The organism is Kaistia sp. UC242_56, from assembly GCF_044452255.1.
GTDB classification, from domain to species: domain Bacteria; phylum Pseudomonadota; class Alphaproteobacteria; order Rhizobiales; family Kaistiaceae; genus Kaistia; species Kaistia defluvii_A.
Genome location: NZ_JBIOAN010000002.1, coordinates 1,320,689 through 1,377,619, shown reverse-complemented (window position 1 = coordinate 1,377,619; position 56,931 = coordinate 1,320,689). Strand labels below are relative to the sequence as shown.

Below are 56,931 nucleotides of genomic sequence, written 5' to 3'. Positions count from 1 at the left end.
TGACCTGGCTGGCCTTCGCGGCGGCGCTGATGGTCGGCGTCATCCTCGGCTTCGTGAACGGGCTGATCGTCACGCAGCTTGGCATCCCCTCCATGATCACCACGCTCGCCACGCTGTTCCTCTATGGCGGCCTCGTCGTGATCGTCTCCAACGGCCTGACCGTGGCCGTGCCGTCCGTGACCGACACCGCCATCCATTCGGTGTTCGCCGGCCGGATCGGCGTGCTGCCGGTGCAGGCGCTCTGGGCGCTCGCCGTCGCGGTGGCCCTCTGGTTCATCCTGAACCGCCACCGCTTCGGCGAGAACGTGCTGTTCATCGGCGACAATGCCCGCGTGGCGCATGTCGTCGGCATCCGGGTCGACCGCGAGAAGCTCAAGATCTTCACGCTGATGGGCCTGCTCTCCTCCTTTGCCGGCATCCTGCTGACGCTGGAAACCACCACCTACTTCTCCTCCCAGGGCATGGGCTACCTGCTGATCGTCGTGGCCAGCGTGTTCATCGGCGGCACGTCGATCTTCGGCGGCGCCGGCACCATTGTCGGCACCGTCGTCGGCGCGCTGATCGTCGCCATCATCGAGGCCGGACTGGTGGCCAGCGGCGTGCAGGGCTTCTGGACCCGCTTCCTGATCGGCGTCGTCTTCCTGGTTTCCGTTACGCTCAACATGGCGCTCGAAGATCCCGACCGTGTTCCGCTCTTCAAGAAGATCCGGATGCGGCTGCGACGTTGAGGCAAAAGACCTCGACGCGTTTCAATAAAGAAAACAAGCACCTGACAGACAAAGGGACCACAACATGATCACAAGGCGTTTCCTTCTCGGCGCGGCCTGCGCCCTCGGCATGACCGGCATGCTCTCCGGCACGGCGCTCGCCGCCGAGCCCGTGCTGACTGGCGAGGGCATGACCATCTATTTCCAGATGGGTGGCAATTCCGGCGACCCGACCACGCTGGCCCGCGAACTCGGCGCCAAGGCGGCAGCCGACATGCTCAAGGTCAAGCTGATCAACCAGTATGCCGGCTGGGACCAGCAGAAGATGCTGGAGCAGGCCAATCAGGCGCTGGCATCCCAGCCCGACGCCATCGTGGTCATGGGCCATTCCGGCACCGACTCGATGAAGCGTTTCCTGAACGATGCCAAGGAAGCAGGGATCGTGGTCGTTACCAACAACACCCGCCTGCCGGGCACCGACCTCAGCTATTTCGGCCTCGACAACTACGAGGCTGGCCGCGTGCTGGGCGAGAAGATGGTCGCCGCCGGCCTGAAGAAGGGCGACAAGGCGGTGATCTACGGCACGTTCGAGCAGACGGCGCATGCCGACATCTCGCGTGGCACGATCGAGGAATTCGACAAGGCCGGCGTGACCTATGACAAGCTGCAGTGGTCGAACGAGGCCGTGCAGGATCCCTCGCTCGCCGTGCCGGTGCTTGCCTCCTACCTCGAGAGCCATCCGGACGTGAAGGCGATCGCTGTCCCCGGCCATGGCGGCATCACCGCCATCCTCGCCAAGGTTCTGGACGCGGCCGGCAAGGCGCCGGGCTCCGTCATCACCGGCGGCTACGACATCTCGCCCGCTTCGATCGATGGCCTGAAGAAGGGCTATGTCACCGTCGTCGTCGACCAGCAACCCTACCTGCAGGGCTTCATGCCCGTGGTCGCCGCGGTGCTTCAGAAGCGCTATGGCCTCGCCGGCCTCATGCTCAACACCGGCGGTGGTGTCGTCACCAAGGACAATGTCGACGCCATCGCGCCGCTGGTCGAGGAAGGCGTTCGCTAAGTTTCAGAGAACCCCGCCCCTGTTGAGGAGATGACGAGCATGCAGGCCGAAAACGGCGCGACCGATCTGGTGCGGATGGTCAACATCCAGAAGCACTACGGCAAGGTTGAGAGTCTCAAGAACGTTAACCTGACGATCGGGCGCAACGAGATCGTCGGCCTGATCGGCGACAACGGCGCCGGCAAGTCGACGCTCATCAAGGTGATGACGGGCGTCGAGGCGCCGACCGCCGGCCAGCTCTTTATCAAGGGCAAGGAAGTCGAAGCGGGCGGCCATTCGGTCCGCAAGGCCCAGGACTTCCGGATCGAGACCGTCTACCAGGACAAGTCGCTCGGCGAGAAGCAGCCGCTCTGGCGCAACTTCTTCGTCGGGCGGCCGATCACCAACCGCTTCGGCTTCATCGACGTGAAGGCGGAAAAGCGGATCGCCGAGCAGATCATGAAGTCAACCATCGGCTTCCGTTCGCGCGGCATCAGCGTCGACTCGACCGTGGGCAAGCTGTCCGGCGGCGAGCGGCAGGGCGTCGCCATCGGCCGCGCCATGCATTTCGACAGCGACCTCATCATCCTCGACGAACCGACCGTCGCGCTTGCCATCAAGGAAGTGCGGCGGGTGCTCGACTTCATCCAGTCGATCAAGGCCGGCGGACGCTCCTGCATCTATATCGAGCACACGCTCGCCAATGTGCATGAAGTCGCCGACCGGCTGATCGTGCTCGACCGCGGCGAGATCGCGCTCGACACGCCCAAGAGCGCCTTGAGCCTCAGCGAACTGACGGAATTCCTGCTGTCGCTGCATCGCGTCCGCCATTGACGACGGGCGGCGGCTTCGGCCGCCGCTGACGCAAACCCGGCCAACGGACGACCGCCCTGTCCACCGGCAGGACGACGGGCCGTCCATGCCTGAAACGATCGAGGCCACGACCTCCAAAAGCAAGAAGCCAGAGAACTGGTCCCGATTGAACGCGACGTTCCAGAACTGCGATCAGAGGGAAAGGGAAGTTCCATGAAAATCTTGTCCGGTATCCGCAAGGGGATACTCGCCGGGGCCGCCGCCGCCCTGTTGGCATCGGTGCCGATGACCGCTTTCGCCGAGCAGATCACGCTGCGCGTGCCGAGCTGGTGGTTCGGAGAACCCGGCAACAAAGTCTGGATGGAGAAGGTCGTAAAGGCCTTCATGGATGAGAATCCGGACATCAAGGTGGAAGGCTACAACGTCGCCTATGGCGCCTATGCCGACCAGATGCTGCTGGAAATGGGCTCCGGTTCGCCGCCGGACGTCATCCACCTGCTGAACATGAACATCGGCGATTTCCTGCGCAACGACCTGCTGCTGCCGCTCGACGGCTATGTCGCCAAGAGCGACATCAGCAAGGAAACCTACAGCCCCGCGCAGTTTGAATCGCCGCTGATGGTGGATGGCCATACCTACGGCGTCATCCAGATGGTCGCGAACTACGTGCCCTTCTACAACGAGACGATCCTGAAGGCGGCCGGCTACGACAAGTTCCCGGACAATCCCAAGGATTTCCTCGAACTCGCCAAGAAGACGACCAAGGCGCCGAACCAGTTTGGATACGCCGCGATGGTCAAGCCTGGCAGCTACATCCAGACCTATATGGACGTGGCGCAGTGGGTGATCGCCAATGGCGGCCATTTCGCCATCGACGGCAAGCCGACGGTCAACGATCCCCGCAACATCGAAGCGATCTCCATGTTCAAGGAGCTCTTCGATGCCGGCGTGATGCCGCGCGATGTCGACAAGTCGACCTACCGGCAGATGTGGTGGCAGGGCAAGGTCGGCACGCTGTTCGACGGCTCCTGGATGATGGGCTTCGCCAAGGCCGGCAATCCCGAGATCGTCAAGGACCTGCGCACGGCGCCGATGCCGTGGCCTGGCCATCGCACGGCGGCGGCGTTCCAGCTCTGGGCGATCCCGAAGGATGCGCCGCATCCGGACGAAGCCTTCAAGCTGATCGAATTCATGCAGAGCGCCAAGTGGCAGAAGGAGATGGTCGCCATCACCAATGCCGTGTCGCCGCGCCTGAACAGCATCCCGGACGGCTATCTCGAGGCCAATCCGTGGTTCGCCACCTTCCAGGAAGCTTCCGACAAATATGCCGTCTCGATCATGCCGGCCGGCCTGGAGCTCTATGGCAACGAGGTCCTGAAGATCATCGCCGATAAGGTCGAGGAGATCCTCTACAAGAACCGCCCCGTCGCCGAGGCCATGGCCGAAGCGCAGGCGCAGGTCGTCGCCCTCGTCAAGAACTGACGCAGCGCCATCCGGGCGGCGGCGCGAAAGCCTCGTCGCCCGGTTCCTTCTCCTCTCCAGACGAGCGTGGTCCATGGCCCTCACCCAGACATCCGCCCGCGTCGCGGGCGTGAGGACCGTTCATTATGCCGACAGCCAGGATCGCTGGCTGCCTGCCGTGATGGTTCTTCCGTTTCTCCTCGCCATAACGGCGTTGGTGATCATTCCCCTGCTCTGGGGAATTCGCATCAGCTTCACCAATAGCCGCATCATCGGCCGAGCCTTCACAGAGGCCTTCACGCTCGCCAACTACCAATCGGTCCTGACCGATCCCGACACCTGGCACTCGCTCTATGTCACGGCGGTCTTCTCGCTCGGCACGGTGATCGGGAGCATCGCCCTCGGCCTCGTCACCGCGCTGGTGCTGACCCGCGCCTTTCCCGGCCGCGGCATCGTCCGCACGCTGATCATCCTGCCCTGGGCCGTGCCGCATGTCGTCGCCGCGCTGATCTGGCAGTGGATGTACAATCCGAATTACGGCGTCGTGAACTATGCCATCGGCTGGATCCCCTTCGTGACCAGCCAGCCGAACTGGCTGAGCGACCCGAACCTGGCGCTTCCGGCCATCATCATCCTGAACATCTGGAAGACCTATCCGTTCGCGACGCTCGTCCTGCTCGCGGGCCTGCAGTCGATCCCCGACGAACTCTACGAGGCGTCCGAGATCGACGGCGCCGGGCCGATGCGCCGCTTCCTCGACATCACGCTGCCCGGCCTCAAGCATGTGCTCGCCATCGTCGTGCTGCTGCTGACGATCTGGAGCTTCGGCAATTTCGTCTTCATCTTCCTGATGACCCAGGGCGGCCCCGCCGGCGCCACCAACACATTGGTCGTGAAGGTCTATTTCGAGGCGTTCCGCTTCTTCCGCGCCGGTCCCGCCTTCGCGATGGGATCGCTGCTGCTGCTCGTCGCGGTGCTGCTGACGCTGGCCTACGCCTTCATCGTGCGGAGAGGTAATGATGCGTAACGCCCCCAGCGCCCGCCATGGCGAAGCCTTCCTGCCGAACCTTTCTCGCATCGCTGGAAGGCTGGCCCTCGCCGCCCTCATCCTGATCCTCTGCGCGATCGCGGTCTTCCCGTTCTACTGGATGTTCGTGACCTCGATCCGGCCTTCCGGCCAGTTGTTCGCCTATCCGCCCGAGATCCTGCCGAGCGCCAATTCGGTGTTCTCGACCTATGTGACGATCTTCCAGGATACGGCGCTCGGAACCTGGCTCTGGAACAGCATCCGCGTGGCGCTCGGCACCGCGATCCTTGCCTCCTTCATTGGCGCCATGATGGCCTATTCCCTGTCGCGCTTCCGCTTCCAGGGGCGCGGCTTCACGGAATATCTGTTGCTCGCAACCCAGATGTTCCCGGGCATCCTGCTCGCCATGCCGATGTATGTGCTGTTCAGCAAGATCGGCCTGCTCAACAGCCTGCCCGGCCTGACGGTCGCTTACCTGGCCCTGCTCGTCCCCGTCGCGACCTCGCTGCTGAAGACCTTCTTCGACGGCATCCCGGTCGCGCTGGAAGAAGCCTCGTTGATCGACGGCGCGTCGCGGATCGGCACCTTCTTCCGCATCACGCTGCCCCTGTCGCTGCCCGGCCTCGCCTCGACCTTCCTGTTCTGCTTCATCATCGCCTGGGACGAATATCTCTTCGCCCAGATGTTCGTGCGCCAGCCGGGAAACTGGACGGTTTCCGTCGGCCTCGCCTCGTTCAGCGGCGAATACGTCACCCCCTGGGATCAGGTCATGACCGCGGCGACCATCGTCACGCTGCCGGCGGCCATCGTGTTCCTTTTCCTGCAGCGATACCTCGTCCACGGCCTCACGGCCGGCGGCGTAAAAGGTTGATCGGAGACCCTCATGAGCACCGCCCGCCTGGAACAACTCTCCAAGCAATATGACGGCCACCTCGCTGTCGACCGCATCAATCTCGACATCGCCGATGGCGAGTTCGTCGTCTTCGTCGGCCCGTCCGGCTGCGGCAAGTCGACGACGCTGCGCATGATCGCCGGGCTGGAACGCGCCACCGGCGGCGAGATCTGGATCGACGGCAAGCCCGCCAACCATGTTTCGCCGCGAGATCGCGACATCGCCATGGTGTTCCAGAACTACGCGCTCTATCCGCACATGACCGTGGCGCAAAACCTTTCCTACGCGCTGCGCCTGCGCAATTGGGCCCGCGCCGACATCGACCGCCGTGTCGGCGAGGTCGCGCAGTCGCTCGATCTCGCTCCCCTGCTCCACCGCAAGCCGTCGCAGCTTTCGGGCGGCCAGCGCCAGCGCGTCGCGCTGGGCCGCGCCATCATCCGCGAGCCAAAGCTGTTCCTGATGGACGAGCCGCTCTCCAATCTCGACGCCAAGCTGCGCGTGCAGACCCGCGCCGAGATCACGCGCCTGCAGCGCTCGCTTGGCATCACCACGATCTACGTCACGCACGACCAGACCGAAGCGATGACGATGGGCAACAAGATCGTTGTCATGAATGGCGGCCGCATCCAGCAGGCCGACACGCCGCAGCAGCTCTACCAGCACCCGGCCAATACCTTCGTCGCGCAGTTCATCGGCACGCCGCCGATGAACCTCCTGCGCTGCCGGCTCGAGCCGGAGGGTGGCGTGATCGTCGCCCGCGGCGCGGGCGTGAACATTCCGATCCGCCTGGAGAGCCTGACCGCGCTGCGCCCCAAGGTACGGGACGGCGAATTCCTGATCGGCTTCCGCCCCGAGGACATTGTCATGGACCCGGGCGCCGCGGGCAATGGCGTCACAGGCTCGGCCGACGTCATCGAGGGCCTCGGCCATGAATCGCTGGTGAGCGTGAAGGAATGCGAGAACGCCTTCATCGCCCGCATGTCGCCAGAGAACGCCGCGCCGATCCGGCTCGGCGACCGGCTCTCCTTCTCCGTCAATCCGGACCGGCTCCGATACTTCTCCGCCGAAAGCGGCGAGGCGATCCGCGTCCCGTAGTCCCTGCAGTTTGACCGCTCAAAGAGGAATGAGACCATGAAGACGTTGATCACGGGGGCCTCCGGACGGGTTGGCCGACAGATGGTAGCGAGCCGCCAGGCGCTGGGCGACAGCGTGCGCGCGCTGGTGCTGCCGGGCGATCCGGGCCTCGATGGCCTGAAGGATGCCGGCGTCGAGGTGATTGTCGGGTCGCTCACCGACAAGGAAGCCGTCGAGCAGGCAGTGGCCGGCGTCGACATCATCGTCCACCTCGCCGCCGCCATGCTGTGGGAACAGGGCGCCGACCGCGAATTGTTCCAGCAGAACATCGCGGGCACCTTCAACCTGTTCGACGCGGTCGTGTCGCAGAAGGTCAAGCTGCAGCGCTTCTTCATCGCGTCCAGCGACGAGGTCTACCCGTCGCTGAAGGCGCTCTATTCGCCGATCGACGAGCGTCATCCGCAGCAGCCCTACAGCTTCTATGGCCTGACCAAGGAGATCGACGAGCGACTGGCACTTTATTACCACCGCTCGCATGGCGTTCCCGTCACCATCGCCCGTTTCGCGCTGATCGCGCGCTCCGAGGAAATCCGTCGGCCGAGCGGCTGGTCGGGGCGCTTCCTGTTCGTCGAGCCGATGCGCAACCTGTTCACCGCGCTCGGACGGCCGGATGCGGTCGCAGCACTCGACGCGGCCAAGACCGGCCCGGAAGACACGCTGCTGCTGGCGCTCGACGAGGACGGCATCCCCTACGAGTTCCACTTCTGCGACGTGATCGACCTGGTTGGCGGCATCAATCTGATGCTGAGCGATGTCTCGGCGGTTGGCGAGATCTTCAATCTGAGCGGCCCCAGCCCCTTCTCCTACAAGGTCGCGGTCGAGGCGCTGCACAAGACCTTCGGCTTCCCCTATGTCGAAGTCCGCATTCCGGGTCCTGCCATCCGCGCCAGCCACGAGATCGCCAAGGCGAAATCGATCCTCGGCTACAAGCCGGTCTACGACATCCAGAAGATCATCGAGGAAGCCGCCAAGGCCTGATTCCTTGTCAAAAGCCGGTCGCCCTCGGGCGGCCGGCCCAGCCCATGATCCCATCGAGACGATGCCATGACAGACGACCACGCGCCCCGCCCTTCCGGCATCGCCACCTATCCGAGCCTGAAAGGCCGCGTCGCGCTGATCACGGGCGGCGGCAGCGGCATCGGTGCGACCATCGTCCGCCGCTTTGCCGAACAGGGCTGCCGCGTCGCCTTCCTCGACATCGCGGAGGAGACCTCGCAGGCGCTCGTCGCCGCGCTGGCAAAGGACGGCCTCACCGCGCATTTCGAGAAGGTCGACATCACCAAGGTTGACGAGATCCAGGCGGCGATCGCCCGGGTGCGCGCGGCGCTGGGACCGATCACCATCCTCGTCAACAACGCCGCCAATGATGACCGCCACAAGCTCGACGACGTGACCTCGGAATATTGGGACTGGGCCGTCAGCGTGAATTTGAAGCACCAGTTCTTCTGCGCGCAGGCGGTCCACAAGGACATGGCGGCAGCCGGCGGCGGCGCCATCATCAATATGAGCTCGATTTCCTACCTCATGGGCGCCACGGACAACGACGCCTATCTGAGCGCCAAATCCGCCGTGATCGGCCTGACGCGCGGGCTGGCTCGCGAGCTTGGTCCGGACAATATACGTGTCAATTCCGTGCTGCCCGGTTGGATCATCACCGAACGCCAGCGCCGGCTCTGGCTCAACGCCGATGGCGAGAAGCGCATCCTGGAGCGGCAGTGCCTGAAGCGGCAGCTCGACGCCGACGACATCGCGCGGCCCGTACTGTTCCTCGCCTCCGATGAGGCCGGCGCCTGCACCAACCAGAGTTTTATCGTCGATGGTGGCTGGGTCTGACGCGCACACGCCCTTCTCGAAACAAAAAAACGGACCCGATCGGGTCCGTTCTTCTTTTGAGTATCGCTTCGGAACGGAGGGATTCGAGCCGGCTCCGGCCTATGACAGCGCCGGGATGAGGCCTTCGGACTCGAGCGTGGTCCAGAGTTCCGCGGGAATGTCGCGCTCGAACCATTCGACATTGCCCTTCACCTGCGCCGCCGTCTTGGCGCCGATGGCGACGACCGTCGCGGCCGGATGGCGCAGCGGATACTGGATCGCGGCGGCGGGCAGCGGCACGTCGAAGCGGCCGCACACCGCCTCAAGCTTCTCCACCCTGGCCAGAACCTCGGCCGGGGCGTCGACATAGTTGAATTTCTTGCGACCCGAGGTCGATGCCAGGATGCCGGAGTTGAACACGCCGCCAATGACGAGATCGACCTCGTGCTTCAGCGCCAGCGGCAGGAAGGTCTCGGCCGCGTCGTCGTCGAGCAGCGTGTAGCGGCCGGCGAGCAGGCAGACGTCGAGATCGGCCTCCTGCATGGCATCGCGGATCACCTGCCATTCGTTGACGCCGAGGCCGAAGCCCGCGATCAGGCCGGCGGCCTTCAGCTCGGCCAGCGCCTTGAAGCCGCCGCCCTTGGTCAGCGCGCCCCAATGATGATCGTGCAACTCGCCATGCGTGACTCGGCCGATATCGTGCACGAACAGGATGTCGAGACGGCCAAGACCGGTGCGCTGACGGCTGTCGTCATAGGAGCGCAGGATGGCATCATAGGAATAATCGAACACTTCGCGGAACGGCAGGCCGTTGTTCCAGCCGGAATCGAACTCGTTCTTTGGCGGTTCGGGCGGCAGCACACGGCCAGGGCGGTCGAAGCTCATCAGCCGGCCGACCTTGGTGCTGACGCGGAACGACTCCGGATCCTGCTCGCGCAGGAAGTGGCCCGCCAGATGCTCGGCGCGGCCGAGCCCATACATGGGCGCGGTGTCGAAGTAGCGAAGGCCCGCGTCCCACGCCGCCTGCATCGCGCCTTCGGCATCGGCAAGCGGGACGGAGGCGTAGAGGCCGCCGAACGGCGCCGTGCCAAGTCCGAGCAGGGTCAGGTCGATATTGGAGCGCTTGAGGTGCTTCTTGTCGGAGGCTTTCATCGGTATCGTCCTAGGTCAGAGATGGGCACGAATGTTGGCGCAATTCGTGCCGCCGCTTCTTCGGCAGCCTCGGGTCCTCATGGATGTCTGGGAGAGCCCGGCGACCGTCCTGAAATCCGGCGCGTGCGAATCAGCAGGCTGGCGCAGCGTCACCCGTCATGGGACGCGAGAATGGACATGCCGACAAGAGCCACAAAGCCACCTCGCCTGATATTTTAGATATCTATCGATGAAAGCCCATGGAGATCTTCCCCGCCGCGACCAGCCCGGTCGCGGCGGGGAAGGAAGGTTGTCAGCGCGCCGCCCAGAGCAGGCCGCGACGCATGATCGTGTTCATTTCTGGCACGTCGAACTCGCTGGCGACATGGCCGAGCGAGGAATAGAACACCCGCCCCTTGCCGTGCTTGCGCTTCCAGACCACCGGCATGACGACGCCATCGATCCAATAGGCATGGTCGCCGGTGAAGGTCGTCGTCGCCAGAACCTCGTTCGAGGGGTCGACATGCATGTAGTAGTGCTCGGAGCGATAGGGGAAGCGGGTCGGAATGCCTTCCATGATCGGATCCTCGGGCTTGGTCACATCGACATGGTAGTCGATGATATTGCCCGGATGGGCGACCCACTGGCCGCCGACCATGAACTGGTATTCGACCGCCTCGCGGAACGCATCGCCCATGCCGCCATGATAGCCGGCAAGGCCGACGCCGCCCTCGACCGCCTTGGTCAGGTTGAGAAGCTCCTCCTTCTCGATCTTCGACATGGTGTAGATCGGCACGATCAGGCTCATGTCGGCGATGGCCGGATCGGCGAACGCCTCGGTCGAATTCTCGAGATAGACCTTGAAGCCTTCCTCCTCGAGCATCCCCGCGATGATGTTGGCGCCCTGCTCCGGCTCGTGGCCGCTCCAGCCGCCCCAGACAATCAATGCCTCGCGCATGGTCTCACTCCCTCTTGAATTGGTTTGGTTCAGCCGATCGCGCCGATGGCGACGCCCACCGGCAGCGCGGCCGGGCGTTCCGGGCGGCTCTCGATCGTGATGTGCTCGCCCGTGTCGGACGAGCGCTGGAATGCCTCCATCACCTCCAGCGCATGGAAGGCGAGATCGCCATTGGCGCGGTGCGGCCTGCCGGTGCGGATCGCCTCCGCCATGTCGGCGACGCCGATGACGCGGAAATTGCCGTCGGCATAGCCGTGCTGGGTCGGGACGGTCTGCCAGTCCTCCGAGGCCGTCGCGAGCTTGATGTCGCCGCCAAAATGGTTGGGATCCGGCACGAGGATGGAGCCTGCCGAGCCATAGAGCTCGATCGGGCTGTGCTGGTGGCGCGGCACGTCGAAGCTCATGGCGATGGTGACGACCGCGCCGGAGACGAACTGCATCGTGCCGGCGACATGAGTCGCGACCTCGACCGGGATCTTCGTGCCGTTCAGCGGCTCGCTGGTGACGAGGCGCTCGTCGCGCAGCTTGGTGGCGACGCCGGCCACGCGGGCGACGGGGCCGAGCAGGTTGACCAGGTCGGTGACGTAGTACGGCCCCATGTCGAGCATCGGTCCGCCGCCATCGAGATAATAGAAGCCGGGATTGGGATGCCAGCGCTCATGGCCGGGGCACATGAAGAAGGCGGTGCCGGCGATCGGCGTGCCGATGGCGCCCTCGTCGATCAGCTTGCGGCTGGTCTGGTGCGCGCCGCCAAAGAAGGTGTCCGGCGCGCTGCCGAGGCGAACGCCCTTTGCCTTGGCCGCCTCGACGAGCTTCCGCGCCTCGCCCGTGGAAATGCCGAGCGGCTTTTCCGAGTGCACATGCTTGCCCGCCGCCACGACCTGCAGGCCGACATCGACATGCGCCTTGGGAATCGTCAGGTTGACGATGATCTCGATCGCCGGATCGGCCAGCATGGCGTCGATCGACATGGCGGTGAGGCCGAATTCCGTCGCGCGCGCCTGCGCCGCGTCGGCATTCAGATCGGCGACGCCGCGAATGTCGAGGATCGGGAATCCCGCCGCCGCCTTCAGATAGGCCGCGCTGATATTGCCGCAGCCGATGAATCCAATTCCTACCCGTTCAGCCATCTCGCGCTCTCTCCCAGATGCGATTTTTGTGTCGGCGGTCGTCAGCGATGGACGACCGGTCCCGTGGTGTTCCAGGGCGCGCCATAGAGGTCGCGAAGCGTCATCGCGGCCGCGCCGCGCGCCCAGATGTCGTCCTGCCAGTGGTGGACGACGATGTCGGAAACATCGGCGAGGCTCGGCGGCAGCAGGTCCGCCACCGTGCGACGGATCGGCCCGACCAGGGCGTCGCCCGCCTCCAGCGCCGCCCCCGCCATGATGACCTTGGGCGGCGCGAACAGCGTGATCAGATTGGCGATGGCGAAGCCGAGCGCGCCGCCGGCCCGCTCCAGCAAGGCCAGGATTCGCGGCTCGCCCTTCTCCGCGAGTTCCAGGATCTTTTCGAGGCCGCGACCGAGCCGGAAGGCGTGCTCATGCTCTTCGCCGGCCAGGATCTCGCGCGCCTCGGCGACGATGCTCGCCTCGGAGGCGGCGCTGGCCAGCCGGGTCGAGCCATTGCCGGTCGGCGGACGCACCATCAGGTCGCCGAGGTCCGGGCTCAGGCCATTGGCGCCGCGAAACAGTTCGCCATTGTGCATGATGCCGAGACCGAGGCCGAGCTCGACGGAAATGACAAGAAAGTCATCGAGGCCACGCGCCTGGCCGAACCAGTGCTCGGCCAGCGTGACGAGATTGACGTCGCTGTCGATCGTCGCCACGACGCCGCCGAGCCGGTCGGTCATTTCCGCGGCAAACGGCACGTCGCGCTCGCCGAAGATAGGGCTGGCGCGGCACACGCCGGCGATCCGCTCGACGACGCCAGGCAGCCCGACGCAGACGCCGGAAATCTGCTCCATGGCAAGGCCGGCATCGGCGACGCAGCGGCGAATGCCATCCTCGACCAGATCGGCGATGACCGATACCGACTGACGCTGCAGGCGGATCGGCAGCACCAGGCTCGACAGTACGTCGGCGCGGAAATTGGTGGTCGCGACGGTGATCTGGTCGAGCGCCAGCTTGACGCCGACCACATGCGCGGCAGCCGGGTTCAATTCCAGCATGACGCGCGGCCGGCCCCGCGCCGCGTCGCGTATGCCGCCCAGTTGCTGTGTGATGATCAGGCCGTCATCGAGCAGCGCCGCGGTGATCGCCGAGACGGTCGTCGCCGACAATTGCGTGCGGTCGGAGATCTCGACTCGCGAGATCGGACCGAACCGCCGGATCGCGTCCATCACGTGGAAGCGATTGATGGCGCGCATCAATTCGGGATCAGCTGTCTTCATTTCCAGGGAGCCATTTATTCCGGGTCAGGCAGTTATTCACACTGCGGAGGGAGGCTGTCAACGCAAGATTCCGCGCTGCAGCGCAACAAATCAGAGCTTCTCTTGACAGGCGCCCCCGAACGAGAACAGATTTAATCCGCATTGTTTATTAAACGAGCGCCGGTGGGAGGAAACAGCCGGGGCCGTCTGGGAGGACAATCGATGAAGTTCAGAACGCTCTTCGGCGCGGCGATCGGCCTTGCGCTTTCCGCCAGCACCGCCATGGCCGACGTTACGGTCAAATGGCTGCATCTGGAAACAGATCCTGTCACGCTGACGGCCTGGGACGAGATCATCAAGCAGTATGAGGCGGCGCATCCGGGCGTGAAGGTGCAGACCCAGTTCCTCGAGAACGAGGCCTTCAAGGCCAAGCTGCCCACGCTGCTGCAGTCGAAGGACGCGCCGCACATCTTCTTCTCCTGGGCGGGCGGCGTGCTGAAGGCACAGGCCCAGACCGGTGCGATCAAGGACCTGACGGCCGAAATGCAGGCCGATGGCGGCAAGTGGAAAAGAGCTACAACCCGGCCTCGGTCGCCGGCCTGACCTTCGACGACAAGGTCTGGGCCGTTCCCTACAAGATGGGCACGGTGTCGTTCTTCTATAACAAGGAACTGTTCAAGAAGGCCGGCATCGACGCCGACAAGATCCAGACCTGGGACGATTTCCTGGCCGCGGTGAAGACGCTGAAGGACGCCGGCATCGTGCCGATCGCCGGCGGCGGCGGCGAGAAATGGCCGCTCCATTTCTACTGGAGCTATCTCGCCATGCGCAATGGCGGCAAGGAAGCCTTCGATACCGCCAAGGCCAATGGTGGCGACGGCTTCAAGGCCGAGCCGTTCATCAAGGCGGGCGAGCAGCTCAAGGCGCTGGGTGCGCTGGAGCCGTTCCAGCCCGGCTATCTCGGCACCAAATGGCCGCAGGCGCTCGGCGCCTTCGCCGACGGCAAGGCCGCGATGATCCTCGGCTTCGAGGCGACCGAAAAGAACCAGGCCAACCAGGCTGCCGACGGCAAGGGCCTTGCCAGCGACAATCTCGGCCGCTTCGCCTTCCCGATCGTGGCCGGCGGCGCCGGCAAGGTCACCGACACGCTGGGCGGCCTCAATGCCTGGGTCATCAGCAAGGACGCGCCGAAGGAGGCCGTCGAATTTGCCGCCTTTCTGACCAATGTCGAGAATGAGCGGCTGCAGGCCGAAAGAGGCATCATGATCCCGGTCACCATCGGTGCCGAGGATGGCGTGAAGGATCCGCTCGTGGCGGAATCCGCCAAGCAGCTGGCCGCCTCGACCTGGCACCAGAACTTCCTCGACCAGGATCTGGGCCCCGCCGTCGGTCGCGTCGTCAACGACGTTTCCGTCGAGATCGTCTCTGGCCAGATGTCGCCCGAGGACGCCGCCCAGCAGATCCAGGACGCCTGGGAACTCGAACAGTAGTTCCCAAGCCGTCCGTCGCCGCCGCGGGTCCCTCACCGCGGCGGCGGATCCTTTTCCCGCCGGAGAGTCCGGGCCGATGAGCCAAACGATGATCGCCGCGCCCGCACAAGGCCGCGCTGGCAGACCCAGGACCAAGGGCACCTTGCCCGTCCTGATCCTGTTCCTGCCGCCTGCCCTGCTGGTCTTCACCCTCTTCGTCATCCTGCCGATGGGAGAGGCAGCCTGGTACAGCCTCTATGACTGGAACGGCTATGGCCTGCCGGAGAAGTTCATCGGCCTGAAGAATTTCGAGCTGCTCTTTCGCAATGGCGCGTTCCGCCAGGCGCTGATGAACAACGGGCTGATCATGCTCGTTTCGATCGCGATCCAGATCCCGCTGGCGCTCTGGCTGGCGACGATGGTGTCGCACCGCATTCCGGGCGCCGTGTCGTTCCGCCTGATCTTCTTCATGCCCTATGTGCTGGCGGACGTGGCGGCCGGCCTGATCTGGCGCTTCGTCTATGACGGCGACTATGGCCTGTTCGCGGCCATCGCCTCGTTCTTCAACGTCGCCTCGCCCTATGTGCTGGCCGACAAGAACCTCGCCATCTATGCCGTGCTCGGCGTCATCGTCTGGAAGTATTTCGGCTTCCACATGATGCTGTTCATCGCCGGGCTGCAATCGATCGACAAGAGCTATTACGAAGCGGCCGAGATGGACGGCGCGACGCGCTGGCAGCGCTTCCGCAACATCACGCTGCCGCTGCTGGCGCCGACGATCCGGCTCTCCGTCTTCTTCTCGGTGATCGGCTCGCTGCAACTGTTCGACATGATCATGCCGCTGACCGGCGGCGGGCCGTCGAACAGCACCCAGACCATGGTTACCTTCCTCTACTCCTACGGCATCACCCGGATGAAGGTTGGCTTCGGCAGCGCCATCGGCGTCGTCTTGTTCGTCATCTGCATCACGCTGGCCTTCGGCTACAAACGGATCTTTATGCGCAATGACTGATCAGACATTCATCGCCGGAAAGCCCGTGGCCGCGAAGCCGGCCGTCGTCACGCGTCCGCGCCGGGACGGATTCTCGAAGCACCGGATGAGCTTCGTCACCTGGCTCTATCTCTATGCGAGCCTATTCATCGTGGCGGCGATCGTGCTGTTACCGTTGCTCACCACCGCGATCGGCGGGTTCAAGGCGCTGGGCGACCTGCGCGTCAACCCGTTCGGCCTGCCGTCGCAATGGATCTGGTCCAACTACCTCGATATCCTGGGCAGCGGCCGCTACTGGCAGATGCTGGGCAACTCCATGATCATCGCGGTGCTGACGGTGGTCCTGACCCTCGCTGTCGCCTCGATGGCCGCCTTCACCTTCGCGCATGTAACGTTCTTCGGCTCGGGCTTCCTGCTCAACTACTTCCTGATCGGGTTGATGTTTCCAGTCGCGACCGCCATCCTGCCGCTGTTCATCCGCATCCGCGACCTCGGCCTACTCGATACCTATTGGGGCGTCGTCCTGCCCCAGGTCGCCTTCGGCCTCGGCATGAGCATCATGTTGTTCCGCAAGTTCTTCCAGAATGTGCCGCATGAACTGTTCGACGCCGCGCAGGTCGATGGCTGCGGCTATATCGCCTATTTCTGGCACGTCACGCTGCCGCTCTCGCGGCCGATCCTGGCGACCGTCGGCATCGTCGCCTTCGTGAATTCCTGGAACAACTACATCATGCCGCTGATCCTGCTGAACACGGATGCCAAATATCCGTGGCCGCTCGGCATCATGGTCTATCAGGGCGAATATTCGACCGAATGGCAGCTGGTGCTCGCCTTCATCACGCTCACCATCCTGCCGACGATCATCGTCTTCTTCGCGGCCCAGAAGCATATCGTCGCCGGCCTCACGGCAGGCGCGGTCAAGGGATAAGCGTTGGTGCAGGGCGTCGGCATGGGACCGGCGCCCTCTCGGACAAACGGCTGCCGCTCATGGCGACGAGGGCGGCAGCACCTCCGGCACGTCGAGCCGCGCCACGCCGATCCGGTCGTCGGCCATGCCATAATAGACATCGAAACGATCGGGCTGGCCGATATCGTCGCGGCGGTCGATTCCGGTGGGGAACACGACGGCATCGACGGCCCCCTCCAGTTCCAGCGGACTGTCGGGGACCAGGATCGGCTCCGGCGAACGATACAGAATCCGGTTGGGATGCCCCTGCGAAAGGATCATCGCGCCCGCCGAATAGCGCATTTTCCGGCCGGAAGGGCTCGGATAGGCCATGTCGCCGACGCCGTGATAGATCATCAGCCAGCCATGCTGGCAAAGAATGGGCGGAGCGCCACCGCCAATCTTCAGGCGCTCCCAGATGGCCTCCGGGCACGTCAGCTTGTGATGCTCGACGAACTCGCCAAGCTGCGGCTTGTCGCCTCCATTGCCAAGCCGGCAATAGGAGATCCAGATGCACTCGCGATCGGTGTCCAACGGTTTTGATGCCGGCTGATGGATTGTCTCTTCCGGGCGGGTGCCGGGAAACAGCGGCCGGTGAATCAGGCCCAGCGTCGGCCGCCCCATCGGGTCCGGGACCAGCGCGCTGAAGAGGCTCGCATCCTTGTCGTCGATGCCCTCGAAATCGATGCCGTGATAGGGACGGAAGGTGGCGAGACCCAAGCGCTTCCAGTGAAACAGATCATCCGAAACGGCAATCGCGATGCGCGGACCGCGCGTCGACAGCGCGGTATAGGTCATCACATACTGATCCAGTGCCTCGACATAGCTGATGCGCGGATCCTCGCAGCCCCCGCCCCCATCGGCGCGAAGCTCGTAATCCGCCTTCGGCTCAAGCGCGACGCCCATGCGCTCGACATCCCGCGGGTCGCCCTGGGCATCGAACAGTACGCGGGCGATGCCGATGCGGGAATAATTGCCCTTCGCGACGAGGCGGGGAAACAGATAGAGCTCCCCGTCCTTGCCGCGGATGGCGGCGGGGTTGAGAACGCCCTCCGCCTCGTTGGCCTCCCCCTTCAGCGGCTGCATGATCATGCCGAGCCGCTTCATCTCGAATGGGATCACGACGGGCTCCCGCTCTCCATGCAGGCGAGGAAGGCTTCGATGACGCGCTTCGTCTCTTCGGGATCGCGGACGCGAATCGAGAAAACGCCGGCCTGCTTGGGCGGGTAATCATTGCCGCCCGGGAAGATCGCATCGCCGACAAAGACCATGTCCAGGATCGCGATGCGCAGGATTTCGCGCAGTTTGTGGATGCCATAGGCCTTGTCGATGCCCGGCATGGTCACGTCGATCGAAGTGGCGCCACCGAGATTGACCGAGAAGCGCGGGATCATCGGCTGCAGCACTTCCTTCAGCCGGTTGCGCTTGCTGAAATCGGGATCCCAGCTCTTCTTTTCTTCCAGAGGAGCCTGCTGGCCCAGCGCGGAAAGCGTGATCTGGCTGCCGCGATCCTCGATCAGATCGCCCCAATGCTTCGCCGGGCGCAGGCCCGTTTCATCCAGAGCGCGGTCGAGCGCCCCGATGATCTGCTGCTTGTCCGAGTCCGAGAAATCCTCGGCATAGAGCTTCGTCCAGCCGCCGTCATAACGATAGAACTGCGTTCCGCAGGTGGGCAGCAGGGAAAGGTCCCTGAGCCTGTCATCCTGGGGGAAATTGCGCAGGAACTGGCTTTCGAACTGCGGCCAGGCGCCGCCGGAAATCACCGCGACCTTGGCAACGGCCAGAAGGCGGACAAGCAACTCCGCCATTTCGGGATCGAGCGAGGATTTGCTTTCGGCGAGGGTGCCGTCGAGATCGAAGACTACGAGTTTTTTCATGGTGGTTCCGGATGGTCCTTTCGACACGCGCTGCCGCTCTGGACTACGCACGACAATGCCGGGCAGGAACCCTGCCCAGTCCGACATCAACGAGCCGGGGAAGGCGCCCGTTCCACGCCGGCGGAAATTCCGCCACCGACGTGCCTGCTATCCCTAAGGAAATTCAAGCCAACAGACCAGCGCCTCGGCGAACGTCGTAAAGGCTTGCGCATGACTTGATAGGATGGCCAGCCTACACTGCGGCGACGCCAGCTCTATGTCACCCGGTGTCGTCTCCCCCGGGCAGAGAGTCGACCAACCGGATCTTCCATAGATTTCTCCCTCCCTGCCAAAGCTTGCCCGCCAACATTCTCGCGAGGACCATTGAAATGCAGATTGGTGTGATCGGACTGGGCCGCATGGGCGGAAACATCGCGCGCCGCCTGATGCGGGCCGGACATCGTTGCGTCGTCTACGACCGCAATCCGACGGCCGGCGAAGCCCTGGCGATCGAGGGTGCGATCGTCGTCCGGTCGCTGGAGGAGATGGTGTCGTCGCTGACGGAGCGGCCGCGCGCCATCTGGCTGATGCTGCCCGCCGGCAAGATCACCGAGGATACGATCCAGGAACTGGAAGGTCTGGTACAGGCAGAGGATATCCTTATCGACGGCGGCAACGCTTTCTACAAGGACGATATCCGCCGCGCACGCCACCTCGCCGAAAAAGGCATCCGCTATGTCGATTGCGGCACCTCGGGCGGCGTGTGGGGGCTCGATCGCGGCTATTGCATGATGATCGGCGGCACCAAGGAAGCGGTCGAGCATCTCGACCCGATCTTTGCGACGCTCGCCCCGGGCCTTGGCGACATCCCCCGCACGCCGGGCCTCGGCGAAGCGGTCTCGCGCGCCGAGCGCGGCTACATCCACACCGGGCCCGCCGGCTCCGGCCATTTCGTCAAGATGGTGCATAACGGCATCGAATACGGCCTGATGCAGGCCTATGCCGAGGGCTTCGACATCCTGCGCAACAAGGATTCGACCGAGTTGCCGGAAGACGAGCGCTTCACGCTCAACATTGCCGAGATCGCCGAAGTCTGGCGGCGCGGCAGCGTCATCACCTCGTGGCTGCTTGATCTCGGCGCCGCCGCGCTGGCGCGCGATCCGCAATTGCAGGAATTTTCCGGCTTCGTGCAGGATTCCGGCGAAGGACGCTGGACCGTACAGGCGGCGATCGAGGAATCGGTTCCCGCGGACGTCCTGACCGCGTCGCTCTTTGCCCGATTCCGCACCCGCATGGAGCTGCATTTCGGCGACAAGATGCTCTCGGCGATGCGGTTCGGCTTTGGCGGACATCTGGAGGCCAAGCCGCCGATCGTTCCATTGGCGCCGACCCGCACGGTCACGTCCGACGCGGGGGAGTGATCCATGCCGGAAGTCGCGGGGATCACCACCCTCTTCCTCGACATTGGCGGCGTACTGCTGACCAATGGCTGGGACCATCTTTCACGCCATCGCGCCGCCGAAACCTTCGGGCTTGACTGGGACGCGATGGAGGCCCGGCATCAGGCGCATGTCGACGCCTATGAGAAGGGCCGCCTCAGCCTCGACGATTATCTCACCCAGGTGATCTTCAACGAGCCGCGCCCTTTCGGCCGGGAGGCGTTCTGGCAGTTCATGTGCGCGCAGTCGCAGCCCGATCCCGGCATGCTGGCGCTGTTTCCCGGGCTCAAGCAGCGCTATGGGCTGAAGCTGGTCGCGGTCAGCAATGAGGCGAAGGAACTCAACGCCTACAGAATCGAGACCTTCGGCCTCGATCGCCTGTTCGATATCTTCATCTCGTCGAGTTTCGTCCATGTCCGCAAGCCGGACACCGATATCTTCCAGATCGCGCTCGAGGTCTCGATGACCCGGCCGGAGCAGGTGTTCTACGTCGACAACACCGGCGAATATGTCGACCTCGCCGCCGGCCTCGGCATTCGTGGCCGGACGCATACGGACCTCGCTTCGACCGAGGAAGCCCTGGCCAAGGTCGGGCTCTTGGCGGGGTAACGGCAGGACAGCGTCAAGCCGGCGAACAAGCAAGTCCCTCACCCCACCTTCTCCCGCGAGCGGGCAAGGCCTGGGTGAGGGTCATCCCCCGACGGCAAACCCTTAGTGGAAGATGATGCCGCCGCAGACGTTCAGCGCCTGGCCGGTGATGAAGGACGCATCGTCCGAGGCGAAGAAGGCGACAGCGCCGACCACATCGTCGGGGTAGCCGAGCCGGCCCATGGCCGTCTTGTCCTTCACCGCCTGCAGCGCCGCGGCGTCGCGGTAATTGTTGCGGCCCATCTCGGTATCGATGATCCCCGGGCAGACGGCATTCACCGTGATGCCATCCTTGGCGACTTCTTGCGCGAGGATATGGGTGAAGCTGATGACGGCCGCCTTGGACGAGCAATAATGCGCCTGCAGCGGCGCGCCGCGCTTGCCGCCGATCGAGGCGATGTTGACGATGCGGCCCTTGCCCGCCTCGCGGAATTGCGCGAGCAGCGCCTTGCAGACCAGGAACGTACCCTTGGTGTTGACGTCATACATGCGGTCCCATTCGTCGGGCTCGATGTCGTCCACCAGCGCCAGCGACAGGACGCCGGCATTGTTGACGAGCACGTCGATATGGCCGGCGATCGCCTTCGCCTCGGCGACGAAGGTCTTGACCGATACCGGGTCGCTGACGTCGCCGAAGACGAGGTCGCAACGGCCGCCGGCGTCGCGGATCAGCGCCTGGGCTTCCTTCAGCTCGGCCTCCTGCCGGGGGATGTCCATCGCCACGACGTGGTAGCCCTCGGCCGCGAAGCGCAGCGCGATGGCGCGGCCGATGCCGCGCGACGAACCGGTGACGAGAACGGACTGGCCTTCGCCTCTCCTGGGGATCACGATCGTCTTCCTTCTTCAGCAAGGGGGGATATGGGGCGCCACCCCGATGGTGACGCCGGAACTTCGGGACAAGCCATCCCGCCCGGGCAGAAGAGCTGTCTGCCCGACATCGGCAGGGATGGAGACCGGCGCGGCCCGGATGGGCGCCAGTCGGGTTTTCCGGATCAGGCGCGACCGTGGCTGGCGCGCGAACGACGGGCGAGCGAGTCGACGATGACCGCGATGGCGAGCACGCCGCCGGTGATCATGTAGCGAAGCGACGACGACAGATCGAGCAAGGTCAGGCCGCTCGAGATCGACTGGATCACAATGATGCCGAGTAGCGCGGAATAGGCGCTGCCGCGGCCGCCGAACAGGCTGGTGCCGCCGATAACCGCCGCCGCGATCGCGTTCAGATTGACGTCGCCGGTGCCCGCTTGCTGGCTGGAGGATGCGAGCCTGGACGCCGCCATCACGCCGCCAAAAGCCGCCAGCGTCGAACAGAGAACGAAGGCGCTGGTGTAGATGGCGCGGACATTGATGCCGGCGCGCCGGGCCGCCTCGCGATTGCCGCCGACCGCGAACATCGACCGACCCCAGCGGGTACGAGTCAGCGCATATTGCATCGCCAACACGAGACCGACGAACAGGCCGAACATCCACGGCACGCCGCGGCCCTGGTTGAGATAGAGCACGACCAGTTCAGCCACGATCGTCACCGCGGCAGCGCGGGCGATGATCCCGCCCGACGATTGCGACGACAGGCCGGCGGCGCGGCGGCGGGCGGCCGTGCGATAGCCCGTATAGAGCATCACCGCGCCGGGAACGGCGGCCAGGATGACAGACACGATCGCCGGCATCACCATCAGCTGGCCGAACCGCACCAGCGGCGAGCCATAGGGCAGATTGATCGAGCCTGTCGTGCCGAGAAGGTAGAGTTGCAGGCCGAGGAAGGTGAGCAGGCCGGCCAGCGTCGCAACGAAACTCGGCATGCCGAAGCGGTTGAACAGCTGGGCATAGACATAGCCGATCGCCGCGCCCGAAAGCACCGCCGCCAGGATGGCAAGACCGGCCGGGACACCCTGGTTGACCCAGAGCACGCCGAGGATCGCCGAGGCGACGCCGCTGACCGATCCGACCGAAAGATCGATCTCGCCGACCATCAGCATGCAGACGATGCCGAGCGAGATGATGCCGACCGTCGAGGAATCGAACAGCAGATTGACCAGGTTGTTCGGGCTCAGGAACACCGGATTGAGGATGGAGAAGACCGTCCAGATGATGACCAGGCCGACAATGACCGGCAGCATGCCGAGATCGCCGGAACGGACCCGGTCGAGAAAGGCGCGGATGGTATCGCTGATGCCGGCGGCATGGGTGACGCGCTCGTCGCGACGGTCGAGCATCGGCGCGGCGCCGGTTTTGCTCTTGTCGGTCATAGGCCAGTCTCCGGGTGGGGGCTGGCAGCCTGCGCCTGCCGTCGGCCGGCGCGCCGGGACACCGAATTGTTGGAAGCGCCGGTGATGGCGCTCACCAGTTCCTCGTTCGAGGCGTCGGGGGTGAACTCGCCATTGTTGCGGCCGAGGCGCAGCACGACGACGCGATCCGCGACGGCCCGAACGTCCTCCATATTGTGGCTGATCATCACCACCGCGAGGCCGCGGTCGCGCACGCGCTCGATCAGGTCCAGCACTTCCGCCGTCTGCGCGACACCGAGCGCTGCCGTGGGCTCATCGAGCAGGATCAGCTTCGGGTTGAGCAACAGCGAGCGCGCGATCGCCACCGTCTGGCGCTGTCCGCCCGAGAGCGAGGCGACGGCGACACGGACGCTGGGAATTCGGGCCGAAAGCTCGTTCAGCAGGGTCCAGGAACGCGTCTCCATCGAGACCTCGTCCATCTGCAGGGGATTGAGCTCCTTGCCCAGGAAGATGTTGGCAACGACGTCGAGGTTTTCGCAGAGCGCGAGGTCCTGGAACACGGTCGCAATGCCCAGCGACAGCGCCGCGCTCGGGTCATCGAGCGTTACCGTCTCGCCCTGAAAGCGGATGGTGCCGGAGCTCGGCTGGTGCACGCCGGAAAGGATCTTCACCAGCGTCGACTTGCCGGCGCCATTGTCGCCGACCAGCGCCACGACTTCGCCGGCGCGGACGTCGAGGTCGATATCGGTCAGGGCCGAAACGGCGCCGAAATGCTTGGAAATGCCCCGGAGGCTGAGGACCGGATCCCCGGCCGGAGGAGCGCCTTGAAGCGGGGGAGCGCCTTGCTCTGTGTTGGTCATGCTTGGCAAGCCTCTGCAGGAATGTTCGCGGAACGGTGTCCGCCCGGCCCCGGATGAGGCCGGGCGGCGCCGCCTACTTGAGGATGCCCAGCGCCTTGCAACCCTCGACATAACGATCGACGCACAGCGTTTCGGCCGGCGTGATGTTCTTGTCGATGATCTCGGCCTTCAGGTTCTTGGCCGTGACGACAGCCGGGGTGAAAAGCTGCGACGGGGTGTTGTAGAGCTCCATCTCCGCCTTCGGCGTCTCGCCCTTCAGCAGTTGCATCACGACATTGGCCGCGGCCGCCGCCACGATCTCGCTCGGCTTGGAGATCGTGTTGAACTGGTCGCCCGCAATAATCAGCTGCAGGGCCGCGATTGTTGCGTCATTGCCCGTGACGGGCGGGACCGGATCGACGCCGGCTGCCTTGAGGGCCGCGATGGCGCCGCCGCCCGTGCCGTCATTGGCGGCGACGATGCCGACAATCTTGTTGCCGAAGCGCGTGACCTGGCCGCTCGCCCATTCCTGCGCCTTGGCCGGCGTCCAGTCCGGCGTGTCGTATTCGGCCAGGATCTTGTAGCCGCTATTATCGAGGCCGGCATGGATGCCCTTCTTGATCAGGCCGGCGGCCGCGTCGGTCGGCGAGCCGTTGATCTGCAGCACGCCGCCGGCATCCGGCGAAACGTTGCGGGCCTTGAGCTCCTCGACCAGCGAATCCGCGATCGCCTTGCCGATGCCCTCATTGTTGAAGGAGACGTAGAAGTCCGCCTTGGCGTCCGGGATCGGACGGTCATAGGCCACGACCTTGATATCCTGGCTCTGGGCGAGCTGGACCAGGGAGGCGGCGGCGGCGGAGTCGACGGGATCGAGCACGATCGCCTTGGCGCCCTGCGAAATGACCGAATTGAATTGCTGCTGCTGGCGCGTCGCATCGGCGCCGGCATTGAGATAGATCACCTTGCAGCCCGGGCAGAGCTTGGCCATCTCGGCCTTGAAGCCGGGATAGTCATGCTCTTCGTAACGGGTCGAGCCCTGGTCGGGCATCAGGAACGCCACGGTGGCGTCCGTGACTTCCGCGGCGTGCGCCGCTGCGGCGAGGCCGCCCAGCATCGATGTCGCGAGCGCCAGCGCGGCAACGCGCTTCCAAGCAAATTGGGTCATTCCGTCTTCTCCCTGTGACAATATTATGCTTATGAGAAGCTGTCGGCCCGACAGTCCACGGCAAGTCTCGGACATCCCGATATTTGCCAGTTCGGCTCGGATCCCTAGGGATCGTCGCGTCAAGACTGCCTTGCCCTGCCTTCTTCTTGGAATTTCGGAAAAGCATTCCCCTTGGCGAAACGGGCAAGCGCTTCACCTTGGGCTTCGACCGAGATCGACGTCCTCCTGCTCCTCCGCGGCTCTCAGGCGGCTTTGGCCACCCTTGAATTCTCCGCCAGTAACGTCCGGAACCGCGAGGGCGGCATGCCCTTCTGCGTCAGGAACTGGCGGTTGAAATTGGAAAGATTGTTGAAGCCGACCGCGTAGCAGATCTCGGTGATCGGCTGCGCGCTGTCGCTCATCAGCAGTTGGCAGGCCAGGTTGATGCGCAGGCGATTGACGAACTGCACGAGCGCCATGCCGGTATGGCGGCGAAAGCTGCGGGAAAACGCGCTGGCGCTCTGCCCGGCGATCTGGGCGAGATCGGTCTCGCTGAAGGGTTCGGTCAGATGCTCGCCGATATAGGCGAGCGCCTTGTTGATGCCGACCGACATGTAGCCGGACGGATCGGGCAGATAATGCGAGCTGGCCAGCGGACGCATGTCGCTGGACCGGCTCAGTATGCCCATCAGATTGATGAACAGCTCGATGCGGCGGATGCCCTGCGCCTCGATCATTTCCTTCATCAGCGGGGCCGCTTCGGCCGCCGTCGTCGGCTGGAACAGGGCGCCGCGCCGGCTCTGCTCCAGGACCCGGTCGAACGCTGCCAGTTCTGGCGCCACGCTCATCAGATTGCCGATGAACTCCTGCGAGAACAGCACCATGCGGCAGCGCAGCGGCACGGTCGCGCCTTCCGGCAGGTCGCTGATCCAGTTGTGCGGCAGGTTCGGCCCTGTCAGCACCAGATTGTCGGGCTCGAACTCGCCGATGAAGTCGCCGACGAAATAGCGCCCGCGCGTCGCGACGACATGATGCAGTTCGTATTCGGGATGAAAGTGCCAGCGCACCGTGCGGAACGGGTAGCCGTGCTCCCAAGCCTTGTAGGATTCACCGCGGCGAATATCCACGACTTCCAGATCTGGCGTCACGGCGGACCTCCCCACCCATTCGATGCCCTTCCAAGGCATCCAACTCCCGCAGGCCGACTTACGCGGTCTCTGCATAACGCGACCTTAGGAGGCCCCGCGGAGGGGCGCTACCAAACGCCCATCGTCGCGCTGATACTTTTTTGATGCAAGACTCGCGTCGTTGGCACGCCGCGCGGGACCTTCAGCCCGGAACCAGGCCGGGCTGAAAGCGGGCCCCCGGTCAAGGGTGCGCCGTGGCACCGGGGACGTTCTCGTGGCGCAGGGCCACGAACACCACCACCGTCAGGACCGCTATGAGGGTGGCCGTCACCATCAGCACGGAACCATGCGCGCTGGCGAAAGCCGTGCGGGCCGCCGCCGCGATCGCCTCTCCTTCCGTACCGCCGACCTGCCGGGCGATCACCATGGCCTCGCCGATCGAGCCGGACGCCGCTTCGCGATCCGGCCCGAGACCCGCCATGCTGCTGAAATGGCTGCGATAGATGGTGCTGAGCAGGACGCCGAAGAACGTAATGCCAAGGCCGGCGCCGAGTTCGTAGCCGGTCGCCTCCAGCGAACCGGCGGCGCCCGCCTTCTCGACCGGCGCCGCGCCCATGATGGCGGCGGACGAGGCCAACAGGCCGACACCGAGCGAGAAGCCCAGCACCGCCATCAGGCAACCGATGAGGATGCCGTCGCCGCCAATGTTCGACTGGCTGATGCCCAACAATGCCGTCGCCGCGGCGGCGAGACCGGCCGAGCCGAGCCAGCGCAGGCCGAAGCGGCCGGCGAGCTTGCCGGCGATCGGGCCGGCAATCGCCGAGGCGACGACGAGCGGCATCATGAACAGTCCGGCCTCAAGCGGCGTGCGGCCATAGACATATTGCAGTTCCTGCGCCAGCAGCAGTTCGAAGCCGGCGAGCGAACCGGACGCAACGAAGGCCATCAACATGCCGACCGAGATCGCCGGCTTGCGGAACAGCGACAGGTCAAGCAGCGGCTCGGAACCGACGATCTGCAACCGAGCGAACCAGGCCATCAGGGCGAGACCCATCACCAGGACGCCAAAGACCCAGACGGACGGCCCCGCCTTGAAGCCGGTCTTCACCGCATAGACGGTGGAGATCAGGCCGGCGATCAGCAGCAGGGCATGCCCGATCTTCCAGCTGCCCTGGGCCGCAAGCGGCCGGTTGGGAATGAACAGATACACCACCGGCAGCACGACCAGCATGATCGGCACGTTGATGAGGAAGACCGATCCCCACCAGAAATGCTCCAGCAGGAAGCCACCGGCGAGCGGGCCGATCGCTGCGCCGGCCGAGGCGACCGTGCTCCAGACGCCAAGCGCCAGCGCCCTCTCCTTCGGATCCTCGAAGGTCTGGCGGATGATGGCCAGCACGCTCGGGATGATCATTGAGGAGCCAATGGCCAGCAGGACACGCGCCAGGATCAGCATCAACGCCGTCTGCGAGAACGCGGCGCAGACGGACGCCAGCGTGAAGATCGTCAGGCCGGTTAGCATCAACCGGCGATGACCGACACGGTCGCCCAGCGTGCCCATCGGCACGAGAAGCCCCGCCATGATCAGCGGATAGATGTCGATGATCCAGAGGATTTCCGTGCCCGAAGCGCGGAGGGCCACGGTCAGCGATGGGACAGCGATATGCAGGATCGTCATGTCGACGACCACGGGCAGGAACGCCAGGATCACGGCGGTGAGCACCAGCCAGCGATTGCGCGGCGCGACAGTCATTCTCTTCTCCATTCCCGCGCAACAGGGATTGCCGGCGTCGGGGAGCGGACATATATATCCGTCCAGACGGTATTAAAAGAGAAAAGACATGGGCAGACGGCCGACGATCGATCGCGAAGGTTTGCTGGACGCGGCCGATCGCGTGATCGCGAAGGGTGGCGTCACCAGCCTGACGATCGACGCCGTCGCGCGCGCGGCCGGCGTCAGCAAGGGCGGCGTGCTTTATTCCTTCGGCACCAAGGATGCGCTGATCGAAGCCATGCTCGAGCGTGCCGGAAAGTCCTATGAACGCCTGGTCGGCGACTATCTGGCCGCGCATGGGGACGAACCCCACTCCACGGCAGCGGCGCATGTCGACGCCAGCCATCGCGAAGACGAGCTCTCTGCCATTCGCGCCAGCGCCCTGCTCGCGAGCTTGGTGCAGACGCCCGACTACCGGAGCGAGATCCAGGGCTATTACCGGGAACTGCTGGACAAGCTCGACACGAAGTCGCCGGGCGGACGGCGTGCCTTGACGGCCGTGCTGGCCGCCGAGGGGGCGTTCCTGCTGCGCGGCCTCGGCCTCGCGCAGTTCGATGACGAGGCCTGGGAATCCATCTTCGCCGACATCCGGGCGCTGGTGCCGGACGGCCGCGCCACAGATACGAAAAAGGGGCCGGAACAGGCCGGCCCCAATTCGGAAGACGGATGATCTGCCGATGCGCGCGGCTCAGGCGGCCGCACCAAGCCTCGGCCGCAGGTTCCAGAGCCTGGCGGTCTCGACTGCTGCCGGATCGACATGAAGCTCAATCACGCTGATCGGCTGGTCGCTGTCGATGCGCTTGGTGGCGCATTGCAGGCCGTCATCGGCATAGATCTCGATCAGGCCGACATCGACGAAAATGCGGACGGTCTTGAGCGTGGTGGTCGGCGTCAGGTAGCGCGGCACGACGCGGTTGCCCGGCGGATCGAACACCAGTTCCAGCGCTGCGCCGTCATAGACCAGCGCGATGCCATGATCGGGATGGGCGAAGTCGAGCCGGAACGGCGTGCCCGGTGTCGCAAGCTCGATCTCGATCTCCCCAAGGCCGCCCGCGAGCGGCACCGAGCCGGCGCCGGCGAGAGCCTCGGTGGCAACGCCGGTCCGCAATGCCTTGACGCCCTCGACCGGCGGCATGCGCAGCTGGCCGTCCTGCCAGATGAAGCGGCGCGGGAAGGTCATGGCGGAAGGAAAGTCGCGATCCTTGAAGACATCGGTCCAGTTCGCGGCCCAGGCGATGCCGACCGGGCCATCCGCATGCTGGAATGCCTGGATCGCATAGCAGTCGGTGCCGAAATCGACCTCGCGGCGCGCGATCGGCTCGAAGGTGCGACCGTCGAAGCGGCCGACAATGGCGTAGCTCAGATTGCGGCGGCGGGTCGCCTCGTCGCGATAGCCGATGATGCCGAAGATTAGGGCGTAGAGCCCCTCGCCCTCGCCATCGAGCGCCACGAGGCCCGGACACTCGGCCGGGATACTGCGCGACAGCGGCTCGCGATGCAGGATGCCGACAAAGGTCCAGCCGTCGGCCGCCTCGGGATCCCGCGTTTCATAGAGCAAGACCAGGCCGCCGCGATCATCAGCGCCGGCCACGACCATCTTCCAGAGCCCATCGGGTCCCTTGAAGACATAGGGATCGCGAATGTCCTTGCCGAAATTCGGGATGGACGGCCGGTCGGTGATGATGGGCGTCGAAGGTCCGACCGACAGCATGTCCTGCGACACGGTCGTGATCTGCCATTCCTGGCTCGGCTCGCGGTCGTCCTCGCGGTCCGTATAGAACACGCGGACGCCGCCCTCGGCATGCGGAATGGCCGAGCCGGAGAAGGCGCCGCCCGTCAGCCCGTTATCGGCCAGAAGCTCGGCGCGGGGCTCGAGGAAGATCGGCTGGTCGATCCAGTCGACAAGATTCTCAGAGACCGCATGGCCCCAGTGCATCGTGTTCCAGCGCAGGCTGTGCGGATAATGCTGGTAGAAGAGGTGGCTGGCGCCATCGATCTGGCAGAGGCCGTTCGGATCGTTCATCCAGCCCCAGGGCGACTGGAAATGCAGCTTGTAGCGAGCCTCGCTCGCGCGGTTTTTCGCGGTGGTGTGGAGCAGGCGCACGCCTTCGTCGGCCACGCGCGACGGCGCAAAGCTATACGCCAGCGACACGGCCGTTCCCGGCTCCTGCCAGCCGAAACGGTAGGTTCCCGCCACGGGCGCCTCGAAGACCGAACGCGTGAAATCGTCGGAATGCGCACCCGCCCGGCGCACCGGCTGGCTGCCGCCCCCGGTGACGACGACTTCGGAAAGCGCCGTCCGCGACGGCGCCTTCTGCCAGAGATGGACGATATCGCCCGCGTCCAGGTCGGCTTCGAACTCGGTCATTGCAAGATCTTCCATTGTCTCAAGAATATCCATGGTGGTGTCAGCCCTTGACGGCCGAGCTGATGAAGGAACTGACGAACCATTTCTGGAAGGCGAGATAGAAGATCAGCACCGGCACCATCATCATCACCGACGCGGCCATGGCGCTGTTCCAGTAGACGCTGTCATGGCCGAAGAAGCTGGCGATGCCGACCGAGATCGGGCGAGCATAATCGGTCTGGGTGACCATCAGCGGCCAGAGATACTGGTTCCAGGTCTCGATGCCGAGCAGGATGGCGACGGTGGCCAGGACCGGCAGGCTCAAGGGCAGGAACACCGACCAGTAGATGCGGAACGGCGAGGCGCCGTCGACCGTGGCGGCGTCATAGATGTCACGCGGCACCTGGATGAAGAACTGGTAGATCAGGAAGATATAGAGCGGGCTCGCCATCCAGGGCAGGATCTGCGCCGCGAAGCTGTCGCCGAGGCCGACCTTGTTGACCAGGCTGAGCAGCGGCAGGACGATCGATTCCTGCGGCACGATGTAGAGCCCGATCAGCGCGGTAAGCACCACGGCCCGACCCGGCAGCCGGCCCCAGGCCAGCACGAAGGCGGCCATCGAGTTCAGGAACACGCCGCCCAGCACCGTGCAGAACAGGATGATCAGCGAGTTGACCAGATAGCGGCCGAAGGGCAGCGCACCGGAGAAGGTCGCGATATCGGTGAAATTCTGCAGCGACGGTTCGGACACCCAGAAGGCGCGGAAGCTGCCCATATCGGCGAGGATCTGGAAGCGGTCCGGCTTCAGGCTGGCGACGAACAGCAGGAACAGGGGCGAGATCACCACCAGCGCGATGATCAGCACGGCGACGAACTTGACGATCGCGCCGATATCCGGCCGGGCCGAGACCTTGGCGACCGGCGACGGGGTGGAAGCGGAAACCACGGTGCTCATCGACGATCCCTCACGACGAAGCGCTGAACGAGCGAGACGACCAGCACGATCAGGAACAGGAGAATGGCGACGGCCGAGGCGAGGCCCAGCCGCTGGTCGACGAAGCCGGCCGTGAACATGTAGTGGACCAGCGTGTCGGTGGTGCCGCGCGGACCGCCCTGGGTCAGGATGTTCACCTGGGTGAATAGCTTGAACGCCTGGATGGTGGTGATGATCAGCACGAAGATATGCGTCTGGCGCAGGCTCGGCATGGTGACGTTCCAGAAGCGCTGCCATGCGTTGGCGCCGTCGAGTTCGGCCGCCTCATAGAGCGTCTCAGGAATGTTCTGCAGGCCGGCCAGATAGACGATCATCTGGAAGCCATAGGCCTGCCAGGCCGAGAGCAGCACGATCGACGGCATCGCCCATGTCGGATCGCCGAGCCAGTCGATCGGGCTCACCAGCCCGAAGGAGAGGAAGCCGACGATCTGGTTGAACGGGCCGGTCGGGTACTGGAAAAGCGTCGACCAGATCACGCAGACCACCACCATCGAGGTGATCGCCGGCAGGAAGAACAGGCCGCGGAAGAAATTGCGGAAGGGCAGCTTCTGGTTCAGCAGCAGCGCGATCGCCAGCGCGAAGCCGCACTGGATCGGCAGCACCATCACCGTGAAGCGCGTGACGTTCCACAGCGCCGTCCAGAAGGCGGAATCCGTCAGGATCTGCTGGAAATTGCCGAGCCCGACGAAGCGCACCGGCACCGGGCGCGGGATCAGGCGCTGATTGGTCAGCGCGATCTCGAAGGACGAGAGGAACGGCAGAAGCAGGAAAAGTGCAATCAGGATGCAGGCGGGCAGCAGCATGCCCAGTTCCTGCAGACGGCCGCCCCAGATCGGCGGCTTGCGACGCGGCATGGCGGCGCGGATGGGCCCCTGCGATGCCGAACCCGGCATGGGGGACGCTTGGCTCGACATAATGATGCCTCCCGGAACTTGTTTCCCGGCCGCGCGTCGGGGCGCGACCGGGTCTTTCTTGAAGGAGATCCCTGGCCGCGTATCAGGGCGCGGCCGGGCCCTGTGTGACTACTCGGCCTTGCCGAACGGCTGGTAGCCGTCATTGTCCAGGATATCGTCGTCGATCTTCTTGGCGGCCTTGCTGAGCTCGGCCTGCGGATCGGCGCCGTCGAAGATGTTGGTCATCGCGTTCTGGAAGGCGAGCGTGATGGTCGGGTAAGCCGGATGCGGCGGACGCGCGACGGCGGTCTTGCCGGCCTGCTCGAAGGCAACGGCCATCGCGCCCTTGTCGGCATAGAGCGGCGAGGCGGCGGCGAAGGACTTCAGGCCGGGGAAGCCGGCATGCGCCTTGTAGGCCTCGCGATAGGCCGGATCCTGAAGCATGAAGCTCAGGAACTTGCCGGCGGCGGCCGGATCGGACGCGGTCTTGGCGACCGACCAGATCCAGGTGCCGTTCGGGCTGACGCCCTTCTCGCCGAACTTCGGCAGCGGCATGACGACGACGTCGTCGCCCATCTTGGCGTTGGCCTCGGCGTAGAACCAGTGACCGCCCCAGGCGAGCGCCGCCGGACGACCTTCGGCGTAGAACTGGTTCTGTCCTGCCGATTGCGGCACGACCCAGCCCTGCTTGACCCAATTCTGCATCTCGGTCGCGGCGTCGACGCAGGCCTTGCCGTCGAGCGTGCGGGTTGCCTTCCAGCTGGTACGGTCGATCACGTCGCAGCCCATCGAGACCAGGATCGGCTCATAGGCATAGGTGATCCACTCGGTCTTGCTGCCATAGGATCGGAACAGGTCGAGCGGCCACTTGACGCCCGGCGCGGTCGACAGCGTCTTCAGCGCCGCCTCGAACTCGTCGCGGGTCCAGGCATCCTCGACCGAGGTCGGGATGCGGATCTTCAGTTCCTCGAGCTGCTTGCGGCTGCCATAGAGCGCGACCGTGCTGTCGGTCAGGCCGATGGCATAGAGCGCCTTGTCGATCGGATAGGTGCCCTGGGCGACGTTCGACGCCGTCATGTCGTCGACCAGCGCCTTGTCGAGCAGGTTGCCGACCGGCTGCAGGAAGCCGGACCAGACGTAATTGGCCAGGAAGGGCGCATCGAGCTGAAGGATGTCGGGAAGCGAACCGGCCGAGACAGCCGCGCCAATCTTCTCGTTATAGGCGTCGTGCGGCGTGTTGATCAGCTGCACCGTGGTGCCGGGATTGGCCGCCTCGAAGCGCTTGGCGACATCGGTGATGATGGTGACTTCATAGGGGTCACCCTGGAACATCACCTTGAGCTCGGCCGCCTGGGCGCCCGAAAGCCCCGCACCGACCACGATGCTCAGCGCCGACGCGGCGCCGAGGCTCTTCAGTAAACGATTACCCAAAGTAGCAGACATTGCAAACTCCTCCCAATCTAGCTGTTTTGCTCAATTCAACCGTTTCGTCACCTCAGACCGAGGCACGCTCCACGAGGCGAAACGGAATTTCGTCGACCTTCTGCAACGGCTTTCTGTGGCCGGACAGGATTTCGCCCGCGCGGCGACCGATGGCGCGGTGCGGCAGTTCCATGGTCGTCAGCGGCGGGTCGAGCCTTGCCGCGATCTCGACCTGGTTGTCGAAGCTGGCGATCGACACGTCCTCGGGAATATCGAGGCCCTGCCGCCGCAGCGCGCCATAGACTTCCATGGCGACACGGTCATTGCCGCAGAGGATCGCATCCGGCCGTGCAGGCCCGGAAAACAGCGCCGCGACGTGCTCGCGCACCAGGCTGCGGGCGCGATCGGCATAGAGCGGACCGCGCGTCGCCGGCAGTATCCACGCTTCCTGGACCTCGATGCCGCGCGCCGCATGGGCGGCGCGGAAGCCGTCCTCGCGCATCCGGGCGGCGATCAGGCCCGGCAGGTTCAGGAAGGCGATCTTCCGCCGATCATGCGCGAAAAGATGCTCGACGATCGTCTCGGCCGCATCCTGCTCGGCCGGCACCAGCGACGGGATGAGACCCGCCTCGTCGCGGCAGTTGATCATCAGCGAGATCACGCCCCGCAGTGAGTCCGGGATGCTGACGACCTGATGATACATGCTCGCATAGGCGATGGTGCGCGGCATCAGTCGCTGCAGTTCCGCGACGCTCGCCTCGACCGTGCGGCCGCCGATATTGGTGACCACGACCGAGAGCCCATCGGCCCGCGCGGCATTATCGAAGGAGCGCATGATCTCGGTGGCGAAGGGCTGGGTGATCAGGCCATCAGCGACGATGCCGAGGATCGGCAGGAAGCCCTGGCGCATACCGCGCGCCACCAGGTTGGGGACATAGCCCAGTTCATCCGCCAGCGCCTTGATCTTCTGGCGCGTCTCGTCCGACATGCGGATGGAGCCACCATGCAGCGCGCCCGAAACGGTTTTCACCGAGACGCCCAGCCGGCCGGCAATATCCTGCATTGAGACTTTGGCGTCGGCCATTGGCGTTTGGCTCTGAGTTATCGTTTACCCAAATTGCATGGAGGTACTGTTGCTGTCAATCGGCCCCGTCGCCGGCCCTACGTTCGCCACATCACCTGCCTCGGCTCACGCACTGCGGCTGGCTGCGTCTCCCCTGCTTCCCGGCCAGCCCACCCGTCACGAAACCGCAACAAAGCAGGCTTAGGTGCAGCCCATCGGGCGCGACAAGCAGCCCCCTCACCTGTCATGCCTCCCGGATCGCCATGCACACCGTCCTGAACAATTTCCAGATCGTCCTCCCGAACGAGGTCGTACAGGGCAGCGTCACCATCGAGGATGGCCAGATCCAGGCGATCGACTCCGATCCCGGCACCCTCGCGGGCGCGATTGACGGGGACGGCGATTTCCTGCTGCCCGGGCTGATCGACGTCCACACCGACAATCTGGAGCGCCACTTCGCGCCGCGTCCGGCCGTCGCCTGGCCCTCGGCCATCGGCGCGGTGCTGGCGCATGACCGCGACATGTTCGGCGCCGGCATCACCACAGTCTACGACGCCATTTCGCTGGGCGATTACGACACCGGCGGCGAGCGTCGCGCCATGATCAGCAAGAGCATCGAGAACCTCGATGCGGCGCGGGCGCATGGCCTGCTCAAGGCCGACCATTTCCTGCATTTCCGCTGCGAGATTTCCGACGCCGGCGCGCTCGATATCTTCGGCCGCTATGCCGACCATCCGCGCCTCGGCCTGATCAGCCTGATGGATCACACGCCCGGCCAAGGCCAGTGGAGCGACCTCGCCATCTATCGCGCCTTCCGCCGCAAGAAGAGTGGCCGGGTCTGGACCGATGCGGAGTTCGACGCCTATATCGCGCAGCGGCGCGCCGACCGCGAAACCTATTCGGCGCCGCAGCGCGCCGAGATCCGCCGACAGGCGGCGGCGCGCGGCATTCCCCTTGCCAGCCATGACGACACCACGTCGGACGAGGTCGATCGCGCCCGGCAGGAGGGCGTCGCGATCTCCGAATTCCCAACGACGCTAGAGGCGGCCGAGCAGGCGCGCGCACGCGGCATGAAGATCGTCATGGGCGGGCCGAATGTCGTGCTCGGGCGCTCGCATTCCGGCAATGTCAGTGCCGCCGAACTGGCCGCCAACGGCCTGCTCGACGCCCTCTCCTCCGACTATGTGCCGACCAGCCTGCTTGAGGCCGCCTTCGTGCTGGCGGCCAACGGCATGTCCCTGCCCCAGGCCGTCGCGACGGTCAGCGCAACGCCGGCCGACATGGTCAGGCTGTCAGATCGCGGCCGGATTGAGCCGGGGCGGCGGGCCGACCTACTGCGCGTCCGGCTGGTCGAAGGCCACCCCGTCATCCGCTCGATCTGGCGCGCCGACGAGGCCCGGTCGTGACGGTTGCGGTGGATGCGGCGAGCCCTGAAGTCGGCAACGTCCTCGGCGTCGACACCCATATCCACCCGACCGCCGTGGTGACCCGTTCGAAGCTTGGCAGCTATGTCGACATTGGCGAGCGCGTGCTGCTCGACGAGGTCGAGATGGGCGATTTCAGCTATTTCGACCGCGACGCGATGGTCAATTACGCGACGATCGGCAAGTTCTGCTCGATCGCGGCATCGACGCGGATCAATCCCGGCAACCATCCCATGTGGCGGGCGACGCAGCATCATTTCACCTATCGCGCCCGCCGCTATGGCATGGCCAAGGATGACGACAGCGCATTCTTCCAGTGGCGCCGCGATCATCACGTCACCATCGGGCATGACGTCTGGATCGGCCACGGCGCAGTCGTGCTCGCCGGCGTCAGCGTCGGCACCGGCGCCATTATCGCGGCCGGCGCCGTGGTGTCGAAGCCGGTCGAGCCCTACACGATCGTCGCCGGCGTGCCCGCCAACCCGATCAAGCGGCGCTTCCCCGAAGCGATCGCGGACAGGCTGATGGCGCTCGCCTGGTGGGACTGGCCGCATGCCCGGCTGCGCGAGGCGCTGCTCGATTTCAGAAGCCTCGACATCGAGGCCTTCCTCGACAAGCACGAGCCTACCGCCTGACGGACAAGAAAAAAACCGGCCCGTCGCGAGACAGGCCGGGCTTCGGTTTCATGGCGATGGCCGGACCAGGCCGGCCCAACGCCTACCAGCGATGGTGGACGTGCGGCTTGACCAGCCGGTCGTAGATTTCGACGATCCGGGCGCGGCTTTCCGGCGAGATGCCGGGCGCGTCGCTGGCCGCGGCATTGGACCGGGCCTGCGCTTCGTTGCGGGCGCCCGGAATCACCACCGACACGGCCTGCTGCAGCAGGATCCAACGCAGCGCAAAGGTCGACATCGCGACATCGGCCGGCAGCAGCGGACGCAATTCCTCGACAGCCTGGAGCGCGACCTCAAACGGCACGCCGGCAAAGGTCTCGCCCACGTCGAACGCCTCGCCATTCCGGTTGAAGTTGCGGTGGTCGTCCGCCCGGAAGGCGGTGTCGCGGGTGATCTTGCCCGAGAGCAGCCCGGATGCCAGCGGAACCCGGACGATGACGCCGATATTCTTCTCGCTCGCTTCCGCGAAGAAGAGATCCTGCGGGCGCTGGCGGAAGATGTTGTAGATGATCTGGACGGTGGCGACGTTGGGATACTCGATCGCCTTCAGCGCTTCCTCGACCCGCTCGACCGAAACGCCGTAATTGCGGATCTTGCCCTTGGTCACGAGGCCGTCGAGTTCGCCGAAAAAGTCGGGGCGATAATAAACGTCGGTCGGCGGGCAATGGAGCTGCACGAGATCCAGCGTCTCGACCTGCAAATTCTTGAGGCTGCGATCGATGAACGCCTCGATATTGGCGCCGGTATAGCCCTCGGCGACATGCGGGTTGAGGCGGCGGCCCGCCTTGGTGGCGACGAAGGGACGGTCGCCGCCGCGCGCCTTCAGCACTTCGGCGATGATCTTCTCGGAGCGGCCGTCGCCATAGACGTCGGCGGTGTCGATGAAGGTGACGCCGGCGTCGAGAGCCGCATTCAGCGCCTTCTTGCCGTCTTCCTCGCTGACGTCGCCCCAGGATCCGCCGATCTGCCAGGCGCCGAAGCCGATTTCCGAGATCTGAGCGCCCGTGCGCCCAAGCTGCCGCTTCTTCATGTCATGTTCTTTCGTTTCCACCGGCCGGAGGGCCGTGTCGCGCTTGATGCGCGTGCTCCCAATTGGTTCGTCAGGGACCCGGCCGAGGATCGTCCGCGGTTCCCGACAACGCGGGTCGCTCGGACTGCGGCGCGACGGCGGGTCGACGCACCCTACCCTTGCGCGACTTGGCGCGGGAAGCAAATGCAATGCGGACTATCCCAACGAAAACAGGCCGGCGTGAGCCGGCCTGTCAGGGAGTCGATCAGAACCTCGCCGATCACGGGACCGGCGAGGAAGGGATTACTTGTCGACCGGGAAGAACCAGAGATTGCGGTCGGTGTAGCCGAATTCCTTGATGATGGCGGACATGGTGCCATCGGCGCGGATTTCGGCCAGAGCGCGCGAGATGGCGCTGTTCAGGTCGACGTCCTCCTTGCGCAGCGCGTAGCGGGCATAGCCATATTCCTCGGGAAGCGGCTTGTAGTCGGAAACCAGCTCCATGGCGGCGTCCGGGTGCTTCTTCAGGAACTGGCCGACCTTGATGTCGTCTTCCATGCCGACGTCGAGACGGCCGGCGATGATGTCGGAGAACTCGGCCTCGTTGCTCGTATAGAGCTTGAGTTCCTTCAGGTCGGTGCGCTTCTCGAGCAGGCCGTGATTGACCGAGCCGCGCAGCGTTCCCACCGTCTTGCCGGCGAAGTCGTCCCAGCTATGGATGTTGAGCGGGTTTCCCTTGGCGACCGTGACGCCCGAGCCATACCAGTAGGACGGGCCGGTGAAGGCCAGCACCTTCAGGCGCTTCTCGTTCTCATGCAGATTGTCGACGATCACGTCGCCACGCTTGGAAAGCAGCGTCGGCACCATCGCGTCGAAGGGGATGAGTTGCCAGGTCACCTTCTCGATGCCGAGGCGCTTGGTGATCTCGCGGAAGATGCGGACGTCGGTGCCGTCATATTCCTTGGTCTTCTCGTCCTGGAAGGTATTCGGCGGATCCGCGGCGATCAGCAGCGTGATGCCTTCGTCGCGGGCGCGCTTGTAGGAGCCGTCACCGCCATCATAGGTGGCGTTGCCGACGCCGATGTCGCCGGCCCATGCGACCGACGCCGACATGACGCCGGCCACGACCGAAGCAAGAACAAAACTGGTCAGTTTCACTGGATAGTCCCCTCGTTGTTATTGTTGAAGGCTAACGCTCTATCGACTGGCCGCGGCGCCCATTTCCCGGTTGCGCTCGAGGACAGATCGCAGAAAGTCCCGCGTCCGCTCCTGCTGCGGCGCGGAGAAAAGCTCGTGCGGCTTGCCGCTCTCGACGATCTTGCCGTCGGCCATGAACACGACGCGGTCGGACACGTCGCGGGCAAAGCCCATCTCATGCGTGACGACGACCATCGTCATGCCCTCGTCGGCGAGCGCCCGCATGACGCGCAGCACTTCGCCGACCAGTTCGGGATCCAACGCCGAGGTAACCTCGTCGAACAGGATCGCCTTCGGCCGCATGGCCAAGGCGCGAGCAATCGCCACGCGCTGCTGTTGGCCGCCGGAAAGCTCGTGCGGATAGGCCTGCGCCTTCATGACGAGGCCGACCTTTTCCAGGAGGCCGAGCGCAATATCCGTCGCCTCGCCGCGCGACCGTCCCAGCACATGGATCGGCGCGACGGTGATGTTCTCCGTCACGGTCAGATGCGGAAACAGGTTGAAGGACTGGAACACCATGCCGACCTTGGCGCGGATCGCCTCGACCTGCTTCTCGCTGTCGATGACGAGCTTGCCGTCCTTCTCGTAGCGATAGACGGGCTGGCCATCGATGGTGATCGTGCCGCTGCCGATCTCTTCCATGTTGTTGATGCAGCGAAGCATCGTCGACTTGCCCGAGCCGGACGGGCCGATGACGCAGACGACTTCCGCCTTGTCGACGGTCAGCGAGACGTCCTTCAGCACGTGATGGGCGCCGAAATGCTTGTTGATGCGATCGAGGCGGATCATGACTTGGTGGTCCCTTCGACAGCGTCGACGGCAATCGGGGCGACGTCGGTCGGCACCACGACCGGGCGGCGTGCGCCGATCGCCATGCGCTTTTCCAGGTAGCGGACGAACAGCGCCGCCGGATAGGAGAAGAACAGGTAGATGGCGCCGATGATCGTGAAGACGGTGAAGTACTGAAAATTCGTCGACGAGATGATCTGGCCGGTGAAGATCAGTTCCCGCACCGTTACGATGGAGACCAGCGACGTATCCTTGAACAGCGAGATGCAATAGTTGCCGAGCGGCGGAACGACGACGCGGATCGCCTGCGGCAGGATGATCAGGCGCAGCATCTTGCGGCGCGACATGCCGAGCGCCTTGGCGGCCTCGACCTGGCCATGCGGGATGGCGACGATGCCGGCGCGATACACCTCGGCGAGATAGGCCGAGTAGTTGATCGACAGGCCGATGACACCGGCCATGAAGGGATCAAAGCGGATGCCGAAGGCCGGCAGCACGAAGTAGATATAGAAGAGTTGCAGCAGGCAGGGCGTGCCGCGCACGACCTCGATGTAGAACGAAGCCATGATGCGTAGAATTCGCGAGCGCCCGATCTTCGCCAGCGCCAGCAACAGCCCCAAAGGCAGGGCGATAAGCATGACGCAGAAGGTAAGCTGCAGGCTGATGGCGGCGCCGCGTATCAGATCCGGGAAATAGTCCCCGATCCCTTCGAAATTGAACAGGTTGATGAATGTCGTCAGCACAGGACGCCTTCCGTATCAGTCATAGATGCACGGTCGTTTTTCAGGCGAACCAGCTTCGATGAGGCCCCCCCGGGAACCTGTGTCGAGCTTATCCGTTTTGTTCGGTTATGCAGAACAGCGTTCTGTAATTAGATGCTATGTTTGCTCAAGCCGAATGTCAACGCACGTTTTCCCGCACGGAAGGCCTGCGAACATTAGTTTTCGGGTCGATCTATTCTGGCGCGGCGTGACCGAAAACTAGTCAACCCGCTTTGAAATGAAGCATTCGCGCGGGATTGGCCGCGGGAATTGCCGCTCTGGATCAGGACAGCGCGAAGGGCGTCAGCGTGATCGACGAGATCAGCGCCGCGCCGGGCGGCAGTACCGTGATTCCCGTGTCGTTTCGCTCCGCGACGAGGTTGAAGGCATCGGTGCAGTGGCTGACCGGCTCGGCGCAGAAATGGCCGGCGCCGGGCGGGGTGTAGACCACGAGATGGCGCAGCGGCGCGCTGGCCACCATGCTCAATCCCGCGCCATGTTCGGGCCAGCGGATCGTCGCTTCGCCGTCCCAGCCGGCAAAGGCGGTGTCGAGCGCCGTTCTCGCGACCGCCAGCCGCGGCTCGCTCCCCCAGAGTTCGACGGCCGGGCCGAGACGGGTCGGCATCACCTCGTCGTCGACGTGCCAGACCGATTCGACCCGCGCCTCGAGCGTCGTCCCGGGCGTCGCCGGGAAGAAGGGATGCAGGCCAAAGCCATAGGGCATCGGCTCCTCGCCGCGATTGAGCGCGGCAAGCTCAATGCGCAACTGGTCCGGCAGAAGTTCGATGGTCTGCGTCACGCCATAGGGAAACGGCCATTCGTCGCCGGCGTGCTCATAGGCCAACACGATGCGACCCGGCCCGCGCGCGGCGATGGTCCAGGGCCGCTGCCAGCCATGGCCATGCTCGACATGCGGGCCCGGCGTGTTGCGCGGCATGGCAATCTCGCGACCGCCAAAGGTGAAGCGCCCATAGCGCAGGCGATTGGAAAAGGGCGTGAGCGGAAAGCAGCCGGCTTCCTCGTCGCCATCGTAGGGAAGCGACATCGGCCGGATCAGGTCGAGCCAGCGACCGTCCGGGTGGCACCACTGGCAGGCGGCGATGCGCCCGCCCAGTTCCGGCAACAACGAAAGACGAAACCGTTCCGTCTCCAGCCCGACGGGCGCCGTCACAGCCGCGCATCCGTCATCGGCCGCAATGCCCAGGCTTCCTGCGCCGAGGGACCGCCCAGCGCGCGCGAGATGAGGTCGGCATGCCGGACCAGCGGATCGGCGATCGAGGCGACCGATTCCAGCGGCAGCAACTGCTTCAACGTCGTCACGCTGATGGCGCCGAGCGTCTGACCGCCGCGGCCGAACACCGCCGCCGCGACGCAGATGATGCCCTCATGGTCTTCCTCGTCGTCGATCGCATAGTGGCGGCCGGCGATCCGGTCGAGATCGTCGCTGAGCGCCGCGATCGAGGTGAGCGACTTCGGTGTCCGCGCCGGATAGCCGACCCGCTCCAGGAGTTGCAGCGCATTGGAGCGCGGCATGGCGGCGAGCAGCACCTTGCCGACGCCGGAGCAATGCGGCTGCTCGCGCCGGCCCAGCGCCGCGTCGAAGCGGATCGCGCCGGGCGCATCAACGCGGCCGATCACCACCGCGAAGCCGTCATCCATCATGGCGACACGCGAGGTCATGCCGATTTCGTGGGTCAGATCGCGAAGCACCGGCAGCGCGATGTCGGCGAGGCCGGTATTGGCGACGGCGAGATCGCCCAGGCGCAGCAGCGACAGGCCGAGCCGGTAGCGCCGCGTCATGCCCTCGCCGATATCCGTGACGACGCCGCGCGCCCGCAGCGTCGCGAGGATGGCGTAGGCCGCCGGTTTCGACAGGCCGATGTCACGGGCCAGGTCCGTCAGCCGCGCGCCCGCCTGCCCGCTATCGGCAATTCGCTCCAGCAGGTCGAGGGCGCGCCCGAGGCTCTGCACCCTATATCGCTCGTCGGTCATGGTCGGCTCGCCCTTGGTTGGATCGACGCGCAGCTAAGCAGCAACGCCGGCGACAATCGAGTCGCAATAGGAAACATTCTTCTTCAATACAAAACTTTGTGTCGTGACAAAAACCGTCTCGGCTTTCCCAGTCGCAACCCGGCAAACCCGCAGGCCGCCAAGATTTCGCGTTTCAGGCCCCTGCCCGTCGACCGGCAGGCGCGCGATTTGTCGCTTGATTTCGCCCCCAGGGAGTCGCGCCATCCTTGTTGACTCGGATCAGGAAAGGAATAGCATCCTGTAATACAAAATAGTGTTCTTCAATAAAAAACAATTCCCGAGGCACTCATGGCCGATGAGCCGCGCAAATATCGCTCCACCTCCTGGTTCGGCGGAGCGGGCAAAAACGCCTTCATGCATCGCAGTTGGATGAAAAATGAGGGGCATCCGCCGGATGTGTTCGACGGCCGGCCCGTGATCGGCATCTGCAACACCTGGTCGGAACTGACTCCCTGCAACGCCCACCTGCGGACGATCGCCGAGCACGTGAAGCGCGGCGTCTACGAGGCCGGCGGCTTCCCGCTCGAATTTCCGGTCATGTCGCTGGGCGAGAGCAACATGCGCCCGACGGCCATGCTGTTCCGCAACCTGGCCTCCATGGATGTCGAGGAATCGATCCGCTCTAATCCGATCGACGGCGTGATCCTGCTGGTCGGTTGCGACAAGACCACGCCGGCGCTGCTCATGGGCGCGGCCAGCTGCGACCTGCCGACCATCGCCGTCTCCGGCGGCCCGATGCTGAACGGCAATTTCCGCGGCAAGGCGATCGGTTCCGGCACGCATGTCTGGAAGTTCTATGAGGACGTGAAGGCCGGCCGCATGTCGGTCGACGACTTCCTCGCCGCCGAACAGGGCCAGAGCCGTTCGGCCGGCAGCTGCATGACCATGGGCACGGCCTCGACGATGGCCTCGATGGTCGAGGCGCTCGGCATCGGCATGCCCGACAACGCGGCGATCCCCGCCGTCGATTCCCGTCGTGCCATCCTGGCGCAGGAATCGGGCCGCCGCATCGTGCAACTCGTGCGCGACGACGTGAAGATGTCGAAGATCCTCGTGCGCGAGGCGTTCGAGAACGCCATCCGCGTCAATGGCGCCATCGGCGGCTCGACCAACGCGGTCATCCACCTGATTGCGGTCGCGCGCCGCCTCGGCATCGACCTGTCGCTCGACGACTGGGACAAGTTCGGCCGCGACGTGCCGACCATCGTCGACCTGATGCCGTCCGGCCGCTACCTGATGGAAGACTTCTACTATGCCGGCGGCCTGCGCGCCGTGATGCGCGTGCTCGACGAGCACGGCCTGCTGCATGGCAACGCGCCGAGCGTCGCCGGCCCGACCATCGGCGAGATCGTCGCCGATGCGCCCAACTATAATGGCGAGGTCATCCGCTCCTTCGAGGAGCCGCTGACGCCGCAGGGCGGAATCGCCGTTCTGCGCGGCAATCTTGCCCCCGGCGGCGCGGTCATCAAGCCGTCGGCGGCGACCGAGGCGCTGATGCAGCATCGCGGCCGGGCCGTCGTGTTCGAGACCATCGAGCACTACTACAAGCGCATCGACGATCCCGATCTCGACATCGACGCCAGCTGCATCATGGTGCTGAAGAACTGCGGCCCCAAGGGCTATCCCGGCATGGCCGAGGTCGGCAACATGCCGCTTCCCGCCAAGCTGCTGCAGCAGGGCGTCACCGACATGGTGCGCATCTCCGACGCGCGCATGAGCGGCACCGCCTATGGCACCGTCGTGCTGCACACAGCCCCGGAAGCCGCCGCCGGCGGTCCGCTGGCGCTGGTTCGCGATGGCGACATGATCGAACTGGATGTTGCCGGCCGGCGCCTGCATCTCGACGTCTCGGACGCCGAGCTGGAAGCGCGCCGCGCCGAGTGGGTGCCGCCGACGCATGACGGCATCAACGGCTACCAGAAGCTCTTCGTCGATCATGTGCTGCAGGCCGACGAGGGCTGCGATTTCGACTTCCTGCTTGGCAAACGCGAAGCGGGCATCCCCCGCCATTCTCACTGAGGCGCTGATGGAACACGATTTTCCCTTCGCGGTATATCCGAGCCTGGACGGCCGCGTCGTCTTCATTACGGGCGGCGGCAGCGGCATCGGCGAAAGCCTGGTCCGGCATTTCTGCGCGCAGGGCGCGAACGTCACCTTCGTCGATCTGGCGGAGGAGCCTTCGCGCGCCCTGGTCGAGAGCATCAAGGCCGACGGCCACCGCGCGCCAGACTTCATCCCCTGCGACCTGCGCGAGATCGACAAGCTGCAGGCCGCGATCCGGGCCACGCAGGCGAAGCATGGCGCCATCCGCGTCCTGCTCAACAATGCCGGCAACGATGATCGCCACCGCACCGAGGATGTCACGGTCGCCTATTGGGACGACCGCATGGCAGTCAACCAGCGCCACCAGTTCTTCGCAGCGCAGGCCGTGCGGCCGATGATGCGGGACGCCGGCGGCGGCTCGATCATCAATTTCGGCTCGATCACCTGGATGGTCGGCGATGGCGACTGCCCGGCCTATGTCACGGCCAAGGCCGCCATCACCGGCCTGACCCGCGCGCTGGCGCGCGAGTTCGGCCCCGAGCGTATCCGCGTCAACTGCATGATCCCGGGCTGGGTCATGACGGAACGCCAGATGCGCCTCTGGCTCACGCCCGAGGGCGAGCGCCAGATCGCAGACCGCCAATGCCTGCAGGACCGGGTCCAGCCGTCCGACATCGCACGCATGGCGCTATTTCTCGCTGCCGACGACAGCCGCATGTGCACGTCGCAGAATTTCATCGTGGACGGGGGTTGGGTTTGATGCACGGCGTAGAGACAGGCCGCACGCGGCTGGTTCAGTTCAAGACCGAGGCGGGCGAGCGCAAGGTCGCTGTCGTCGGCGCCGATGGCGAGACGCTGCTGCCGATCCAGGGCTTTTCGACCGTGCACGAGCTGGCCCTGCGCAGCATGGAGACCGGCACCGCGCTCGAAGCGCTGGTGGCCAGCCTGCCGCGCGAGGCGGCGATCGACTATGACACAGTGCTGATCGCCGGCCGCGTGCTGCCTCCGCTCGACCACCCCGAGCCGGCCCGCTTCCTGATCACAGGCACCGGCCTGACCCATACCGGCAGCGCCACCGCGCGCAACCGCATGCATATGGACACGCATGGCCCGGACGCGATCGAGTCCGACTCGATGAAGATCTACCGGATGGGCCTCGACGGCGGCAAGCCGGGCGAAGGCGCCATCGGCATCCAGCCGGAATGGTTTTTCAAGGGCGTCGGCACCTGCGTCGTGCCGACCGGCGCGCCGCTCGACCTTCCGGGCTTCGCACTTGCCGGCGCCGAGGAAGCCGAGATCGTCGGCCTCTACATCGTCGACGAGGCGGGACAGCCCCGCCGCATCGGCTTCACCCTCGGCAACGACTTCTCCGACCACATCACCGAGGGCAAGAACTACCTCTATCTCGCCCATTCGAAGCTGCGCGAATGCTCGCTCGGCCCGGAACTGCTGCTCGGCGAACTGCCGCAGGAAGTCTCCGGCAACGTCCGCATCATCCGCGACGGCGAAGTGGTGTGGGACGAGCCGTTCCTGTCCGGCGAAAGCCACATGTCGCATTCGATCGGCAATCTCGAGCACTACCACTTCCGCTATCCGATGTTCCGCCGACCGGGCGACCTGCACGCCTACTTCTTCGGCGCGGATGCGATGAGCTACGCCTCGAACGTCAAGACCGAGGTGAATGACGAGTTCGAAATCGTGTCGCCGACCTTCGGCAAGCCGCTACGCAACCGCATGGTGGCCGGACCCGAGGAGAAGCTGTTCACCGTCACCCCGCTCTGAGCGGAACGGACCTGGAAACAACAAAGCCTGAGAGAGCGCCAGCCGAGCCACGGTGAAGGCGCTCCTCCAACACCACCAGAACACTCATCCAGAGGAGAAGTGTCATGAAGAGTTTGAAAGCTGTGCTGGGAGCCGCCGCGCTTGCGGCCGGCCTTTGGGTTTCCGCCGCCTCGGCCGAGACGTTGCGCGTCCTCGCCTGGGAAGGCTATGCCGACCCGGACTGGGTCAAGGACTTCACCAAGGAAACCGGCATCGACGTCGACGTCGTGTTCGTCGGCAGCGATGACGAGATCTGGGCCAAGATCAAGGGCAGCGAAGGCAAGGACTTCGACGTCATGGCCGTCAACACGGCCCAGCTGCAGCGCTATATCGACGCCGACCTGGTCAAGCCCTGGGACCTTTCCAAGATCCCAAACCAGAAGCAGGTGCTGCCACGCTTCCAGGATCTCTCCAAGATCAGCGGCGTGACGCGCGACGGCAAAGCCTATGGCATCCCGTTCTGCTTCGATTCGATCGGCCTGATCTACGACACCGACAAGGTGAAGCCGGCGCCGACCTCGATGTCGGTGCTGTGGGATCCGCAATACGCCGGCAAGGTGCTGGCCTATGACAATGGCGAGCACAATTTCTCGTTCACCGCGTTGACGCTCGGCATCGCCAATCCCTTCCAGCTGTCGGCGGACCAGTTTGCGACGGTCAAGGCCAAGCTGCTCGAACTGAAGCCGAACGTATTGAGCTTCTATACGACGGCCGACGAAGCGCTGCAGATCTACCAGAACAACGACGTCGCGCTGATCTGGGCCAATTACGGCCAGCAGCAGCTGAAGGCGATGCAGAAGGCCGGCGCCCATGTCGCCTATATCGCGCCGACCGAGGGCTCGCTGTCCTGGCTCGACAACTGGGCGCTCACCAGTGGCGCCAAGGATCCCGACGCTGCCGCGAAGTGGGTGAACTTCCTGCTCGACAAGAAGATCGGCGCCCAGCTTTCCGAGCGCACCGGCTTCGGCAACACCGCCGCCGCCAGCTCGAACGCCAATGACAACGACAAGCTCGTCTGGCTCGAAAGCGTCGAAGACCCGCTGAAGCGTTCGGATCTCTGGAACGAGATCAAGGCTTCGCAGTAAGCGGCGCCACGGGAGCAAGATCTACAACGGTGGAACCTTGCTCCTCACCTCTCCCTGAGGGAGAGGTGAGGAGCGCCCCAGTCCCTCGAAAGCTGGATGGAGCCACGGCTCCATCCCCTCTCCTGTCTCATCCCCTCCGACTTGCGGACGGGACCCTTTGTCGATGGTTCGGGGTAGCAATGGCCGAAGCCGGTATCCTCTTGAAACTGCGGTCGGTTTCGAAAAGCTATGGCGCGACCGCCATCCTGCACTCGATCGACCTCGATGTGCGTGACGGCGAGTTCATCACCATCCTGGGGCCGTCCGGCTCCGGCAAGACAACGATCCTGCGCCTGATCGGCGGCTTCACGCAGCCCTCTGGCGGCCAGATCCTGCTCGACGGCAGCGACATCGCCGCGATGCCGATCAACCGCCGCCCGTTCAACACCGTGTTCCAGGACTACGCACTGTTCCCGCACCTGACGGTGGAGGCGAATGTCGGCTATGGCCTGGCCGTGCGCGGCACGCCGCGCGCCGAGATAACCAAGCGCGTCGCCGACGCGCTCGAACTGGTACAGCTCGGTCCCCTCGGCAAGCGCTTCCCGGCCCAGCTCTCCGGCGGCCAGCGCCAGCGCGTGGCGCTCGCCCGCGCCATCATCTGCCGGCCGCGCCTGATCCTGCTCGACGAACCGCTCGCCGCGCTCGACGTCGAGTTGCGCCGTCACATGCAGACCTTCCTGAAATCGATCCAGACCGAGATCCGCACCACCTTCCTGTTCGTCACCCATGACCAGGAAGAGGCGATCGCCATGGCCGACCGGATCTGCGTGATGAGCGCCGGCCGCATCGAGCAGATCGGCTCGCCCCACGAAGTCTATTACCGGCCGGGCACGGAATTCGTCGCCAAGTTCTTCGGCGAGAACAATCTGGTCCCCGGCACGCTCGGCCCGGTCGAAGGAACGACGCGCTCGATCGACACGGCCGTCGGCCGGCTGGTCTGTTCGATCGATGGTCAGCCGAAAATCGCGGCCCTGCCGGCCGGGAGTCCCGCTTTGGCCGTGTTCCGGCCCGAGGCGGTCGGCATCGGGGACGCGGCGGAGGGCGAAAACCGGATAGCTGCCCGCATTGATCAGGTCGCCTTTGGTGGCGCCTCGACCATGGTCAACACGGCTGCCGTCTATCAGCCGCAGCAGATCCTGAAGGCCCGACTGCAAAGCCGCCCGGACGGCACGCCCTTGTCGGCAGGCGAGACTATACCGCTGGTGGTTCCGAGCAGCGCCTGCCGGCTGGTGGCGGCATGAGCGAGCGCGCCGCCCCCGCCGGACCGGGCGCGCTGGCGCCTTGGCTGGCGACGATCGCCGCCTATGTCGTGCCGCTCGGCTTCGTGCTGGCGCCGATGGCGCTTTTCCTCGTCTACTCCTTCTTCAGCGTCGACCATGGCAGCATCGTCTTCTCGCCGACGATCTCCAACTATGTCCGCTTCTTCACCGATCCGGTGTTCCTGCCGATCTTCTGGCGCACCTGCCTGCTCTGCTTCACCGTCGCGCTGCTTTGCGTGCTGTTCGCCTTCCCGGTCGCCTATTTTCTGACGACCCTGCGCGGGCGCAGCCGCTACATGCTGCTGGTGCTGCTGCTCGTGCCGCTCTTGATGAGCTACGTCATCAAGATCTACGCCGTCCGCAGCATCCTGGGCGGCAATGGCATGCTGAACCGCGCATTGCTGGCAACCGGCCTGATCGACAAGCCCTCCATGCTGTTCGTGTTCAATTTGAACGCCGTGCTGCTGACCTTGACCGTGCTGCTGATCCCCTTCGCCGTGCTGCCCATCTTCCTGTCGCTGGAGCGCATCCCCAAGGCGCTGCGCCATGCCTCGGCCGATCTCGGCGCCACCAACGCCCAGACCTTCTGGCGCGTGACCGTGCCGTTGAGCCTGCCAGGCACCCTCTCGGCGATGAGCTTCGTCTTCGTGCTGGCGATCGGCGATTTTCTCACGCCGCAAATGGTCGGCGGCCAGTCGGGCTTCACCTTTGGCCGCATCATATACAGCCAGTTCGGCACCGCCTTTAACTGGCCCTTCGGCGCGGCGCTGTCCGTCATCCTCGCGGCGGTCGTGATCCTCGCGATCCGCCTCGGCGGCCGGCTCGAAAGCAAACATGGAGGGGCCAAGTGATGCGGTTCGCCGACAGGGCAGCCCCGGCGCTGCTGATCACCCTCTTCGTCTTCGTGCTGCTCTACGGCCCGCTGATGGTGCCGATCGTCTCATCCTTCTTCACCGTCAGCCACGGCACGGTCGACTGGTCGCAGCCGACCACCTCCGCCTATGTGACGCTAACCCAGAACGAGAGCGTGCTGTCGGCGCTCTGGACGACGCTGATCGTCGGCGCCGGCGCAGTCGTGCTGTCGGTGGCGCTCGGCACGGGGTTGGCGCTCTACTACGCCTCGCCCAGTGCCAAGGGCCGCAACTTCCTGCAGTTCATCATCTTCCTGCCTTTCCTGATGCCGCCGATCATCACCGGCCTGGCGCTGTTGATTTTCTTTCGGCAGGTCGAGTTCGAGCGCTCGCTGCTGACCATCATCATCGGTCACACGGTCTTCGTGCTGGCCCTTGTCTACCGCACCATCCTGACCCGGCTGCAATCGCTGAGCGGCAGCCTCGTCGAGGCGTCCTACGACCTCGGCGCCAGCAGCTGGCAGACGTTCCGGCTGGTGCTTCTGCCCAATCTCTCCAGCGCCATGGTCGGCGCGGCGATCCTCGCCTTCGCGCTCTCCTTCGACGAGACCATGATCACGCTGCTGGTGACCGGCACGCAGAGCACCCTGCCCGTCCGGCTCTGGGCCATGATGCGGCTCGGCTTCACGCCCGACATCAACGCGCTCGTCGCGCTGGTGCTGCTGTTCACGACCGTGCTCTGCCTCGTCGCGGTCCGCTACCTGATGCCGGCGTCTGCCGTCGCCGGCTCGGACGACAACTAGAGTTGCATCCGCATCGAGGCGGGAGTCATTCTCCCGTCTCGCCGCCGCTCCCTCTGCGAAGAGTCGCCCTGGCCAGGCCGGAATCCAGATTCGCCGCCAAGTGGGATAGGCTTGGGCACGACTTCCTGAGCCGGCGCTCGCGCCCCCAGCCTCTCCCCCCGCATCGACCGGGCCTTCCACGCCGTTGCCACACCCCGGCGACGACGCGCGCAGCCCTGCCGCTCCAAAAACCCATCATTGAAAGCGACCCGCTTCGCTGTCCTGCGGGCCCTTTCGGGCTGTCTGCGGCACGACAGGCGCGTGCCGACCCTTCGACGCCATGCCGTCATCCTACATCGTAGAATAGCCACATGCCGGAATCAGGGAAAAACTGGACGTGCTCCAGGCTGCAACCGCAAGCCACTTGCATTGCCGCCGCATCCTCGACAAACTGAGGACAACAGAGGCAAATACTTATTCCACATAATGGAACAAACTCTTTGAGCCGCACGTCAAGTCTGAACGATCGAGGACTTCACCTTGCGCCAGCCCGTCGCGTCCGGCCTGCTTTCGGCCTGTCCGGGCCCATCGCCGCGACGGCGCTCTCGAGCCATTGGCGCAAGGAGACCGCGATGCGACACGATACGCGCCTGTCCTCCAGACAATTGACCAAGAGCCTGGCCACGCGCGCAACCGTGCAGCGTGCCGGGCCCGGCTGACCATTCCGGCGCCGCGCTCGCACCGCGGCGGCCAAGACCAACGTGGCAAGTGACAGATCAGATCACACCACGACGAGGCGTTTCAGCGTCCGACACTTCCAGAAGGGAACCGAGAACATGCGGGAAAAAATGCATCCGATTACCAGGCGCCTGGGCCTCCTGACGGCGGCAGCGGCGCTGTTTGCCGGCACGCTCGGCGGCGCGGCGACGCTCGCCGAGGCGGCTTCGCCGCGCGCGGCGGAGAACAAGATGGTTCTCGTCGCCCGGCAGGACCCCGGCACGCTCGACTTCGTCAAGAGCAACCTGACGGCGATGCGGCTCTGGATCCCGGCCAATGTCGTGGAGCCGCTGGTCTATTTCAACAAAGACGGGAGCGCCTCGCCCGGCGTCGCCGAGAGCTGGACGATCAGCGACGACAAGAAGACCTACACCTTCAAGATCCGCGACACGAAGTTCTCGAACGGCGCGCCGGTGACGGCCGAGGACGTCATCTATTCGCTCAACACCATGAAGAACAGCCCGGTGGTCGACTACGCCGCCGCCTATGAGGCCGTGACGGCGATCGACAAGGTCGACGACCACACCGTCAAGGTGACGCTGTCGCGTCCGAGCCAAAACTTCTGGCAGGGCATGGGCGCCATTTCCGGCCTGATCCAGCCGGAAGCCTCGGCCGGCACCATCGCCACCAACCCGATCGGCACCGGCCCCTACAAACTGGCGCGCTACACGACCAACAGCGCCTTCGAATTCGAAGCCAACCCGACTTATTGGGGCGAGGCGCCGCCGGTCAAGAACGTCACCGTCCGCATCATCACCGACGGCACGGCCGGCCTCAACGCGCTCGAAGCCGGCGAAGTCGACGCGCTGCCGGTGATCACGATCGACCTGTGGGAGCAACTCTCCAAGCGCGAGCTCGACAAGAAGTATTCGCTCGTCACCTATCCGCAGGTCGGCGAGCCGACCTATGCCGTGCTGAACCAGAAGCTCGACAAGGACCTGCGCGAGACCATCGCCAAGACGCTCGACCGCCAGTCCTACAACGACGCCTTTGGCGCCGCCTGGGGCGCGGAAAACACTTGCACCTTCGCGCTGCCGAACCAAGTCTGGTATTCGCCGGAAAGCCCCGAAACCTGCCCCTTCCCCTATGACATGGAAGGCGCGATGGCTGCTATCGCCGAGAAGGGCTATGCGAACACGCCGCTCGAATACGCTTCGCTCAGCGACGTGCCGGATCTGTCGCTGCCGGCCGACATCATGGTCCCGGCCATGCAGGCCGCCGGCTTCAACGTCACCCGCAACGCCATCGACCTGGCGCGCTATTCTCAGCTGATCTTCCAGGGCCGTCCGCCGCAGTTCGACGTGACGATCATGTCGGGCGACGCCAATCCGGTGCAGTGGGCCTGCCCGGATCCGACCAAGGCAGGCTGGAGCACCTATTGCTCGGCGGACTACACCAAGGCGCTCGCCGATGCCGACATCGCCCTCACGCCGGAGGACTATGCCGCGCAGATGAAGAAGGCCGCCGACATCCTGCGCAAGGATGCCGTCATCGTCCCGCTGATCGCCAAGAAGGGCGTCGGCCTGTTCAACCCGGACCTCAAGGGCTTCCAGGAGCCGCGCGTCGGCGTGGCGCTCGAGATGTCCAAGCTGCACTGGTAGTCGCCTCCCGCGATCGGACCGCCGCCAGCCATCGGGCCGGCGGCGGTCACACCCGCCTGCAAGGTCTCTTCCTGGGAAAGTTGAATGGCGATCTACGTTCTGCGCAAACTGGCGTTCTTCCTGGGCGCGCTCTTCATCGCATCGGTCGCGATCTTCCTGCTGATCCGCGGCGCCGGCGGCAACGTCGCCGCCGTGGTCCTCGGCAAGGGCGCCACGCCGGAAGCGATCAATGCGCTGGCGCATACCTATGGCCTCGACCGGCCGATGGCCGTCCAGTATTTCGACTGGATCGGCAACATGCTCTCCGGCGACCTCGGCCGCTCCTTCCGCACCAATGAAAGCGTCGCCGATCTCGTCACGGCACGGCTTTCCGTATCGATCCCCCTCGCCTTTTCCGGCCTCGTCCTCGGCCTCCTCATCGCCATTCCTGTCGGCACCTATGCCGCGCGCAATGTCGGCACGCCATCCGGCGCCCTGCTCGCGCTGGTCAGCCAGATCGGCGTCGCCGTGCCGGTATTTTGGGCCGGCATCCTGCTGTCGCTGCTGTTCGGCGTCCGCCTCGGCTGGCTGCCGACCGGCGGCTGGACGGATTGGTCAGTGAGCCCCTGGGGCGCGATCCGCTCGCTCGTGCTGCCGGTGCTGTCGCTCGGCCTCATCATGGCCGCCGTGCTGATCCGCTATGTCCGCTCCGCCGTGCTCGACGTGATGAACCAGGACTATCTGCGTACCGCGCGGGCCGTCGGCATGACGCGCACCGAAGCGCTGCTGAAGGTCGGCCTGCGCAATGCCGCGCTGCCGCTCGTCACCATTGTCGGCCTGCAGATCGCCGAGCTGATCGGCGGCACCGTGATCATCGAGACCGTATTTTCGCTGCCGGGCCTCAGCCGCATGATGCTCGCCAATGTCGCCGCGCGCGAAGTCATCGTCGTGCAGTCGACCGTAATGCTGATCGTCGTCTTCGTGATCTCGATCAATCTGATCGTCGACCTGCTGTACGGCCTGCTCGACCCGCGCGTCCGTGCGACCCGGTGAAGGAGAGCCCCATGATCCTGAGCAAATCCTCGCACCTGCCCAACCCGGCTCCCCTGGGCGTACCTGCCTCGCCGCCGGCCCGCAGGCAGCGGCGCAAGCTGCCGCGCAACGCCTCGCTGCTCATCGGCATCGTGCTGACCACGATCTTTCTGGCCGTGGCGCTGGTGTCGTTCTTCTACCTTCCGTCCAACCCCAACATCCCGGTGATCCGCAACCGGCTGCTTCCCGCCGGAACGCCCGGCCACTGGCTCGGCACAGACGTGCTCGGCCGCGATATCGTCGCGCAATTGATGGTCGGCGCGCGGACCTCTATCCTGGTCGGTGCCGGCGGCGCGACGCTCAGCCTGATCCTCGGCCTGATCGCGGGGCTCGCCGCCGCCTCCTCCGGCAAGATCGCCGACGAGGCGATCTCGCGCGGCGCCGACATCCTGCTGTCGATCCCCGGCATGGTGACGGCTCTGGTGCTGGCCGCCACCATGGGCTCCGGCGCGCTCACCACCATCCTGGCGCTGACGGCCTTCTTCACGCCGTCCTTCACCCGCGTCGTCCGTTCGGCGGCGATCGGCGTGCTCAACGAGGATTTCATCACCGCCGCCCGGCTCTATGGGCGCGGCAAGATCTTCGTGCTCATTCGCCATGTGCTGCCCAACATCGCCGGCGTCATGATCGTCCAGTTCACCCTCTATTTCGCCGCCGGCATCCTAACCGAGGCGGGCCTCTCCTATCTCGGCGTCGGCGTGCACCGGCCGTCGATCTCCTGGGGGCTGATGCTGAACGAAGCGCAGCAGCAGGTCGGCATCTCGTCGCCGCTCGCCATCTGGCCGGGCCTCGCCATCGTCCTGATGGTGCTCGGCCTCAACCTGCTCGGCGACGGCCTGCGCGACGTCCTCGACCCGAAACTGGCCCGGAGAGCGTCATGAGCCAGGAAAACGCCATCGAGGTCCGCAATCTCGTCGTGCACAATACGGCGCTGACGGCCGTGCGCGGCCTCGACTTCACGCTGCCCGCCGGCCGTCGCATGGGCCTGGTCGGCGAGTCCGGCTCGGGCAAGACGCTGACCGCGCTCGCCCTGATGGGCCTGCTGCCGATGGGCTGGCAGGCGAATGGCAGCGTCCGGCATGACGGCGTTGACCTGATCACGCAATCCGACGGGGCGCTCTCCAGCCGGCGCGGGCGCACGATCTCCATGGTTTTCCAGGACCCGCTCTCCTCGCTCGACCCGGTGCGGCGCATCGGCCAGCAGGTCTCCTCTGTCATCCGTCGCCACACCAAGGCCGGCAAGACCGAGGCCGAGCAGCAGACGCTCGAGCTGTTCCGCCAGATGGCGCTGCCGCGGCCTGAGCAGTTGATGCGCGCCTATCCGCACGAGATTTCCGGCGGCCAGCGCCAGCGCATCATGATCGCCATGGCGCTCGCCTGCTATCCGCAACTGATCATCGCCGACGAGCCTACCACGGCGCTCGACGTCACCGTGCAGAAGCAGGTGCTGCGCCTGCTCAACACTGCCGTGCAGGAGCGCGGCTCCGCGCTGATCATGATCACGCATGACCTGCCGATCATCGCTGCCATGTGCGACACCGTCGCCGTCATGTATGCGGGGCGGATTGTCGAGATGGGGCCGGTTGCGGAGGTATTCCGCAATCCGCGCCACCACTACACCAAGGGCTTGCTCGACTCCCAGCCGACCATGGACAACATCGCGCTCGACGGCAGTTCACGGCTCGCCTCGATCCCCGGCATGGTGCCGCCGCTGCACAGCCTGCCCGCCGGCTGCGCCTTCCACCCGCGCTGCGCCGCCGCGACTGAGAAGTGCATGACGCAGGTACCGAATCTCGATGACGGCGCGCGCCGCGCCGCCTGCTGGCACCCGATTGGCGCCACGGTTCCGATGGAGGTCGCATGACCATGGCCGCAGACGATACGTCGCTCGTGCCGCCGCTGCTCGAGATGCGGCAGGTCACGCAGACCTATGCGCTAAACCGCCAGTCGCTGCTGGGCGCAAGGCCGCAGCTGACCGTGCTCGACAACATCCATTTCGATGTCCGCCCCGGCGAGGCCGTCGGTCTGGTCGGCGAATCCGGCTCCGGCAAGACGACGCTGACCCGCATCCTGACCGGCATGGAGAAGCCGCGCGAGGGGCATGTATTTTATGACGGCCGGGACGTCTGGACAGGCGGTGCCGAGCACTGGCGCCAGTTTCGCCGCTCGGTGCAGGTGGTGATGCAGAACCCGCGCTCGTCGCTGGATCCCAGGATGCGCATCGGTTCGTCGCTGCTCGAACCGCTGCGCAGCCTGAAGATCGAGGGCGACCATGCCGCGCGCGTTTTCGAGGTGTTCGACCAGGTCGGCCTGACCCGCCAGGCGCTTGAGCGCTATCCGCATGAGTTCTCCGGCGGCCAGTTGCAGCGTATCGCCATCGCCCGCGCCCTGATGCCAGGCCCGAAGGTGCTGATCGCCGACGAGCCGGTTTCCGCGCTCGACGTGTCGATCCAGGCGCAGGTGCTGAACCTGCTCAAGGACCTGGTCAACAATCTGGGCCTGAGCCTCGTCTTCATCGCGCATGACCTCTCGGTCGTCGCCTATACGACCAGCCGGGTTTCGGTGATGTCGGCGGGGAGAATCGTCGAAGTCGGCAAGCCGATGGACCTGTTCGTCCGCCCGCAGGCCGAAGCGACGCAAAACCTGGTCGGCGCGATCCTGACGGTCGAGAGCGGCCTGGCCGGGAATGCGCTGGGGTAGTCCACCCCCGTCACATCCTCACCCTGGCCGTCATCCTCGCGAAAGCGAGGATCCATACAGCCACGACATTGGGCGTTTCGTACGTCAGCCAACCCGGCTGAATGGATCCCTGTGTGTTGAAGCTGTGCGATGATGGGGTGGCGGACGAGAGATCGTTGGATCCCTGGTCTTCGAGACCGTGAGCCGGCCCGGTCCTCGTCCGCCTGCTTCGATACCCAAGCCTGAACAGTTGATCGAGGCCGTGGTGACGGACCTCGCAGCACAGGGATAGGCATCATGAAGATACACCCTGGCTTTGTCGGTTGCGACATCTCCAAAGCCCATCTGGATCTGTTCGACGGCGCCGTGGGCGTGGCCGAACGCATCGCCAATCAAGCCGAGGCGATCGCGCAAAGGCTCGAACCTTGGCGGCATGGCGATATCCTCGTCGTGTTCGAGGCGACCGGTCCGTACGACCGGGTCCTCGCTCAGGCCCTGACAGAGGCCGGCATC

Annotated in this window: 52 protein-coding genes and 1 pseudogene (2 of these 53 only partly in view); 30 read left to right on the top strand and 23 right to left on the bottom strand. The window is 65.0% G+C overall.

Annotated features, from left to right (window positions below; translation table 11 throughout):
* The 9 genes from ACHMWQ_RS09145 to ACHMWQ_RS09105 form a co-directional block, all read left to right on the top strand.
* Positions 1 to 728: the 3' portion of an ABC transporter permease gene (locus ACHMWQ_RS09145; RefSeq protein WP_396307217.1), read on the top strand. 313 nt of this gene lie to the left of the window's left edge; the window shows 728 of its 1,041 coding nt (coding positions 314-1,041); the start codon falls outside the window, past its left edge; its stop codon occupies positions 726 to 728.
* Between the two features lie 64 nt (positions 729 to 792).
* On the top strand, positions 793 to 1,773 hold the full coding sequence (locus ACHMWQ_RS09140) for a substrate-binding domain-containing protein (protein ID WP_396307216.1): 981 nt from the start codon (positions 793 to 795) through the stop codon (positions 1,771 to 1,773).
* A 39-nt stretch (positions 1,774 to 1,812) separates the two neighbouring features.
* A complete protein-coding gene (locus tag ACHMWQ_RS09135; RefSeq protein WP_396307215.1) occupies positions 1,813 to 2,586 on the top strand; it encodes an ATP-binding cassette domain-containing protein in 774 nt (257 codons plus the stop codon).
* 192 nt (positions 2,587 to 2,778) lie between these two features.
* Positions 2,779 to 4,047 (top strand): ABC transporter substrate-binding protein, encoded by a 1,269-nt coding sequence (locus ACHMWQ_RS09130; RefSeq protein ID WP_396307214.1) that lies wholly within the window; start codon positions 2,779 to 2,781, stop codon positions 4,045 to 4,047.
* Positions 4,048 to 4,120: 73 nt separating this feature from the next.
* On the top strand, positions 4,121 to 5,053 hold the full coding sequence (locus ACHMWQ_RS09125; RefSeq protein ID WP_396307213.1) for a carbohydrate ABC transporter permease: 933 nt from the start codon (positions 4,121 to 4,123) through the stop codon (positions 5,051 to 5,053).
* Positions 5,046 to 5,924, top strand: a complete 879-nt coding sequence (locus ACHMWQ_RS09120) for a carbohydrate ABC transporter permease (RefSeq protein ID WP_354552503.1) — start codon at positions 5,046 to 5,048, stop codon at positions 5,922 to 5,924. Before ACHMWQ_RS09125 ends, ACHMWQ_RS09120 begins: the two co-directional genes overlap by 8 nt.
* A gap of 12 nt (positions 5,925 to 5,936) precedes the next feature.
* Positions 5,937 to 7,040 (top strand): ABC transporter ATP-binding protein, encoded by a 1,104-nt coding sequence (locus ACHMWQ_RS09115; protein WP_396307212.1) that lies wholly within the window; start codon positions 5,937 to 5,939, stop codon positions 7,038 to 7,040.
* A gap of 36 nt (positions 7,041 to 7,076) precedes the next feature.
* Entirely contained in the window at positions 7,077 to 8,057 is a 981-nt protein-coding gene (locus ACHMWQ_RS09110) for an NAD-dependent epimerase/dehydratase family protein (RefSeq protein WP_396307211.1), read from the top strand.
* A gap of 66 nt (positions 8,058 to 8,123) precedes the next feature.
* Positions 8,124 to 8,912 (top strand): SDR family NAD(P)-dependent oxidoreductase, encoded by a 789-nt coding sequence (locus ACHMWQ_RS09105; RefSeq protein WP_396307210.1) that lies wholly within the window; start codon positions 8,124 to 8,126, stop codon positions 8,910 to 8,912.
* A 99-nt stretch (positions 8,913 to 9,011) separates the two neighbouring features.
* Here the strand turns inward: ACHMWQ_RS09105 and ACHMWQ_RS09100 are convergent, their stop codons facing one another.
* The 4 genes from ACHMWQ_RS09100 to ACHMWQ_RS09085 form a co-directional block, all read right to left on the bottom strand.
* On the bottom strand, positions 9,012 to 10,049 hold the full coding sequence (locus ACHMWQ_RS09100) for an aldo/keto reductase (protein ID WP_396309419.1): 1,038 nt from the start codon (positions 10,047 to 10,049) through the stop codon (positions 9,012 to 9,014).
* A gap of 286 nt (positions 10,050 to 10,335) precedes the next feature.
* Positions 10,336 to 10,980, bottom strand: coding sequence for a ThuA domain-containing protein (locus ACHMWQ_RS09095; RefSeq protein WP_396307209.1), 645 nt, complete (start codon positions 10,978 to 10,980; stop codon positions 10,336 to 10,338).
* Positions 10,981 to 11,009: 29 nt separating this feature from the next.
* Positions 11,010 to 12,110: a Gfo/Idh/MocA family protein gene (locus tag ACHMWQ_RS09090; RefSeq protein ID WP_396307208.1), complete on the bottom strand. Its 1,101-nt coding sequence runs from the start codon at positions 12,108 to 12,110 to the stop codon at positions 11,010 to 11,012.
* Between the two features lie 41 nt (positions 12,111 to 12,151).
* Complete coding sequence (locus tag ACHMWQ_RS09085) at positions 12,152 to 13,369, bottom strand: ROK family transcriptional regulator (RefSeq protein WP_354552495.1); 1,218 nt, start codon at positions 13,367 to 13,369, stop codon at positions 12,152 to 12,154.
* A gap of 201 nt (positions 13,370 to 13,570) precedes the next feature.
* Between ACHMWQ_RS09085 and ACHMWQ_RS09080 the strand changes: the two are divergent.
* From ACHMWQ_RS09080 to ACHMWQ_RS09070, 3 genes and pseudogenes are all read left to right on the top strand, one after another.
* A pseudogene (locus ACHMWQ_RS09080) lies at positions 13,571 to 14,838 on the top strand (ABC transporter substrate-binding protein).
* Positions 14,839 to 14,926: 88 nt separating this feature from the next.
* The gene (locus ACHMWQ_RS09075) at positions 14,927 to 15,829 is read left to right on the top strand and encodes a carbohydrate ABC transporter permease (RefSeq protein ID WP_396309418.1); all 903 of its coding nucleotides are present in this window, start codon (positions 14,927 to 14,929) and stop codon (positions 15,827 to 15,829) included.
* A gap of 85 nt (positions 15,830 to 15,914) precedes the next feature.
* Positions 15,915 to 16,736 (top strand): carbohydrate ABC transporter permease, encoded by an 822-nt coding sequence (locus tag ACHMWQ_RS09070; protein WP_354552819.1) that lies wholly within the window; start codon positions 15,915 to 15,917, stop codon positions 16,734 to 16,736.
* Positions 16,737 to 16,793: 57 nt separating this feature from the next.
* On the opposite strand, the gene ACHMWQ_RS09065 is transcribed toward ACHMWQ_RS09070, so the two are convergent.
* Positions 16,794 to 17,876, bottom strand: coding sequence for a glycosidase (locus ACHMWQ_RS09065; protein WP_396307207.1), 1,083 nt, complete (start codon positions 17,874 to 17,876; stop codon positions 16,794 to 16,796).
* On the bottom strand, positions 17,873 to 18,631 hold the full coding sequence (locus ACHMWQ_RS09060; protein ID WP_396307206.1) for an HAD-IIB family hydrolase: 759 nt from the start codon (positions 18,629 to 18,631) through the stop codon (positions 17,873 to 17,875). The genes ACHMWQ_RS09065 and ACHMWQ_RS09060 overlap by 4 nt, the downstream gene beginning before the upstream one ends.
* A 368-nt stretch (positions 18,632 to 18,999) precedes the next feature.
* Between ACHMWQ_RS09060 and gnd the strand changes: the two genes are divergently transcribed.
* Together gnd and ACHMWQ_RS09050 are read left to right on the top strand one after the other, a co-directional pair.
* Entirely contained in the window at positions 19,000 to 20,031 is a 1,032-nt protein-coding gene (gene gnd / locus ACHMWQ_RS09055; RefSeq protein WP_354552491.1) for a phosphogluconate dehydrogenase (NAD(+)-dependent, decarboxylating), read from the top strand.
* Positions 20,032 to 20,034: 3 nt separating this feature from the next.
* Entirely contained in the window at positions 20,035 to 20,658 is a 624-nt protein-coding gene (locus ACHMWQ_RS09050; RefSeq protein ID WP_396307205.1) for an HAD family hydrolase, read from the top strand.
* A 102-nt stretch (positions 20,659 to 20,760) separates the two neighbouring features.
* Here the strand turns inward: ACHMWQ_RS09050 and ACHMWQ_RS09045 are convergent, their stop codons facing one another.
* The 6 genes from ACHMWQ_RS09045 to ACHMWQ_RS09020 form a co-directional block, all read right to left on the bottom strand.
* Complete coding sequence (locus tag ACHMWQ_RS09045) at positions 20,761 to 21,525, bottom strand: SDR family NAD(P)-dependent oxidoreductase (protein WP_396307204.1); 765 nt, start codon at positions 21,523 to 21,525, stop codon at positions 20,761 to 20,763.
* 164 nt (positions 21,526 to 21,689) lie between these two features.
* Entirely contained in the window at positions 21,690 to 22,943 is a 1,254-nt protein-coding gene (locus tag ACHMWQ_RS09040) for a sugar ABC transporter permease (protein ID WP_396307203.1), read from the bottom strand.
* Entirely contained in the window at positions 22,940 to 23,782 is an 843-nt protein-coding gene (locus ACHMWQ_RS09035; protein ID WP_396307202.1) for an ATP-binding cassette domain-containing protein, read from the bottom strand. The genes ACHMWQ_RS09040 and ACHMWQ_RS09035 overlap by 4 nt, the downstream gene beginning before the upstream one ends.
* 73 nt (positions 23,783 to 23,855) lie before the next feature.
* Complete coding sequence (locus ACHMWQ_RS09030; protein ID WP_354552485.1) at positions 23,856 to 24,926, bottom strand: sugar ABC transporter substrate-binding protein; 1,071 nt, start codon at positions 24,924 to 24,926, stop codon at positions 23,856 to 23,858.
* A gap of 242 nt (positions 24,927 to 25,168) precedes the next feature.
* Positions 25,169 to 26,053 (bottom strand): AraC family transcriptional regulator, encoded by an 885-nt coding sequence (locus ACHMWQ_RS09025; protein WP_354552484.1) that lies wholly within the window; start codon positions 26,051 to 26,053, stop codon positions 25,169 to 25,171.
* A 220-nt stretch (positions 26,054 to 26,273) separates the two neighbouring features.
* Positions 26,274 to 27,785 (bottom strand): MFS transporter, encoded by a 1,512-nt coding sequence (locus tag ACHMWQ_RS09020; protein ID WP_396307201.1) that lies wholly within the window; start codon positions 27,783 to 27,785, stop codon positions 26,274 to 26,276.
* 88 nt (positions 27,786 to 27,873) lie between these two features.
* Here ACHMWQ_RS09020 and ACHMWQ_RS09015 point away from each other — a divergent pair, with 88 nt between their 5' ends.
* Complete coding sequence (locus ACHMWQ_RS09015) at positions 27,874 to 28,476, top strand: TetR/AcrR family transcriptional regulator (RefSeq protein ID WP_396307200.1); 603 nt, start codon at positions 27,874 to 27,876, stop codon at positions 28,474 to 28,476.
* An 18-nt stretch (positions 28,477 to 28,494) separates the two neighbouring features.
* Here ACHMWQ_RS09015 and ACHMWQ_RS09010 read toward each other — a convergent pair whose 3' ends face one another.
* The 5 genes from ACHMWQ_RS09010 to ACHMWQ_RS08990 form a co-directional block, all read right to left on the bottom strand.
* Complete coding sequence (locus ACHMWQ_RS09010; RefSeq protein WP_396307199.1) at positions 28,495 to 30,174, bottom strand: GH32 C-terminal domain-containing protein; 1,680 nt, start codon at positions 30,172 to 30,174, stop codon at positions 28,495 to 28,497.
* 40 nt (positions 30,175 to 30,214) lie between these two features.
* Complete coding sequence (locus ACHMWQ_RS09005; RefSeq protein ID WP_396307198.1) at positions 30,215 to 31,108, bottom strand: carbohydrate ABC transporter permease; 894 nt, start codon at positions 31,106 to 31,108, stop codon at positions 30,215 to 30,217.
* On the bottom strand, positions 31,105 to 32,061 hold the full coding sequence (locus ACHMWQ_RS09000) for a carbohydrate ABC transporter permease (RefSeq protein ID WP_396307197.1): 957 nt from the start codon (positions 32,059 to 32,061) through the stop codon (positions 31,105 to 31,107). The genes ACHMWQ_RS09005 and ACHMWQ_RS09000 overlap by 4 nt, the downstream gene beginning before the upstream one ends.
* A 108-nt stretch (positions 32,062 to 32,169) precedes the next feature.
* Positions 32,170 to 33,483 (bottom strand): ABC transporter substrate-binding protein, encoded by a 1,314-nt coding sequence (locus ACHMWQ_RS08995; RefSeq protein WP_396307196.1) that lies wholly within the window; start codon positions 33,481 to 33,483, stop codon positions 32,170 to 32,172.
* A gap of 52 nt (positions 33,484 to 33,535) precedes the next feature.
* Positions 33,536 to 34,546 carry a LacI family DNA-binding transcriptional regulator gene (locus ACHMWQ_RS08990; RefSeq protein ID WP_396307195.1) on the bottom strand — a complete coding sequence of 337 codons (1,011 nt, stop codon included), beginning with the start codon at positions 34,544 to 34,546 and terminating at the stop codon, positions 33,536 to 33,538.
* 242 nt (positions 34,547 to 34,788) lie between these two features.
* Between ACHMWQ_RS08990 and ACHMWQ_RS08985 the strand changes: the two genes are divergently transcribed.
* Together ACHMWQ_RS08985 and ACHMWQ_RS08980 are read left to right on the top strand one after the other, a co-directional pair.
* A complete protein-coding gene (locus ACHMWQ_RS08985; protein ID WP_396307194.1) occupies positions 34,789 to 35,931 on the top strand; it encodes an alpha-D-ribose 1-methylphosphonate 5-triphosphate diphosphatase in 1,143 nt (380 codons plus the stop codon).
* A complete protein-coding gene (locus ACHMWQ_RS08980; RefSeq protein ID WP_396307193.1) occupies positions 35,928 to 36,584 on the top strand; it encodes a DapH/DapD/GlmU-related protein in 657 nt (218 codons plus the stop codon). The genes ACHMWQ_RS08985 and ACHMWQ_RS08980 overlap by 4 nt, the downstream gene beginning before the upstream one ends.
* Positions 36,585 to 36,666: 82 nt before the next feature.
* Here ACHMWQ_RS08980 and ACHMWQ_RS08975 read toward each other — a convergent pair whose 3' ends face one another.
* The 6 genes from ACHMWQ_RS08975 to ACHMWQ_RS08950 form a co-directional block, all read right to left on the bottom strand.
* Positions 36,667 to 37,653 (bottom strand): aldo/keto reductase, encoded by a 987-nt coding sequence (locus tag ACHMWQ_RS08975; protein WP_396307192.1) that lies wholly within the window; start codon positions 37,651 to 37,653, stop codon positions 36,667 to 36,669.
* A 282-nt stretch (positions 37,654 to 37,935) separates the two neighbouring features.
* Positions 37,936 to 38,790: an ABC transporter substrate-binding protein gene (locus ACHMWQ_RS08970; protein WP_266331067.1), complete on the bottom strand. Its 855-nt coding sequence runs from the start codon at positions 38,788 to 38,790 to the stop codon at positions 37,936 to 37,938.
* 39 nt (positions 38,791 to 38,829) lie between these two features.
* A complete protein-coding gene (locus ACHMWQ_RS08965) occupies positions 38,830 to 39,618 on the bottom strand; it encodes an amino acid ABC transporter ATP-binding protein (protein ID WP_396307191.1) in 789 nt (262 codons plus the stop codon).
* On the bottom strand, positions 39,615 to 40,361 hold the full coding sequence (locus tag ACHMWQ_RS08960; protein ID WP_396307190.1) for an amino acid ABC transporter permease: 747 nt from the start codon (positions 40,359 to 40,361) through the stop codon (positions 39,615 to 39,617). The genes ACHMWQ_RS08965 and ACHMWQ_RS08960 overlap by 4 nt, the downstream gene beginning before the upstream one ends.
* A gap of 301 nt (positions 40,362 to 40,662) precedes the next feature.
* Complete coding sequence (locus tag ACHMWQ_RS08955) at positions 40,663 to 41,550, bottom strand: aldose 1-epimerase (protein WP_396307189.1); 888 nt, start codon at positions 41,548 to 41,550, stop codon at positions 40,663 to 40,665.
* Positions 41,547 to 42,371, bottom strand: a complete 825-nt coding sequence (locus ACHMWQ_RS08950; protein ID WP_396307188.1) for an IclR family transcriptional regulator — start codon at positions 42,369 to 42,371, stop codon at positions 41,547 to 41,549. Before ACHMWQ_RS08950 ends, ACHMWQ_RS08955 begins: the two co-directional genes overlap by 4 nt.
* A 327-nt stretch (positions 42,372 to 42,698) precedes the next feature.
* Between ACHMWQ_RS08950 and ACHMWQ_RS08945 the strand changes: the two genes are divergently transcribed.
* The 13 genes from ACHMWQ_RS08945 to ACHMWQ_RS08885 form a co-directional block, all read left to right on the top strand.
* Complete coding sequence (locus ACHMWQ_RS08945) at positions 42,699 to 44,429, top strand: IlvD/Edd family dehydratase (protein WP_396307187.1); 1,731 nt, start codon at positions 42,699 to 42,701, stop codon at positions 44,427 to 44,429.
* A gap of 7 nt (positions 44,430 to 44,436) precedes the next feature.
* On the top strand, positions 44,437 to 45,213 hold the full coding sequence (locus tag ACHMWQ_RS08940; protein WP_396307186.1) for an SDR family NAD(P)-dependent oxidoreductase: 777 nt from the start codon (positions 44,437 to 44,439) through the stop codon (positions 45,211 to 45,213).
* The gene (gene araD1, locus ACHMWQ_RS08935; protein WP_396307185.1) at positions 45,213 to 46,235 is read left to right on the top strand and encodes an AraD1 family protein; all 1,023 of its coding nucleotides are present in this window, start codon (positions 45,213 to 45,215) and stop codon (positions 46,233 to 46,235) included. The genes ACHMWQ_RS08940 and araD1 overlap by 1 nt, the downstream gene beginning before the upstream one ends.
* 104 nt (positions 46,236 to 46,339) lie before the next feature.
* Complete coding sequence (locus tag ACHMWQ_RS08930; protein ID WP_354552461.1) at positions 46,340 to 47,359, top strand: ABC transporter substrate-binding protein; 1,020 nt, start codon at positions 46,340 to 46,342, stop codon at positions 47,357 to 47,359.
* 179 nt (positions 47,360 to 47,538) lie between these two features.
* Positions 47,539 to 48,639, top strand: a complete 1,101-nt coding sequence (locus ACHMWQ_RS08925) for an ABC transporter ATP-binding protein (RefSeq protein ID WP_396307184.1) — start codon at positions 47,539 to 47,541, stop codon at positions 48,637 to 48,639.
* Positions 48,636 to 49,508 carry an ABC transporter permease gene (locus tag ACHMWQ_RS08920; RefSeq protein WP_396307183.1) on the top strand — a complete coding sequence of 291 codons (873 nt, stop codon included), beginning with the start codon at positions 48,636 to 48,638 and terminating at the stop codon, positions 49,506 to 49,508. Before ACHMWQ_RS08925 ends, ACHMWQ_RS08920 begins: the two co-directional genes overlap by 4 nt.
* On the top strand, positions 49,508 to 50,311 hold the full coding sequence (locus tag ACHMWQ_RS08915; RefSeq protein WP_396309417.1) for an ABC transporter permease: 804 nt from the start codon (positions 49,508 to 49,510) through the stop codon (positions 50,309 to 50,311). Before ACHMWQ_RS08920 ends, ACHMWQ_RS08915 begins: the two co-directional genes overlap by 1 nt.
* Before the next feature lie 827 nt (positions 50,312 to 51,138).
* Positions 51,139 to 52,668 carry an ABC transporter substrate-binding protein gene (locus tag ACHMWQ_RS08910; RefSeq protein WP_396307182.1) on the top strand — a complete coding sequence of 510 codons (1,530 nt, stop codon included), beginning with the start codon at positions 51,139 to 51,141 and terminating at the stop codon, positions 52,666 to 52,668.
* A gap of 84 nt (positions 52,669 to 52,752) precedes the next feature.
* The gene (locus ACHMWQ_RS08905; RefSeq protein ID WP_354552456.1) at positions 52,753 to 53,700 is read left to right on the top strand and encodes an ABC transporter permease; all 948 of its coding nucleotides are present in this window, start codon (positions 52,753 to 52,755) and stop codon (positions 53,698 to 53,700) included.
* Positions 53,701 to 53,711: 11 nt separating this feature from the next.
* Positions 53,712 to 54,620: an ABC transporter permease gene (locus ACHMWQ_RS08900; protein ID WP_354552455.1), complete on the top strand. Its 909-nt coding sequence runs from the start codon at positions 53,712 to 53,714 to the stop codon at positions 54,618 to 54,620.
* A complete protein-coding gene (locus tag ACHMWQ_RS08895) occupies positions 54,617 to 55,603 on the top strand; it encodes an ABC transporter ATP-binding protein (protein ID WP_396307181.1) in 987 nt (328 codons plus the stop codon). The genes ACHMWQ_RS08900 and ACHMWQ_RS08895 overlap by 4 nt, the downstream gene beginning before the upstream one ends.
* On the top strand, positions 55,600 to 56,439 hold the full coding sequence (locus ACHMWQ_RS08890; RefSeq protein WP_396307180.1) for an ABC transporter ATP-binding protein: 840 nt from the start codon (positions 55,600 to 55,602) through the stop codon (positions 56,437 to 56,439). Before ACHMWQ_RS08895 ends, ACHMWQ_RS08890 begins: the two co-directional genes overlap by 4 nt.
* A 276-nt stretch (positions 56,440 to 56,715) precedes the next feature.
* A protein-coding gene (locus ACHMWQ_RS08885; protein ID WP_396306466.1) for an IS110 family transposase crosses the window boundary here: on the top strand, positions 56,716 to 56,931 show its 5' end (the start). Its footprint extends 714 nt past the window's final position; only the first 216 of its 930 coding nucleotides appear in the window; it begins with the start codon at positions 56,716 to 56,718; its stop codon lies beyond the right edge, outside the window.

Coding starts and splice junctions, on each gene's coding strand:
- ACHMWQ_RS09140 (WP_396307216.1), top strand. CDS start 793: ATGATCACAAGGCGTTTCCTTCTCGGCGCGGCCTGCGCCCTCGGCATG.
- ACHMWQ_RS09135 (WP_396307215.1), top strand. CDS start 1,813: ATGCAGGCCGAAAACGGCGCGACCGATCTGGTGCGGATGGTCAACATC.
- ACHMWQ_RS09130 (WP_396307214.1), top strand. CDS start 2,779: ATGAAAATCTTGTCCGGTATCCGCAAGGGGATACTCGCCGGGGCCGCC.
- ACHMWQ_RS09125 (WP_396307213.1), top strand. CDS start 4,121: ATGGCCCTCACCCAGACATCCGCCCGCGTCGCGGGCGTGAGGACCGTT.
- ACHMWQ_RS09120 (WP_354552503.1), top strand. CDS start 5,046: ATGCGTAACGCCCCCAGCGCCCGCCATGGCGAAGCCTTCCTGCCGAAC.
- ACHMWQ_RS09115 (WP_396307212.1), top strand. CDS start 5,937: ATGAGCACCGCCCGCCTGGAACAACTCTCCAAGCAATATGACGGCCAC.
- ACHMWQ_RS09110 (WP_396307211.1), top strand. CDS start 7,077: ATGAAGACGTTGATCACGGGGGCCTCCGGACGGGTTGGCCGACAGATG.
- ACHMWQ_RS09105 (WP_396307210.1), top strand. CDS start 8,124: ATGACAGACGACCACGCGCCCCGCCCTTCCGGCATCGCCACCTATCCG.
- ACHMWQ_RS09095 (WP_396307209.1), bottom strand. CDS start 10,980: ATGCGCGAGGCATTGATTGTCTGGGGCGGCTGGAGCGGCCACGAGCCG.
- ACHMWQ_RS09090 (WP_396307208.1), bottom strand. CDS start 12,110: ATGGCTGAACGGGTAGGAATTGGATTCATCGGCTGCGGCAATATCAGC.
- ACHMWQ_RS09085 (WP_354552495.1), bottom strand. CDS start 13,369: ATGAAGACAGCTGATCCCGAATTGATGCGCGCCATCAATCGCTTCCAC.
- ACHMWQ_RS09075 (WP_396309418.1), top strand. CDS start 14,927: ATGATCGCCGCGCCCGCACAAGGCCGCGCTGGCAGACCCAGGACCAAG.
- ACHMWQ_RS09070 (WP_354552819.1), top strand. CDS start 15,915: ATGAGCTTCGTCACCTGGCTCTATCTCTATGCGAGCCTATTCATCGTG.
- ACHMWQ_RS09060 (WP_396307206.1), bottom strand. CDS start 18,631: ATGAAAAAACTCGTAGTCTTCGATCTCGACGGCACCCTCGCCGAAAGC.
- gnd (WP_354552491.1), top strand. CDS start 19,000: ATGCAGATTGGTGTGATCGGACTGGGCCGCATGGGCGGAAACATCGCG.
- ACHMWQ_RS09050 (WP_396307205.1), top strand. CDS start 20,035: ATGCCGGAAGTCGCGGGGATCACCACCCTCTTCCTCGACATTGGCGGC.
- ACHMWQ_RS09040 (WP_396307203.1), bottom strand. CDS start 22,943: ATGACCGACAAGAGCAAAACCGGCGCCGCGCCGATGCTCGACCGTCGC.
- ACHMWQ_RS09035 (WP_396307202.1), bottom strand. CDS start 23,782: ATGACCAACACAGAGCAAGGCGCTCCCCCGCTTCAAGGCGCTCCTCCG.
- ACHMWQ_RS09030 (WP_354552485.1), bottom strand. CDS start 24,926: ATGACCCAATTTGCTTGGAAGCGCGTTGCCGCGCTGGCGCTCGCGACA.
- ACHMWQ_RS09020 (WP_396307201.1), bottom strand. CDS start 27,785: ATGACTGTCGCGCCGCGCAATCGCTGGCTGGTGCTCACCGCCGTGATC.
- ACHMWQ_RS09015 (WP_396307200.1), top strand. CDS start 27,874: ATGGGCAGACGGCCGACGATCGATCGCGAAGGTTTGCTGGACGCGGCC.
- ACHMWQ_RS09010 (WP_396307199.1), bottom strand. CDS start 30,174: ATGACCGAGTTCGAAGCCGACCTGGACGCGGGCGATATCGTCCATCTC.
- ACHMWQ_RS09005 (WP_396307198.1), bottom strand. CDS start 31,108: ATGAGCACCGTGGTTTCCGCTTCCACCCCGTCGCCGGTCGCCAAGGTC.
- ACHMWQ_RS09000 (WP_396307197.1), bottom strand. CDS start 32,061: ATGTCGAGCCAAGCGTCCCCCATGCCGGGTTCGGCATCGCAGGGGCCC.
- ACHMWQ_RS08995 (WP_396307196.1), bottom strand. CDS start 33,483: ATGTCTGCTACTTTGGGTAATCGTTTACTGAAGAGCCTCGGCGCCGCG.
- ACHMWQ_RS08990 (WP_396307195.1), bottom strand. CDS start 34,546: ATGGCCGACGCCAAAGTCTCAATGCAGGATATTGCCGGCCGGCTGGGC.
- ACHMWQ_RS08985 (WP_396307194.1), top strand. CDS start 34,789: ATGCACACCGTCCTGAACAATTTCCAGATCGTCCTCCCGAACGAGGTC.
- ACHMWQ_RS08975 (WP_396307192.1), bottom strand. CDS start 37,653: ATGAAGAAGCGGCAGCTTGGGCGCACGGGCGCTCAGATCTCGGAAATC.
- ACHMWQ_RS08965 (WP_396307191.1), bottom strand. CDS start 39,618: ATGATCCGCCTCGATCGCATCAACAAGCATTTCGGCGCCCATCACGTG.
- ACHMWQ_RS08950 (WP_396307188.1), bottom strand. CDS start 42,371: ATGACCGACGAGCGATATAGGGTGCAGAGCCTCGGGCGCGCCCTCGAC.
- ACHMWQ_RS08945 (WP_396307187.1), top strand. CDS start 42,699: ATGGCCGATGAGCCGCGCAAATATCGCTCCACCTCCTGGTTCGGCGGA.
- ACHMWQ_RS08940 (WP_396307186.1), top strand. CDS start 44,437: ATGGAACACGATTTTCCCTTCGCGGTATATCCGAGCCTGGACGGCCGC.
- araD1 (WP_396307185.1), top strand. CDS start 45,213: ATGCACGGCGTAGAGACAGGCCGCACGCGGCTGGTTCAGTTCAAGACC.
- ACHMWQ_RS08930 (WP_354552461.1), top strand. CDS start 46,340: ATGAAGAGTTTGAAAGCTGTGCTGGGAGCCGCCGCGCTTGCGGCCGGC.
- ACHMWQ_RS08925 (WP_396307184.1), top strand. CDS start 47,539: ATGGCCGAAGCCGGTATCCTCTTGAAACTGCGGTCGGTTTCGAAAAGC.
- ACHMWQ_RS08920 (WP_396307183.1), top strand. CDS start 48,636: ATGAGCGAGCGCGCCGCCCCCGCCGGACCGGGCGCGCTGGCGCCTTGG.
- ACHMWQ_RS08915 (WP_396309417.1), top strand. CDS start 49,508: ATGCGGTTCGCCGACAGGGCAGCCCCGGCGCTGCTGATCACCCTCTTC.
- ACHMWQ_RS08910 (WP_396307182.1), top strand. CDS start 51,139: ATGCATCCGATTACCAGGCGCCTGGGCCTCCTGACGGCGGCAGCGGCG.
- ACHMWQ_RS08905 (WP_354552456.1), top strand. CDS start 52,753: ATGGCGATCTACGTTCTGCGCAAACTGGCGTTCTTCCTGGGCGCGCTC.
- ACHMWQ_RS08900 (WP_354552455.1), top strand. CDS start 53,712: ATGATCCTGAGCAAATCCTCGCACCTGCCCAACCCGGCTCCCCTGGGC.
- ACHMWQ_RS08895 (WP_396307181.1), top strand. CDS start 54,617: ATGAGCCAGGAAAACGCCATCGAGGTCCGCAATCTCGTCGTGCACAAT.
- ACHMWQ_RS08890 (WP_396307180.1), top strand. CDS start 55,600: ATGACCATGGCCGCAGACGATACGTCGCTCGTGCCGCCGCTGCTCGAG.